Source organism: Sphingobacterium sp. UBA6320 (assembly GCF_002440335.1).
In the GTDB taxonomy this organism is placed as follows: domain Bacteria; phylum Bacteroidota; class Bacteroidia; order Sphingobacteriales; family Sphingobacteriaceae; genus Sphingobacterium.
Window position 1 is genome coordinate 295,461 of record NZ_DJTA01000022.1, and the last position, 57,671, is coordinate 353,131.

49 protein-coding genes (1 of these 49 only partly in view) are annotated in these 57,671 nt (G+C 36.8%); 20 read left to right on the forward strand and 29 right to left on the reverse strand.

The annotated features are described in order from the left end of the window. Positions 1-84: 84 nt before the first annotated feature. Both B3P23_RS14955 and B3P23_RS14960 read right to left on the reverse strand, forming a co-directional pair. Positions 85-768, reverse strand: coding sequence for a potassium channel family protein (locus B3P23_RS14955; protein WP_045752975.1), 684 nt, complete (start codon positions 766-768; stop codon positions 85-87). 3 nt (positions 769-771) lie between these two features. After that, positions 772-2,166 carry a TrkH family potassium uptake protein gene (locus B3P23_RS14960; RefSeq protein WP_293927561.1) on the reverse strand — a complete coding sequence of 465 codons (1,395 nt, stop codon included), beginning with the start codon at positions 2,164-2,166 and terminating at the stop codon, positions 772-774. 199 nt (positions 2,167-2,365) lie between these two features. Here B3P23_RS14960 and B3P23_RS14965 point away from each other — a divergent pair, with 199 nt between their 5' ends. Continuing rightward, a complete protein-coding gene (locus B3P23_RS14965; RefSeq protein WP_293927564.1) occupies positions 2,366-3,661 on the forward strand; it encodes a DUF389 domain-containing protein in 1,296 nt (431 codons plus the stop codon). A 168-nt stretch (positions 3,662-3,829) separates the two neighbouring features. Here B3P23_RS14965 and B3P23_RS14970 read toward each other — a convergent pair whose 3' ends face one another. Then, complete coding sequence (locus tag B3P23_RS14970) at positions 3,830-4,099, reverse strand: hypothetical protein (protein WP_045756159.1); 270 nt, start codon at positions 4,097-4,099, stop codon at positions 3,830-3,832. A gap of 86 nt (positions 4,100-4,185) precedes the next feature. Beyond that, positions 4,186-5,508, reverse strand: coding sequence for a mechanosensitive ion channel family protein (locus tag B3P23_RS14975; RefSeq protein WP_293927568.1), 1,323 nt, complete (start codon positions 5,506-5,508; stop codon positions 4,186-4,188). Between the two features lie 317 nt (positions 5,509-5,825). Between B3P23_RS14975 and B3P23_RS14980 the strand changes: the two genes are divergently transcribed. Continuing rightward, positions 5,826-6,665, forward strand: a complete 840-nt coding sequence (locus B3P23_RS14980; protein ID WP_293927571.1) for a universal stress protein — start codon at positions 5,826-5,828, stop codon at positions 6,663-6,665. Between the two features lie 53 nt (positions 6,666-6,718). On the opposite strand, the gene B3P23_RS14985 is transcribed toward B3P23_RS14980, so the two are convergent. The 3 genes from B3P23_RS14985 to B3P23_RS14995 all read right to left on the reverse strand — a co-directional run bounded on the left by B3P23_RS14985 (position 6,719) and on the right by B3P23_RS14995 (position 9,569). Continuing rightward, complete coding sequence (locus tag B3P23_RS14985; protein ID WP_293927573.1) at positions 6,719-7,399, reverse strand: potassium channel family protein; 681 nt, start codon at positions 7,397-7,399, stop codon at positions 6,719-6,721. Between the two features lie 40 nt (positions 7,400-7,439). After that, entirely contained in the window at positions 7,440-8,624 is a 1,185-nt protein-coding gene (gene nhaA, locus B3P23_RS14990; protein WP_094772514.1) for a Na+/H+ antiporter NhaA, read from the reverse strand. A 102-nt stretch (positions 8,625-8,726) separates the two neighbouring features. Then, on the reverse strand, positions 8,727-9,569 hold the full coding sequence (locus B3P23_RS14995; protein ID WP_248753266.1) for a helix-turn-helix domain-containing protein: 843 nt from the start codon (positions 9,567-9,569) through the stop codon (positions 8,727-8,729). 308 nt (positions 9,570-9,877) lie between these two features. On the opposite strand from B3P23_RS14995, the gene B3P23_RS15000 reads away from it, so the two are divergent. Then, positions 9,878-10,693: an undecaprenyl-diphosphate phosphatase gene (locus B3P23_RS15000; RefSeq protein WP_281046944.1), complete on the forward strand. Its 816-nt coding sequence runs from the start codon at positions 9,878-9,880 to the stop codon at positions 10,691-10,693. 88 nt (positions 10,694-10,781) lie between these two features. On the opposite strand, the gene gltS is transcribed toward B3P23_RS15000, so the two are convergent. Further along, positions 10,782-11,981: a sodium/glutamate symporter gene (gene gltS, locus B3P23_RS15005; RefSeq protein ID WP_045753451.1), complete on the reverse strand. Its 1,200-nt coding sequence runs from the start codon at positions 11,979-11,981 to the stop codon at positions 10,782-10,784. Positions 11,982-12,318: 337 nt separating this feature from the next. Here gltS and B3P23_RS15010 point away from each other — a divergent pair, with 337 nt between their 5' ends. Continuing rightward, complete coding sequence (locus tag B3P23_RS15010) at positions 12,319-13,131, forward strand: AraC family transcriptional regulator (RefSeq protein ID WP_293927583.1); 813 nt, start codon at positions 12,319-12,321, stop codon at positions 13,129-13,131. Here the strand turns inward: B3P23_RS15010 and B3P23_RS15015 are convergent. Next, positions 13,128-15,572 (reverse strand): TonB-dependent receptor, encoded by a 2,445-nt coding sequence (locus tag B3P23_RS15015; RefSeq protein WP_293927586.1) that lies wholly within the window; start codon positions 15,570-15,572, stop codon positions 13,128-13,130. The genes B3P23_RS15010 and B3P23_RS15015 overlap by 4 nt on opposite strands. Before the next feature lie 382 nt (positions 15,573-15,954). Between B3P23_RS15015 and B3P23_RS15020 the strand changes: the two genes are divergently transcribed. Further along, the gene (locus tag B3P23_RS15020) at positions 15,955-18,225 is read left to right on the forward strand and encodes an inorganic phosphate transporter (RefSeq protein ID WP_293927588.1); all 2,271 of its coding nucleotides are present in this window, start codon (positions 15,955-15,957) and stop codon (positions 18,223-18,225) included. Positions 18,226-18,412: 187 nt separating this feature from the next. Here the strand turns inward: B3P23_RS15020 and B3P23_RS15025 are convergent, their stop codons facing one another. The 9 genes from B3P23_RS15025 to B3P23_RS15065 form a co-directional block, all read right to left on the reverse strand. Beyond that, entirely contained in the window at positions 18,413-19,999 is a 1,587-nt protein-coding gene (locus tag B3P23_RS15025; RefSeq protein ID WP_293927591.1) for a M60 family metallopeptidase, read from the reverse strand. A 179-nt stretch (positions 20,000-20,178) separates the two neighbouring features. Continuing rightward, positions 20,179-23,349 carry an efflux RND transporter permease subunit gene (locus B3P23_RS15030; RefSeq protein ID WP_260948948.1) on the reverse strand — a complete coding sequence of 1,057 codons (3,171 nt, stop codon included), beginning with the start codon at positions 23,347-23,349 and terminating at the stop codon, positions 20,179-20,181. A gap of 33 nt (positions 23,350-23,382) precedes the next feature. Then, positions 23,383-24,528, reverse strand: coding sequence for an efflux RND transporter periplasmic adaptor subunit (locus B3P23_RS15035; RefSeq protein WP_293927596.1), 1,146 nt, complete (start codon positions 24,526-24,528; stop codon positions 23,383-23,385). A 25-nt stretch (positions 24,529-24,553) separates the two neighbouring features. Then, on the reverse strand, positions 24,554-25,882 hold the full coding sequence (locus B3P23_RS15040) for a TolC family protein (protein ID WP_293927599.1): 1,329 nt from the start codon (positions 25,880-25,882) through the stop codon (positions 24,554-24,556). A gap of 4 nt (positions 25,883-25,886) precedes the next feature. Beyond that, positions 25,887-26,474 carry a TetR/AcrR family transcriptional regulator gene (locus B3P23_RS15045; protein WP_045752154.1) on the reverse strand — a complete coding sequence of 196 codons (588 nt, stop codon included), beginning with the start codon at positions 26,472-26,474 and terminating at the stop codon, positions 25,887-25,889. Between the two features lie 298 nt (positions 26,475-26,772). Further along, positions 26,773-27,198, reverse strand: coding sequence for a c-type cytochrome (locus tag B3P23_RS15050; protein WP_293927603.1), 426 nt, complete (start codon positions 27,196-27,198; stop codon positions 26,773-26,775). A 1-nt stretch (position 27,199) separates the two neighbouring features. Beyond that, positions 27,200-27,847 (reverse strand): SCO family protein, encoded by a 648-nt coding sequence (locus B3P23_RS15055; RefSeq protein ID WP_248753279.1) that lies wholly within the window; start codon positions 27,845-27,847, stop codon positions 27,200-27,202. Position 27,848: 1 nt separating this feature from the next. Then, the gene (locus tag B3P23_RS15060; RefSeq protein ID WP_045755817.1) at positions 27,849-28,277 is read right to left on the reverse strand and encodes a hypothetical protein; all 429 of its coding nucleotides are present in this window, start codon (positions 28,275-28,277) and stop codon (positions 27,849-27,851) included. 61 nt (positions 28,278-28,338) lie between these two features. Further along, complete coding sequence (locus B3P23_RS15065; RefSeq protein WP_045755818.1) at positions 28,339-28,818, reverse strand: DUF4442 domain-containing protein; 480 nt, start codon at positions 28,816-28,818, stop codon at positions 28,339-28,341. A 90-nt stretch (positions 28,819-28,908) separates the two neighbouring features. On the opposite strand from B3P23_RS15065, the gene B3P23_RS15070 reads away from it, so the two are divergent. Then, positions 28,909-30,141 carry an MFS transporter gene (locus B3P23_RS15070; protein WP_293927610.1) on the forward strand — a complete coding sequence of 411 codons (1,233 nt, stop codon included), beginning with the start codon at positions 28,909-28,911 and terminating at the stop codon, positions 30,139-30,141. Positions 30,142-30,378: 237 nt separating this feature from the next. Here B3P23_RS15070 and purN read toward each other — a convergent pair whose 3' ends face one another. Continuing rightward, complete coding sequence (gene purN, locus B3P23_RS15075) at positions 30,379-30,951, reverse strand: phosphoribosylglycinamide formyltransferase (RefSeq protein WP_248753281.1); 573 nt, start codon at positions 30,949-30,951, stop codon at positions 30,379-30,381. Positions 30,952-31,098: 147 nt separating this feature from the next. On the opposite strand from purN, the gene B3P23_RS15080 reads away from it, so the two are divergent. Then, positions 31,099-31,596, forward strand: a complete 498-nt coding sequence (locus tag B3P23_RS15080; protein ID WP_293927642.1) for a TlpA family protein disulfide reductase — start codon at positions 31,099-31,101, stop codon at positions 31,594-31,596. Positions 31,597-31,694: 98 nt separating this feature from the next. Next, positions 31,695-33,605, forward strand: a complete 1,911-nt coding sequence (locus B3P23_RS15085) for a class II glutamine amidotransferase (RefSeq protein ID WP_094773477.1) — start codon at positions 31,695-31,697, stop codon at positions 33,603-33,605. Positions 33,606-33,680: 75 nt separating this feature from the next. On the opposite strand, the gene B3P23_RS15090 is transcribed toward B3P23_RS15085, so the two are convergent. From B3P23_RS15090 to B3P23_RS15115, 6 genes are all read right to left on the reverse strand, one after another. Then, complete coding sequence (locus B3P23_RS15090; protein ID WP_094773401.1) at positions 33,681-34,892, reverse strand: MFS transporter; 1,212 nt, start codon at positions 34,890-34,892, stop codon at positions 33,681-33,683. A gap of 64 nt (positions 34,893-34,956) precedes the next feature. Next, the gene (locus B3P23_RS15095) at positions 34,957-35,916 is read right to left on the reverse strand and encodes a metallophosphoesterase (RefSeq protein WP_293927645.1); all 960 of its coding nucleotides are present in this window, start codon (positions 35,914-35,916) and stop codon (positions 34,957-34,959) included. Then, positions 35,891-36,655 (reverse strand): 5'-nucleotidase C-terminal domain-containing protein, encoded by a 765-nt coding sequence (locus B3P23_RS15100; RefSeq protein WP_293927648.1) that lies wholly within the window; start codon positions 36,653-36,655, stop codon positions 35,891-35,893. The genes B3P23_RS15095 and B3P23_RS15100 overlap by 26 nt, the downstream gene beginning before the upstream one ends. 89 nt (positions 36,656-36,744) lie before the next feature. Continuing rightward, the gene (locus tag B3P23_RS15105) at positions 36,745-37,812 is read right to left on the reverse strand and encodes an EamA family transporter (RefSeq protein ID WP_293927650.1); all 1,068 of its coding nucleotides are present in this window, start codon (positions 37,810-37,812) and stop codon (positions 36,745-36,747) included. Between the two features lie 20 nt (positions 37,813-37,832). Then, positions 37,833-38,306 carry an Lrp/AsnC family transcriptional regulator gene (locus B3P23_RS15110; RefSeq protein ID WP_045755826.1) on the reverse strand — a complete coding sequence of 158 codons (474 nt, stop codon included), beginning with the start codon at positions 38,304-38,306 and terminating at the stop codon, positions 37,833-37,835. 207 nt (positions 38,307-38,513) lie between these two features. Next, positions 38,514-39,032: an FUSC family protein gene (locus B3P23_RS15115; RefSeq protein WP_045755827.1), complete on the reverse strand. Its 519-nt coding sequence runs from the start codon at positions 39,030-39,032 to the stop codon at positions 38,514-38,516. Positions 39,033-39,193: 161 nt separating this feature from the next. Between B3P23_RS15115 and B3P23_RS15120 the strand changes: the two genes are divergently transcribed. Together B3P23_RS15120 and B3P23_RS15125 are read left to right on the forward strand one after the other, a co-directional pair. Then, positions 39,194-42,112 (forward strand): FAD-binding and (Fe-S)-binding domain-containing protein, encoded by a 2,919-nt coding sequence (locus B3P23_RS15120; protein ID WP_293927654.1) that lies wholly within the window; start codon positions 39,194-39,196, stop codon positions 42,110-42,112. Positions 42,113-42,200: 88 nt separating this feature from the next. Continuing rightward, on the forward strand, positions 42,201-42,836 hold the full coding sequence (locus B3P23_RS15125) for a hypothetical protein (RefSeq protein WP_045755829.1): 636 nt from the start codon (positions 42,201-42,203) through the stop codon (positions 42,834-42,836). Between the two features lie 51 nt (positions 42,837-42,887). Here B3P23_RS15125 and B3P23_RS15130 read toward each other — a convergent pair whose 3' ends face one another. Both B3P23_RS15130 and B3P23_RS15135 read right to left on the reverse strand, forming a co-directional pair. Continuing rightward, complete coding sequence (locus B3P23_RS15130; protein ID WP_293927658.1) at positions 42,888-45,479, reverse strand: DUF5686 and carboxypeptidase-like regulatory domain-containing protein; 2,592 nt, start codon at positions 45,477-45,479, stop codon at positions 42,888-42,890. Positions 45,480-45,792: 313 nt separating this feature from the next. Then, positions 45,793-47,487, reverse strand: coding sequence for an RluA family pseudouridine synthase (locus B3P23_RS15135; RefSeq protein ID WP_293927661.1), 1,695 nt, complete (start codon positions 47,485-47,487; stop codon positions 45,793-45,795). Between the two features lie 159 nt (positions 47,488-47,646). Here B3P23_RS15135 and B3P23_RS15140 point away from each other — a divergent pair, with 159 nt between their 5' ends. From B3P23_RS15140 to B3P23_RS15150, 3 genes are all read left to right on the forward strand, one after another. Further along, positions 47,647-48,117 carry a Dps family protein gene (locus B3P23_RS15140; protein ID WP_293927664.1) on the forward strand — a complete coding sequence of 157 codons (471 nt, stop codon included), beginning with the start codon at positions 47,647-47,649 and terminating at the stop codon, positions 48,115-48,117. A 124-nt stretch (positions 48,118-48,241) separates the two neighbouring features. After that, positions 48,242-48,997 carry a hypothetical protein gene (locus tag B3P23_RS15145; protein WP_045755832.1) on the forward strand — a complete coding sequence of 252 codons (756 nt, stop codon included), beginning with the start codon at positions 48,242-48,244 and terminating at the stop codon, positions 48,995-48,997. Positions 48,998-49,002: 5 nt separating this feature from the next. Next, positions 49,003-49,803 (forward strand): zinc-dependent peptidase, encoded by an 801-nt coding sequence (locus B3P23_RS15150; RefSeq protein WP_094773404.1) that lies wholly within the window; start codon positions 49,003-49,005, stop codon positions 49,801-49,803. A gap of 190 nt (positions 49,804-49,993) precedes the next feature. Here B3P23_RS15150 and B3P23_RS15155 read toward each other — a convergent pair whose 3' ends face one another. After that, positions 49,994-51,769 carry an ABC transporter ATP-binding protein gene (locus B3P23_RS15155; protein ID WP_094773337.1) on the reverse strand — a complete coding sequence of 592 codons (1,776 nt, stop codon included), beginning with the start codon at positions 51,767-51,769 and terminating at the stop codon, positions 49,994-49,996. A 172-nt stretch (positions 51,770-51,941) separates the two neighbouring features. On the opposite strand from B3P23_RS15155, the gene B3P23_RS15160 reads away from it, so the two are divergent. The 7 genes from B3P23_RS15160 to B3P23_RS15190 all read left to right on the forward strand — a co-directional run bounded on the left by B3P23_RS15160 (position 51,942) and on the right by B3P23_RS15190 (position 57,437). Beyond that, complete coding sequence (locus B3P23_RS15160; protein WP_094773338.1) at positions 51,942-53,015, forward strand: Glu/Leu/Phe/Val family dehydrogenase; 1,074 nt, start codon at positions 51,942-51,944, stop codon at positions 53,013-53,015. A gap of 55 nt (positions 53,016-53,070) precedes the next feature. Further along, on the forward strand, positions 53,071-54,018 hold the full coding sequence (nusB, locus tag B3P23_RS15165; RefSeq protein WP_045755835.1) for a transcription antitermination factor NusB: 948 nt from the start codon (positions 53,071-53,073) through the stop codon (positions 54,016-54,018). Between the two features lie 10 nt (positions 54,019-54,028). Next, on the forward strand, positions 54,029-54,496 hold the full coding sequence (locus tag B3P23_RS15170) for a DUF1573 domain-containing protein (protein WP_248753288.1): 468 nt from the start codon (positions 54,029-54,031) through the stop codon (positions 54,494-54,496). Positions 54,497-54,518: 22 nt separating this feature from the next. Then, positions 54,519-54,830 (forward strand): preprotein translocase subunit YajC, encoded by a 312-nt coding sequence (gene yajC / locus B3P23_RS15175; protein ID WP_045755837.1) that lies wholly within the window; start codon positions 54,519-54,521, stop codon positions 54,828-54,830. Between the two features lie 119 nt (positions 54,831-54,949). Further along, on the forward strand, positions 54,950-55,900 hold the full coding sequence (locus B3P23_RS15180; protein ID WP_045755838.1) for a hypothetical protein: 951 nt from the start codon (positions 54,950-54,952) through the stop codon (positions 55,898-55,900). 1 nt (position 55,901) lies between these two features. Beyond that, positions 55,902-56,483, forward strand: a complete 582-nt coding sequence (gene coaE, locus B3P23_RS15185; RefSeq protein ID WP_293927672.1) for a dephospho-CoA kinase — start codon at positions 55,902-55,904, stop codon at positions 56,481-56,483. A gap of 6 nt (positions 56,484-56,489) precedes the next feature. Further along, on the forward strand, positions 56,490-57,437 hold the full coding sequence (locus B3P23_RS15190; protein ID WP_260948974.1) for an MBL fold metallo-hydrolase: 948 nt from the start codon (positions 56,490-56,492) through the stop codon (positions 57,435-57,437). Positions 57,438-57,503: 66 nt separating this feature from the next. Here B3P23_RS15190 and B3P23_RS15195 read toward each other — a convergent pair whose 3' ends face one another. Continuing rightward, positions 57,504-57,671, reverse strand: partial view of an MFS transporter gene (locus tag B3P23_RS15195; RefSeq protein ID WP_094773340.1) — the 3' portion only. 1,026 nt of this gene lie beyond the right edge of the window; the window shows 168 of its 1,194 coding nt (coding positions 1,027-1,194); its start codon lies off the right edge, out of view; its stop codon occupies positions 57,504-57,506.

Genomic DNA, 57,671 nt, shown 5'->3' on the forward strand with positions numbered 1-57,671 from the left:
AAGGCTCTCTGCTTTTAGTGTATGCCACTATTTCCACATTCGTTAAAACAGTAAGGGAAGGAGTTTATTTTATTTTTGGAGCGTTTATTTTAAGAATTTCTTGAGGTCTTCGTTGTTTCCATATAACGCCAATATATCACCGTCTTGAATGATTGTTTTAGGATCTGGTATACCGTGTAAGACAGTGGAAACCATTTTATTTTCTCCGAATATATTTTTTTGTTCGGTTTTCTTAATAATGGTCAGGACCAGTATACTGAACTTTTCTCTAAATCCAATTTCCAAAATATTTCTACCTACATATTTTTTAGGCGCCACCGCTTCAATGATACTATAATTTGCATTCAGCTCAAAGGATTCGATAAGTCCGTTCAAACATAATTTTTTTGCCCATCGTTCGGCGGTTTCTTCTTCTGGATGCACAATTTCGCTAACGCCAATAGCGGTAAGAACTTTTTCATGAAGTGGATTGATCGCTCTACTAATAAGGCGTTTTACAAAATGATTTTTACATAGTGCAGTTACCATTATATTAGCCCCTTCGTTTTCCCCAATTGCCACGATTACTATATCCGTATTTTTCAGCGGGAGACTTGTAAATGCAGTTTCGTCTGTTGCATCAATACAGATGGTATTGGTGATCTTATCTTTTAGCATATTGACCTTTTCCATACGGTTGTCAACACCCATGACCTCATTGCCTTGTATTGTTAATTTCTCTGCTAGAGATGCGCCAAAACTTCCTAATCCGATTACGATAAATTTCATATATTATATAATAGTCATTTCTTCCGTTGGATAACGGTAATTTGTAAATTTAATCTTTTTGAATACTGATACCAGTATCGACAGCATGGTTACTCTTCCGATAAACATAATCGTAATGATGACCAACTTACTTGCTGTACTTAGCCCCGCTGTGATCCCCAAAGTTAGACCGACGGTACTATAAGCTGAAAAACATTCAAAAGCAATATCTAAAAGATTCAGTTTAGGATCGAAAGTTGCAATTAGAAATACGCCAATACCAATGACCAATAAAGAAAGCGTCATGGCAGCAAAAGCTCTTCTAATAGTGCTTTCTGATATTTCGCGTTGAAATACCTCAATTCTATCTCTGCCTTTTGCTAATGATATAAAGTTAAAGATTGCCAATGCAAAGGTACTTGTTTTGATACCACCTCCCGTAGAATTTGGAGAAGCTCCGATCCACATTAACAAAATGATCAATAGGGTGGAAGAAAAGTACAGCTCATGAAAATTAATGGAATTGTAGCCAGCTGTCCGTGGAGTCGTTGCGGTAAAAAGGGCCGTTACGATTTTGCCCACTCCATGATGTGCAGCTAGTACATGATCATATTCTTTAATATATAGAATTAAAGTACCAATTACGATAAGTAAAAAAGTAGTAATCAGATTCACTTTACTATTAATCGTTAGTACCCGAGGAATGTAATGATCTTGTTTTTTTGTGATCCACATGATCATTCGGTTAAGAAGATGTTTTAAGTATTTGACTACATTAATAACGATCGGAAACCCAAGACCACCAAATACGAATAATAGGATTATAATTACTTGTAGTGGATAGTTATAGAGATAAGGAGTTTCCATCATCCCCAATGGTAATGTCGAAAAGCCTGCATTGCAGAAAGATGAAATGGAGTGAAATACCGCAAAGAAAATACGGTGCTCCCATTGTGGTATCAGCGTACTATCCAATGTTGTATAAATCAATAGAGCTCCAACTCCTTCCACGATAAAGGTGATCAATAATATTCGTTTTAGCATCGTAAATACTTCTCCGACTCGCTCGGCATTCATAAAGTCTTTGGTTGCTAATTGATTTTCATAAGAAGAACCCCCTTTGAAAAAAAAACTGAAATAACTGGAAAAAGTAAGTATACCCAATCCTCCAGCCTGTATGAGCATCAAGATAATGATCTGTCCAAATAGCGTAAAATGACTGCTGGTGTCCACAACAATTAGTCCTGTAACACACACTGCGCTAGTAGATGTAAATAGGGCATCTATGAAAGAAAGATCCTTATTGAGTGAAATGGGCAGCATTAACAATATTGTTCCACCAAGGATTAACATCATAAAACTTAATATAAAAAGCTGGGTAGGGGTTAAAGTGGATCGTTTCAAATAAGAGTGCTTCATTTCAAGAATTTGGAGGAAATCAGTCACAAATCTATAAAATTATGTCCAATTATACTTTTCTTTTTTAGAATATAAAGAGTTGCTGTAAAGTGAATACTTTTATTTCTATTTACATGGTTATAAAGTTTACAGAATATGTTATATTGTATTCAAAATAATCCTTTTTATAAGGTACGTAAGGTCATAAAAAACATATATTTTGAATAAATTACAAGAGTTTTTAAATCTGCATCAAGGAGAGGATCAGAAGGATAAGGTCTTAGAGAATGTAACGGCTAATATTTCTTTTCGTGGAGCTAATTTATGGATATTGGCATGTGCTATTGTGATTGCATCAGTAGGGTTAAATGTCAATTCTACAGCGGTTATTATTGGAGCAATGTTGATATCACCGCTCATGGGACCTATAGTTGGTGCCGGTTTTGCTTTGGGAACATATGATTTTGGATTATTAAAAAAATCCTTAAAAAACTTAATCATAGCGACGCTAGTTAGTTTAATAGTGTCGTTTATATATTTTTCTCTTAGTCCTTTTAAAGAAGCTCAATCCGAGTTACTTGCGCGGACATCTCCTAATATATACGATGTATTGATTGCATTTTTTGGAGGTATGGTGGGGGTTATCGCAATCACTAGGGTAGAGAAAGGAAATCCGATACCTGGCGTAGCTATTGCGACTGCATTGATGCCACCGCTGTGTACAGCAGGTTATGGGCTGGCCATCGGCAGTCTATCTTATTTCGGAGGTGCTATGTATCTCTATATGATCAATTGCTTTTTTATCTGTATATCGACTTTTCTTATTGTCAAATTTCTAAAATACCCTAGCGTCAGTTTTTTAAATGAAGGGAAGAAAAAGCGTATTACAAGAACGATTACCTTGTTAATTTTGGTGATGATCATTCCTAGTTTTTATTTGGCATATGCTTTATTGCAACAGAAGAAGTTTACACAACAAGTCAATAGTTTTATCCAAAATGAACTTGTAGAAAAGGGATATACCTTGATTTATGAAAAAACACAGTTTAACAGTCGTCCCAAAAAAATCGAACTCGCTTTTTTGGATAAGAAATTTTCAAAATCTGAGCTAGTTGAACTCAAAAGTAAACTCGATCTATATCACATTAATAATACAGAATTGCTGATCCGTCAAGATAGTACTGATTTGAAGCGTGATATATTAGCTGAAATCAGTAGGCGTTCGGAAAATGTATCGGAAAAAGATATCGCTATTCAAAATCTTCGAAAAGAACTTGCAACTTATAAGTTTGATGATCAGGAATTAATTCAGGAAATAACAACGTTATTTCCAACGTTAACTCCTTTTTCGATCGGAAAGCAGCTAGCGGTGAATACCGTTGATAGTACCAAAATGGAAACGATATTATTTTATAATAGCAAAGAAAAACTAGATAGTAAAGAGCTCGCAAAACTTAAAAATTGGTTGAACATCAAAATTAAAGGTTCCGATATTAAGATATTGAAGGGAGTGTAGCATTGAAAGTACTCGTCCAGTATCAACTACTGGACGAGTACTGTAGAGACAATTTTTAAATCGAATGTTTAGTCACCTTTTCTAAATTTGTTATTTACATATTGGTTAAATCTATATGGCACATTTTACTTCTGTTCTAAAAAAAGACGATGCGAACTGATGCTATTGTTAATCCTGATCTTTTAGATTGCTACCTATGAAAATCTCGTTTTTTTCATGTGATGATAAGGATAGAAAACGTTGATATTGTTTGAGAAAATCACTAATAATCTCATTTTTGGTAAAATATTGAATATCATATCCCTGACGTTCATCTCCAAAATAAGTCATAGGAACATGGGTTTTCATTGTACCGATTTCTGGTGCATTTTTTTCCTCAAGTAAGAAGTCTGATATTTCTTCAAGTTGGCTACCGACCCCACATTGAAAATCAGTCATAGCATCGTGTTTTATTTCAATTTCTACAGATGAAGGACTACTTAATATAATTTTCTCACGATAAAAAAATCAATAGTTGCATTATGCTATGGTTTTAACATTGATGGAGAATGCTTCTGATTTAAATGCTTCCGAAGATCATCTGATGCAGGCAGTTCAAAAACCTCTAGATCAAAATACTTAATAGCGGCAAATAGATGATCGAAAATATCGGACATGGTATCCTCAAAAAATGACCATTGTGTTCCTTTTGTAAACATATAAAGTTCCAAGGGAAGTCCATGTTCATTGGGAGCTAATTGACGAACCAATAATGTCAACTGCTGATGAATATCTGGATTTTGCACGGCATAAGCTTTAATGTAGGCTCTGAATAATCCAATATTGGTCATCCTTCTACCATTTACAAGAACCGTGGGGTCTACTTTGTTTTGTTCGTTGTACTCTTTTATTTCTTTTTCCCTTTTTTCTATATAAGGAGCTAAAAGTCCAATTTTTTTAAGCTCTTGGATTTCTTCATTGCTGAGATAACGAATCGTCGATATTTTGATGTTGATAGATCTCTTGATCCTCCGACCGCCACTTTCTTGCATACCCCTGTAGTTTTTGAAGGAATCACTGAGTAATGTATAGGTCGGTATCGTGACGATCGTTTTATCCCAGTTTTGTACGCGGACATTGTTCAGATTTATTTGTAGGATATCGCCATCGACCCCATATTTTGGCATTTCTATCCAGTCTCCCACGCGAACCGAATCGTTTGCTGACACCTGTATGCTCGCTACGAATCCGAGTATGGTGTCTTTAAAAACCAACATCAATATAGCAGATGCAGCTCCGAGAGAGACCAGAAATGACCAAGGAGAGTTGCCTGTAACTGCAGAAACAATAAGAGTTCCAACGACAAAGATTAGGAAGATCTGCAATACTTGGAGATAACTATCAACAGGCTTATCCAAAAATGCTTTTGAAGAACGCAATATATCTCTCAAAGTTTTTAATAGCGCATTTGCTACACCGTAGATAGCAAAAATCATCAGTATTCCGAGCAGTTTGGTAATGATATCGATGAATGAAGGGAACCCAATAAAAATATAGGGTAGCAACTGTTGAGCTATTGCTATTAGTATCAAACGGCTTAAATGGATCTGTACCTTATTTTCAAGTAACTTGTCATCCCAGTTGTTTTTACTTTTTTTAATAAATCCGGTAACGATTGAATTGAAAAAAAAACGCAAAATATAATCTAAAAATAGTAAGAGTATAAAAGTTGCGATTATGAGAAAGGTAGCACTTAAGATGTGTGCATTTTTGTCGTGAACTCCTATTGATTCCACGAGATTGAATGTCCATTGATAAATTGAACTTGTTGTTTTTTCGGTAATGTTAATGATGTTTGCTTTTTCCATATTAACAAACAAATGTACGAAAAATAAATAGTAGCGTTTTAAAACTCCTATTGATCATTCTAAATTTTTTAAATAAGTGTTTAATATTCAGTATTTTGCATCTGTTTTTCTCTTTTCAAAATTACTTTTGAATCTTTAATTATGGAAAAGCAAACTATAGACTACAATGGAAAAATGCGATGTAAAAAAGGTTTTCTAATTCCATTTGCTGGGACAAATGTGTGAGCTAAGTTTTCATTTTTTTAAACAATACGAGGGTACGATTGTTTAAAAAATGATAACACATCTTTAATGAACCGATTATAGATTTCAAGAACATGGAAACAATTGTTTTTTTAACTGACTTTTCTGTTACTGCTCGACATGCCTTCAATCAGTTATTGACTATCGCTAAACGGACAGAAATTAAAAATGTCATTATATACCACTCGCTTGCGTATTATAATAGCAGTTTTTATGGTAGTGGAGACTTCATGCTGCCGCCTCCTTTAATAGATGATGTTGAAATAGATGAAGTAAGGGGACAATTGCGTCATTTAAAGCGGGAGCTATTAAATGTCTCTCCACTAACAGATGTGAGCGCACATTACGACTTACTGACCGTGATGGATGGAGTCTTTCGAATTTCTGAAAATGACAAAATTGATCTGATAGTGGTTGGTTTGCGTGGAAGTGGCGATGGGGGGAAAAATAGTGTAGGATCGACAACCATTGATCTCATCGAATCACATGCCTTTAATCTATTGCTGGTTCCAGAAATGAATCCGGCACATCTTTATAAAAAAGCACTTTTAGCTGTAGATTTATCACATTTGCATGAAAGGCTACCTGTAAAAACGATATTTCAGATGCAGGAGCTCTTGAGTTTAGAATGGCATGTCGTCAATGTTAGTGTCCTAGGTCAGCAGTCTGCTGCTCAACTTATAGAAGAGCAGTCATTTTTACATTCAAGTTTAGACAGTCTTGAGCCTATTTATTCCTATCTGGAAGGAGAGGATATCGTTTCGAAAATTAACACCTATGTAGAAGATCATCACATAGACCTCTTAGTTACAGCACCTCGGAAATTAGGCTTTTTAGCCACTTTATTTCGTAAAAGTGCTTCTAAAAAGTTGGCTGTTCACACCCGAGTGCCCATATTGATGTTGGTTCCTTAGAGACAGTATTAAATGCTGCCGCTTTGGATACGAGAGCGACCCTATAAGGTATATTATACCTGATTTGATTTGCCATTATTAGAGACTAATCTCGCTATGACTACTGCTGGGTATAATATTCCAATTACGGACAACATCACTGATAGCATTCGGGCCGACATTCCGTCCGGATAGATATCGCCATATCCTACTGTTGTAAGGGAAACTAAACTGTAGTAAATATATACGGAATAATCCATGTCATTGTTTGCTAACAGCACATTTCCGGTAATCGATTTTCCTGTGTGTATGTTTAAAATTTCAAAAGCAAAAGCTCCCATCAAAGCAAATAACAAATACACATTTATAGCACCGATGATTCGGTACTTATTCGTATTGGTGTCCCTGAAAAGTAATCGAATATTAATAAGTATAAATTGACTCATATTGATAAGCCCTGCCAGTCGTTCGATCAGGTAGTATTCTTTTGGTGTATCGTCAAATCTGATCAGCTGTAGGATTAAATGAGCAAAAAACAAGAGTGATGATAGATAAATACTCCACCTTTCTTTACTGGAAAAAATTCCAATAAAATACAATACCAAAAATAAAACATTTAGTATGATGATATTTGCAAAACCTTGTTCCAGTAGAATAGGCATGACAAATACCATAAACATCAACATAACCACCAAGGTTACGAAACTAGCATCAGAAAGCCAGTAGTTCTTTATTTTATGAAGTGTATGTTTCAAAATTATTTTTTAAAAAGTATCGTCTCAGTCAGATCTTTTATTAAAGCTGTTCAGTTGATCTTTTATTACCGAAACTTTTCAATAAAAAATATCCAATTAATCCAGCTAAAACTGAAGAAATCAGAATAGATAACTTCGCTTCATTAACATACAAAGGATTTTCATAAGATAATATGGAAATAAAGATAGACATTGTAAAACCAATACCGGCTAATAATCCAATTCCTATTATATGTTTTAAATTACTACCTTCCGGTAGGCTGCTAATTTTTAATTTAGAGCAGATGAAGGCCATCAAAAATATCCCTAAAGGTTTTCCTAGTAAAAGTCCAAGGCTGATACCGAGACCCAACGGAGCTATTAAGCCATGAATCATTTCGCTTTCAATGGTAATATTGGTGTTTGCAAAGGCAAATATGGGAATAATTAAAAAATTGACAGGTTTTACCAGAGCATGCTCTAATCGCTCTAATGGTGATTCGATTGCCGTATCGTTAGTTGGTATCGTCATGGCAACCAATACGCCCGCAACAGTAGCGTGAATACCTGAATGGTGTATGAAATACCAAATAAATACACCGGGAATAAGGTACAAGTAGGGATTTAAGATATTTAATCTATTCATAATGACTAGAATAGTAAGACCAATTCCGGCATATATCAGATAAGTAATTTCAATACCAGATGAGTAAAATAATGCAATTACTAAAATTGCGATCAAATCGTCCACAATCGCCAGAGCGGCTAAGAAGATTTTTAAGCTTGCTGGTATTTTGTTTCCAAGAAGCGTTATAACAGCCAAAGCAAATGCAATATCTGTAGCCATCGGAATGCCCCAACCAGAAGCAGTGTCTTTTCCTGCGTTTATACTCAAATAAATCAGCGCAGGAATAACTGCTCCACCTATTGCGCAGAGGATAGGTAATGAAGCCTTCTTAGGAGAGGACAATTCGCCTTCTACAATCTCTCTTTTAATTTCTAAGCCTACCAGCAAGAAGAAGATTGCCATTAAACCATCATTAATCCAAAGGAGCACGCTATATTTTAAATGGACAGCAGTTGATTCATATCCCAATTCCCAATCTAAAAGCGCCTGAAGAGATGATCCGAGTGATGTGTTTGCAATGATTAATGAAATAATGACACAGATAAATAATAGTATTCCGCCAGCATTACTAGATTTGAAAAAATCTTTAAAAACATTTAGATTAATTCCTTTTTCCATAATTTCAATTGTAAAAGTTCAGTACAAAAATACAAATCATTGGAACCTCCAACTAGTAAAAAAGAGACATAAATACACCCTAGCGATTCTTAATTTAGTGAATCAGTTCCAGGAATAGTGTTTCGGAGAAACACCTAAATATTGTTTGAAATCTTTAAAAAAATGATTGTAATCGTAATAGCCTCCCTCAAAAGGTGCCATATTTAATGGAGTAGGCATTTCTCTTTCATACATTTCATAGGTGTATATGAAGCGTTGAAGTGAAATATACTTCTTTGGTGTAATGCCGAGATATCGAAGGAAATTTCTTTGTAACCATTTTTGATTTACATTTTCACCTAATAACATCACCAGTTGAGAAACCGTTAGATTGCCTTTATATGTGTCTATAACCGTTATTGAAGATTTCAGAATAGGAGGTAAAAAATCATTTATTTTTAATTGTTCAAGCGCGCTATTCCAGACGTGAAGTTTATCTTCTATATTATTCTTGGTATACATCTCTTTAATGATAGAAGACCATTTCGTATCGACGACATCTTCAAAACTGCATACGGTATTATTTGTTAGCGCAGTGCTATTGATATTAAAGATGGAATAAAATGAGGCCGGATTAAAACGAATGACTATAATATATGCTAAACCATCTGGTATTTCCCACTGCATATCTTTAATTATTCCGCAACATAACCAAACGGATTTTAATTTGATCAGGTCACCCTTTTTTCTTAATATAGTTTCATTCGACAAGCTAGGCATAAAAATAAGCGAAGGAATACCATCATTGAACAGGGGCTGGTTTTTTTCTAGATCTTTACATGGAAATACATAAGTTCCTAATATGTATTTATTAGAGCAATTTTTAGAAAGTAAGCTGTCGTTTAAAGAATGTTGTCTTTGACTAAGCTCATTTTTTTTGATTCGATTTAATAATTTTATTGGCATATTTATACGTTTCAATCTATTGTTAGATTACTTTGACAAGGTGGGGTATTTAATACTTATTTTATAGCAATAATCATACCCATAAGGGAATATCTAATGTATATTTTAACAAGGTTTGTTCTACTAAAATGATCAGTAATAAGAGTATTATACATTAATTTTTGTTCGCTTAATACAATCTGTTATTCAGTGTATTAATCTTTAGCATGTTTCTTGAAATTGGACCAGACCAACTTAGATAAATCGATATTTATGATACTTGAAAAAATATGGTTACATTGGAACCTTAATTTAAAAAGAATTACATAATGAGTGAATCGATCAAAGCTATTATTGTTGGAATTGTACAAGGATTAACTGAATTTTTACCCGTTTCATCTTCTGGGCATATCGTTATTGCTCAACAGTTACTAGGTCTTCAATTCGATCCTGAGGAAAATTTATTGTTTGCTATTGTTTTACATTTAGCTACAGCTTTGAGTACTATTGTAATTTTTAGGAAGGACATTTTGAAAATAATCAAAGGAATATTTCAGTTTAAATGGAATGAGGAAACAAAATATTCTTGGTATATCGTACTTTCAATGATTCCTGCCACGTTTGTAGGTTTTTTTCTAAAAGATACGCTAGAAGAACTCTTCTCCAATTTATTAATTGTGGGCATGATGCTTTTAGTTACGAGTTGTCTCCTATATTTTGCAAATAGAGCTAAAAATACGAGTAAGTCGATAGGTACTAAAGAGGCTATCATCATAGGACTTGCTCAATCGTGTGCTGCATTACTTCCTGGTTTATCTAGGTCTGGCTCTACTATTTCAACATCCATCTTATTGGGAGTTGATAAATCTGCAGCCGCACGTTTTTCTTTCCTCATGGTTTTGCCCTTGATACTTGGAGCTTCAGCCAAGATGGTATTAGATTTAAATATTGAATATCAATCTTTAGCATCTTTAACGATTAAACCATTTTCCTTGTTATTTGGATTTATTGCTGCATTTGTTTCCGGGTTGATTGCATGTACATGGATGATTAATATTGTGAAAAAAGCTAAACTGACCTATTTTGCTATTTATTGCTTTACAGTAGGAATTACAGTCATTACCTATGCGTTTTTTTATTCTTAATATTTAGCTACTTAAGTCAATAATTGGGCGTTAGAGCCAAATTATTGACTTCATGTATTGCGTATAGAAGTAAACTATGTATACTACCCTATGATATATAACTTACAAATAGTTTTATAAATAAGTTGTTTAATATATCAACAAAGAAAGCGCCTACCATAGGAACAATTAGAAATGCTTTATGTGATGGACCATATTTATCTGTTATTGATTGCATATTCGCTACAGCGGTTGGCGTAGCCCCTAATCCAAATCCACAATGTCCCGCACTTAATACTATTGCATCATAATCACTTCCCATCACTTTAAAAGTAATAAACATCGCAAAGAAGACCAACAAAACAGTTTGTAGTACTAAAATGATCAGTACTTGCGAAGCTAATCCCTGTAACTGCCATAATTGTAGAGACATCAGCGCAATGGTTAAGAAAAGGTATAAGCCTGTATTTCCAAGTACATCCACAGCATGATCATTGACTACATATGTTGATGTTCTATTAATGGTATTCCGAATGACAACCCCAACAAACAAGCACCAAACAAAATTAGGTAGTTCAATCCAAGAGCCTTTTCCATATTCATAGAGAATTTGACCCAATGTCAAGCAAATGGCAAACATGGTTAATGTTTCAATCATATTCCGCACATTGATTCTTCTTTTTGAAGCTGGACTTTCAAACATTTCTATAGGAAGTTCCTTTTCTTGAACTTCATTTGTAGGATTTATATTTTTCTTCTTTAATAGCACTTTTGCAACAGGTCCACCTATGAGTCCTCCCATCACCAATCCATAGGTTGCACAGGCCATAGCAAGCTCCATTGCTCCACTTATATGGAAAGTATCCGTTAGATTTTGTGCCCATGCTGCGCCTGTTCCATGACCTCCAGTTAGCGTTATTGAACCAGCGATCAGTCCATAGCTCGGGTTTATACCTAGCATTGAAGCTATAGATATCCCAAAAATATTTTGAACAACTATAAAAGCCCCTGTCAGAACCACAAATATTAATAACGGTTTTCCACCTTTTTTTAGTTTCTCAAATTCGGCACTTAAACCAATCGAAGTAAAGAAAAACAGCATCATGGTTGTTTGAAGTGAGGATTCAAATGAAAAGCTAAGATCCATAGTTACATGTAAGATGTAGAGAATAATAGCAACAAAAAATCCTCCAACAACTGGTTCAGGAATATTATAGTTTCTGAAAAAACTTACCTTCTTAACGATAAAAAATCCTAAAAGCAATACTAAGCATGCACAAGCTAATGTTTCAAACAATCCAAAGACCATAAATGTATTTTAAGTGAGTATTTTATATATAATAGAGCTTAAAGGTAGAGATATAAAATAGGAACTCCTATTTTGCACTTGTTGTTTTTAATGGTTCTGATTCCCATTAAATTTTCATAGTAGTATTTAGGAAGTTATGATCATCACAAATATGGATTATATTGAGCCTTTCTAAATACTTTAAAATTTGGTTGATTTGAAATAGATTTACTAGAAGATTTCTATACTGTTTCTGATAGCGGTTCATTGATTTTGGATTACGGTGTCATTACGTGACATGATTAAGTGGATTGTAATTGTGCTATTTTACAATATTGTTTACTATAATTGCAGAACGATGAAGGATAGAAAAAAGATCGAGATAAAAGATAAATTGGAAGTTCAACGGTTAATAAAAGTTGTCGATTTTGACTTTTCCAAAAATATAACCAGACCGCACAAGCATAATGGATACCTGGAACTGGTCTTTCTATCGTCGACATCAGGTAAACATGTCGTAGATGGTCGAGAATCCATTATAGAGACACCATGCTTACTCATCATTCAGAAGGATAACGTACATCATTGGGAGTTGGTCAATCCAGTAAAGGGTTTTGTACTCTTGGTAAAAGATACTTTTGTGAGCCAAAGTTTGGATCTTGAAATCAATAGATTGGTCAATACTATTGGTCGATATGATACGATATACTTTGATAAACCTGATATTTTTGAAAATCTCTTAAGAATTTTAGCTGTGGAGGATAATAAAATTTGCCAAGAAGGCTTGTTTAAAGCTTTCTTGGCAAAAGTATTAGAATATAAAGCCAGTTCAAAACAGGCCAAATCTACGCAGCAAAATCTTTATGACCGATTCTGTGACTTACTCAACAAGGAGATCAGAGTGGTAAACCACGTCGCTTACTACGCTTCTCAGTTGAATACGAGCCCACAAAACCTCAGTGCTAACTGTAAGACCAATGCTGATCTAACGGCTTCGCAGGTATTAGCAGGATATATCATCAAGGAAGCCAAAAGACTGTTGTTCTACACGGCAAATTCGATATCAGAGGTAGCATTTGACTTAGGTTTTTCTGATAAATCAAATTTTTCTAAGTACTTTAAGCGTTATGCAGGTATGACTCCTTCTGAATTCAAAAAACAAGAAAACTAGAATTCTTTTTCTCCAAATTCGCTTTTCGGAAGTTTAAATAACTTATTCAGTTTATGCATATTGAAGCTTAGATTAAGCAAAACTATATTTTTTTCATAAATGTAGTTTGTCGTGGTATAGAAGTCATGGGAGTAGGTGGTAATCCGTTGTTCGTTTACACCCCAGTCACCGAGTTCAATAAATTGCCATTGCAATTGAGCCGTGAGTGCTCCCTTCCAAAAAGCTTTACTTAAATTAAAGTTCGGTACGATAAATCGGGAATCCATACCCTGTACCGTGGGTTTTTCTGATAAATAATTGATCTGCAGTCCTGTACTCCAGTTTTTTAAGAAATCAGCTTGAATGCCGGCATTAATGGAATATACCCAGTCCTGATTTGTTCTGGTATCTTGATCATTTAATACCTGTCCAGAAATTTTGTAGTGATATACATTAAGTCCGCCATTTAGTTTCAGCCAAGAGATCAATCGAATTTCGCCACCGATCTCTGCACCATATCGAGAGGCATAATCGGCATTGGTAAAAACACGGTGGAGAATGGTATCTGCATATACGGAATTTACTCTTTGGATCGGATTTTTAGTGTTTTGGTAATAACCGTTCAAAAAAACACTTCCTGTTTTTAGTTTTTTGATCAGTCCAGTTTCAGTATTTACAGTGAACTCCGGTAATAATTCCGGATCGCCTTGTTCTAGAGTTTCGGAATGTTCCCGTTCTGGAATAGGATTCAGTTCAAAGTTATTGTTACGTTGCACCCGTCTGGATGCTGCTACTTTCCATGACCAACCGGATCCCAAATCGTGCATTAAATTAAAGGTTGGGTATAATTGATGGATAGCATATGGATATTTCTGATTGTTATGCAGTAAATATAAATCGCGTTGGTAATATTCGTACCGCAGACCTAGGGATAACTGGGTTGCTGAAAATTGCTGATTATACTGTGTGAAAATAGCATGTACACGGTTGGTCGCGGTTAGTTTACCGGTAAATTCTGGAACTAATTGTTGGTTGCTGCTACCATTTTGAGAAGCGTAATAGTCGAAACTCCCTTTTTGGTTATCGTTTCTTAGCTGGTAACCGGTCGATAATTCCTGATGATCAGATTTCCAGGTGTGCTGTAGGGAAAGTCTTAATCCATGAAGTGGATTTTTATACTTATTGTGGATCCACTGTACTGTATCTACATCACGTTCGATATTTCCATTTTTGGTTGAGCCATAAATATGAGCATATTCGTAGATAACACCCATTTGAAGGGAATTAGCGGTGTTGATTTTATATTCATAATTAAAATCAAACATGTAAAATTCTCCTTGTTTATTCTGGAGATTAGAATTGAAATAGTCTGTTCGTGCTATTTCCTCTCCGGTAGATGGACGGATGGTCCTGTTATTATAGTAAATATCGGCAAGTCGATCTTGAAATTTTCGGGAAGCTAGTATACCTAAGCTCACAGCATGTTTGTCGGATAGATCATAAGTACCATTCAACCTAATGCCAAAGTTGTATTTATCAAAACTTCTTTCACCTTTTGAAGGGAAAAAGGTCTGACGGTCTCCAATGACTGTATTGACATCACCTTCCCGAAATCCAGCATTGTCATTTCTGAGATAATTTGCAGCAGCATTTAATGCTAATTTTTTCTTATTGTATTGGAAACCAATGTCGCCTCCAAAACGCTTTTGCGGTTCACGATTATTATAGTCATCTATACTCGGTAAACCGGCTTGAAGATTGACTAACCAGGAAAATCCAGCGACAGTAGATTTTTTTGTTTTTAGATTGATGATGCCACCTTTGCCATCCGGATCAAACTGGGCGGTGGGACTGGTGATATATTCTACTTCGGTGACATCGTTGGCCGCTATTTGATTTAAGATAGTTGCAGGATCCAGGAAAGAGGGTTTCCCATTTATTAATACAATGACACCCGTATTACCACGCATACTGATATGGCCACTCGCATCAACCGATGCAGAAGGTAAATTTTTTACAATATCCAATGCAGTGCCACCAGTGGCATTTTTGTATTGACTTGCCATATACGCCTGTCTATCACTACTGTGTTTTTGTGTTGCTGTATTAGCAATAATGGTTACTTCTTGAAGATTTTGTCCAGCTGCAGCCAGTAATAGAGTTCCAATATGGATTTTCTTTTGGTCCTTGATTTCAATAGACCGGTGTATTTGTTTGTAACCGATGAATTTGACATTGATTTTGTATTTTCCCTTCTTGATATTGGAAAATCGAAAAGCTCCAAGTGAATCTGTCATCATTCCATCGATTACTTTGTTGTCGACATCGAGTAGACCGATACTGGCATAAGGTATTGGACTGTTTGACAAGGAGTCTTTAACCTGACCGGAAAGCTTTATGCTCTGGGCAATTCCAAATTGAACTGTTAATAGAAAGTAAAGTGCAATTAAATATCTAATCATCTGGCTTAAGTTTGCCCAAAAGTAGAAAAGATAAAAAGTTTTCCATTCTGGATTGAATATTATACCCTAATTTTTTCAAATACACTTTTTTATGGAGCCATACCTCATTTATCATAAACTGATGTCTATTATCTTAATATTGATTTTTTACAAACATTCCGTGATAGGTATTGTTATCTATATACTTTTGACAACTTTAATCAAAAATTTTTCATAAAATTTAATTATATATAAATCTTCTCTAGGACAATATAAGTACGTCTGAAATATATAATTTGTTTGTTAATGTCGTTAACTATATGTGTTGTTAATAAAAACGATACTTAACATTAAATTAATATACGGGTCATCTTTTGTTCATACCTTTGCAAAAATAATAACTATGGACAATTATTTATATCTCGTAATTATTACGCTGATCACTTTAGGGATTATCGACCTCATGGTCGGCGTAACCAATGATGCTGTCAATTTCTTAAATTCGGCCATTGGCTCCAAAGCTATTTCTTTCCGCCTGATTATGATTCTCGCTAGTGCGGGTATATTGTCTGGGGCGGTTTTTTCAAGTGGAATGATGGAGATTGCACGAAGTGGAATTTATGTTCCAGGTATGTTCAGTTTTAATGATGTCATAGTTATCTTCCTAGCGGTCATGATTACAGACATCATACTCTTGGATGTATTCAACTATTTTGGTCTCCCTACCTCTACAACCGTGTCGATTGTTTTTGAACTCTTAGGAGCTGCTGTCTGTCTTGGACTCTATAAAATTGCAACCACTTCGGGCGATTGGTCAACTCTGTCACAGTATATTAATACAGAGAAAGCATCAGAAATTGTCGTCAGTATCCTCTTATCCGTATTATTGTCTTTTACTGTAGGTATGGCGGTTCAGTATCTTTCTCGACTCATATTCACTTTTCAATACGAACATAAAATCAAATCCTTTGGTGGTATATTTGGTGGTATCGCCTTGGCTTCAATTAGTTACTTTATCCTTATAAAAGGAATGAAGACAGTTTCTTTCATTGACAAAGCAACAAAGGAGTGGATTAACACACACGAGCTCCATTTAATATTGGGAAGCTTTGTGCTGTTCACTATTTTTAGTTTTATCCTGATCAGGTTAAAGATTAACATTCTTAAAGTTATCATCGGTATTGGTACATTCGCCTTAGCGCTATCTTTTGCGGGGAATGATCTGGTCAACTTTATCGGCGTACCGGTAGCAGCTATTCAGGCCATCGGTTTCTTTCAGGCATCTGGCGGCAATCCGGACACCTATATGATGTCAGAATTAGCTTCTGCAGATATCGTTGCCCCAGCTTGGATTTTATTTATCGCAGGAGCTATCATGATGATTACGCTATGGACTTCCAAAAAAGCAAAGACCGTTATCGAAACGGAGATGAGTTTAAGCAGTCAAGACGGCGGTTCCGAAAAATTTGAGCCTAATACCTTATCACGTTGGATAGTACGCGGCTTTGTAAATATTGGAGGAGCGATCAGCTATCTGATGCCACGTACACTACGATCACGTTTAGATAGCCGTTTCGAAAATACTTCCTTAGGCAAAAAGAATAAGGAAGAAGAGCCGATGTTTGATATGGTGCGCGCCTCTGTCAACCTGATGGTGGCCAGTAGTCTTATCGCTTTAGGTACATCCATGAAACTCCCATTATCTACGACCTATGTTACATTTATGGTCGCTATGGGTACGGCTTTTGCCGATAGAGCCTGGGATAGAGAAAGTGCGGTATATCGTGTATCTGGTGTATTCCACGTTATAGGAGGATGGTTCCTTACTGCTGCTACAGCTTTTGCTGGTGCATTTATGATCGCTTACCTACTTAAAATTGGTGGTATCATTACCTTTGTAGGTGCATTAATCTTCTTAGCGGTGCTCTTGGTATATAACGCTAAAAGCCACAAAAAGAAAGTTGCGGTACAAGCAGAGCGCAAACTGAAACTCGGCAGAGAAGATATCTATACCCTGCAGCAGGTTTCCGATGCTAGTGCCGATCAGATAAGCGAAGTTTTTGCCAAGTCAAATATCTTCTATAAAGAAATTGTGGACGGCCTGATCAAAAACGATTTGACAAGTCTTTCCATGAACAAAAAAATGATTAAGAGATTCTTGCGCGATTTGGACTCGACTAACGACAATCTCTACAACTTCATTCGCAACCTAGATGATACATCGGTAAAAGGGAGTCGGTTCTACATTATTTCCTTAGGCTACCTACAAGATATCGTGGAGAACCTTTACGTTATTGCGGGCAATGCACACAATCATGTCGATAATAACCATAAACTGCTTAAGGAATATCAAGGCAATGATCTGAGGCAGGTTGCCAATGAGCTTGGTAACTGGTATGCCGAAGTATATAATCTATATAAGCGCCGTGACTTCTTAAAGCTTGATTCAACGATGAAGCAACGCGATCAGCTACAGAAAGTCATTAACAATCTTTTAGACAAGCAGATTGACCACATCCGGACGACTGAAAATAGTCCGAAGAACAGTAAATTGTACTTCTCTATTTTGTTAGAGACAAACGAGCTGATAAGCTCAACGTTTAAACTTTTAAGATTGTTCAAAGAGTTTGAAGAGTTCAAAATCAATAATAAAAACAAAACTAGCGTCAACTAATCATCTAAAGCCCGATATATTATCGGGCTTTTTATTTGAAATGATTGCTACTTCTCCTATGTGTTTGTGAGGTACGTGTCTAAATAATTCCGCATTAGATGATAAATGTGAATTATTTACATTCAGATTTAGTATGTAAAGAAATATAGAATTTACAGTTAGCAATATATTTTTGAATAAGATAAGATTAATCCGTTAACTTAGATATATCCATACTTGGTTTGGGAAGGTTCAACTGTTTAATTTCCTGTTTACACTTATCGACCATTTCCTGAGTCATTTCATAAGTATAGTTGCCATAATCATCATAAGTAAATTTTCCGACATAGAAGAAGCCATACAGGTCAAAGAAATCGGATAGATCAAGTTTTGCAACCTTTGATGCTGTTTTTACAAAATTCAATTGATGTATTGCAGGGTTGTTTCCGCGATCGCCCATGACTTGACCGCCACCCCGTCTGCTTCTACGTTCTGGATTCTGTTGGCGAAAAGCTTCAAATAGATCGGGATAAAAATTAGGATTATGACCTTGATTTGCGAAGTACAATTGAAGTTGCCAGAAAGGAACTAAACGATTGAATACATCCGGATCTTGTAGGTAACTGATCTTGCGATTGATAATACTTTCTCTTGATTTTTTGTAATTATTTTGTGCCGAAAGACGGCTTTTATTGCCATAAGAAGTGGTGACATACAGAGAGAAAATATTGTTGCTCACTTCGCCCAATCCTCCCCAATTTAAGTAAGGTCTTAATTGATGCACGTGTCCTACTTCGTGTGAAAAACCCCAACATGGATCTCCTTTGATCACTCGGGCCGGATCTACAACTAGTGGCATCGCATTGCCCGGGTCTGTACCCATATAAGCGACCCCATCACCATCACGAAACATATAATAATTATAGTTTACGCGCGATAGAATTTTGTTTTCAGGGACTTTGTTATATTTAATAAGTCCCATAATCCGGTGCTGCCTGTAAATCAAGGAATCATAATTACTGATCAATTCGACACCTTTTCCATAAGCATATTTTTTGATATCGGCAGTAGGGTAGGCGATCTGAATGTGGCGACCTTTGGCATCTATAATCGGATACACAGCTTGATCTACTAATCTGTTCCAATCTTCATCGTTGTTTTTCGTAATATCAAAGTAACCATTGACTGCGCTACCCATAAAATGTACTTGGATTGCTTTCTCATTTTTAGGATCTTCAGAGAAATAGTCGATATAGGCCAAACCATCAAAATCTTTGACATCAATGATGTTGACACCATTCTTGAGTTTGAATTCTTGCTTAACAATGCCCCATCCTTTGGGATCTTTGGTCGGATCCATTCCTTCAGGAGCTCTGCGGTTCCAATTCGGAATGATCAATTTAACATCATGATCAGCAGAAATATGGTCTGCCGATATAATATGACGTCCTACAGGAAGATAGATGCCGGTCATGTTTTCATATTTGCTATAACCATCACCAATCATTAAGCTATGTCCCAATGTTGAGGGGCTGAGAATAGCTTTGTATTCAGCAAACCTATAAGTTTGATCGTATTGATTTTTAAGTATGGCAATCGCGACCTCTTTGACTTGCGGATTTTTGATTTTGTTGAGATCATTTTTTTTAATTCCTTTTCTGAGCTTAAGCGCTAAGGGGCTTTCAAATACTTGTAAATCTTGATACGCATCTGCATAATCTTTAGCAGATTGGGCATGTAGTGTTGTTGTCATTGCTCCAGTAAGCAATAGCAACGTGAGAAATTTTAATTTCATGATTTTGATTAGGTTTAATGAGCTAAATTACAGATTTGTTAGTATCAATATCAAGGTTACCATGTAAGAATGTTGTGATGATAGAGTAAGGTAAAGTTTGGATACGCGAAATAAAAAAAAGAAAGCCTTTCAAATTGAATTGAAAGGCTTTCTTTGTCCTGTTGAGTTTGTTTTAATGTCTAGTGAGCAGACAAGTTTTTCGCTTTTTCTTCATCAAAATTAGCCTCTAATTCTGCTAATTTTTTCTTACCATAAGCTAATCGTGTGATCACAACGAACAATACAGGAACGATAAATATCGCTAATACAGTCGCTGCAGTCATACCACCAAATACGGTCCAGCCAATCGTCTGACGTGAAATCGCTCCAGCACCTTTTGAGAGCATTAAGGGTATGATACCTAATATAAACGCAAATGATGTCATGATAATCGGACGAAGACGAAGTTTAACCGCATCAAGCGTTGCGTCGTACAAGTTCATACCGATATCGACACGTTCCTTGGCAAACTCCACGATCAAAATGGCATTTTTAGCGGCCAAACCAATGATGGCAACTAAACCAATTTGAGCATAGATATTATTATCCAACGCAGGAATCAAAGTTAACGTTAAAATCGCTCCAAACACCCCTAGAGGTACCGATAGTAAAATCGAGAATGGCACTGACCAACTTTCGTAGAGTGCAGCCAATAATAAGAATACAAACAAAATACAAAGACCGAAAATCATAATCGTCATATTTCCAGATTTGGTCTCTTGTAAAGCCAATCCTGAGAAATCATACGAATATCCGTTTGGTAATGTTTCTGCAGCAACCTCCTGAAGAGCTCTAATAGCATCACCAGAAGAATAACCTGGAGCTGCACTACCACTCACCTCGATACTTCTAAAGATATTATAGTGATTGATAATAGCAGGGTTTTGTACCAAATTCCAAGTAACCAATGAACCTAAAGGAACGGATTCTCCACGACTATTGTTGACATATAGTTTGTTGATATCTTCAATATTCATGCGGTAATTTTGATCCGCCTGTGATACTACCCTAAAGTTACGTCCATATCTGGTAAAATCATTGATATACGATGATCCCAAGTAGGCCGATATAGTGGAGTAGATGGTCGAAACCGGAACGCCCATTTTTTTAGCTTGCTCTCTATTAACAGATAACTTGTAATTTGGAGTTTTTGTGTTAAATAGGGTATAAGCCATTCCAATCTCTGGTCTTTGATTAGCTGCAGCTAAAAATTTACCAACAACGCCTTCAAAAACTTTGATATCTACGGTTTGTTGATCCTGAATCATTAAACTGAAACCACCGGATGTACCTAATCCTGGAATAGCAGGAGGAGTTACAGCAAGTACGCGAGCTTTGGTATAACCTGCATATTTACCCATGATACCACCTGTAATTTGATTTGCTGTACGTGCTCTTTCACCCCAAGGTTTTAACGAAACGAAGACCGTTGCTACGTTTGGTTGGAAAGCACGGTTCAAAATATTAATACCTGCAATGGCGGTAATATCTTTTATCTCCGGATAATCTTTACGTAACTCTTGTTCTACTTCATGTAGAATTTCTTTTGTACGAGTTGAAGAGGATCCCTCTGGAAGCGTGATACCAGCGAAGAACATACCATTGTCTTCACCAGGGATAAATCCAGTTGGCTTTTTGTTGAACATATATCCTGTACCGATGAAGATACAGAGTAAAATGATAAGCGCCATAGGTGCTTTTTTGATACAATATTTTACACCGCGTGAATATTTGTTCGTTACCCTTTCAAACCAGATGTTAAACTTGTAAAAGAACTTGTTGAGCCCCTTAGCTTCAGCATGAACTGCTGTTGGTCTTAACATGATCGAACATAAAGCTGGAGTCAATGATAAGGCAATAAATGCCGATAACATGACCGATACAGCAATGGTAATGGAGAATTGTTGGTACAATTGTCCCACCATACCCGGGATAAACCCTACGGGTACGAATACAGCCGAAAGAATCAATGCAATCGCAATAACAGGAGCTGTAATGTCTTTCATGGCGCGACGTGTTGCATCTGCTGCTGACATTTTATAATGGTCAATATAATGCTGTACCGCCTCGACGACGACAATCGCGTCATCCACCACAATACCAATTGCAAGTACGAATGCCAGTAAAGTCAAGTTATTGATCGAGAAACCAAACAATAAGAAGAAAATAAAAGTACCTACAATAGATACAGGGATCGCTAATACCGGAATTAGAGTTGCTCTCCATGATTGTAGGAAGAAAAATACCACTAATGTTACCAATAGTAAGGCTTCGATCAAGGTATGGATAACGGATTCGATAGAAGCATTTACAACGGAAATGGTTTCATAACCTACGACATAATCAACATCATCAGGAAATGATTTTTTCAAACGTTCCAATGCGGAATAGATACCTTCTGCCGATTGAACAGCATTACCTCCTGGCGTTTGAGATACCATCATACCCGAAGATGTCATCCCATTTACACGTGTACTGGTCGCATAACTAAATTGACCTAATTCAACTCGGGCTACATCTTTTAATAAAACAATCGATCCATCCGTATTTGATTTCACAATAATATCTTCAAAATCTTCTACTGAAGATAAATCTGAATCTGTGATCACTGGATATTCAAATACCTGATCCGATTTTTGAGGAGAAGAACCTACTGATCCTCCCGGGATTCTTAAGTTTTGTTCACCAATAGCTGCAGATACATCAGCAGGAGTTAGTCTTAAACTTGTTAATTTATTTGCATCTAACCACACACGCATGGAGAATGGTTGCCCAAATGCGGTCACCTCACCAACACCATTGACACGTAATAATGCATCTTTAATGTATAAATTGGCATAGTTATCTAAAAATTTTGCATCACGTGTACCCTTTGGAGATACCAGAGAAACCAACATCAAGATATCGGTATTTGCTTTACGCGTTGTAACTCCTAGACGTTTAACGGCTTCAGGTAGTGCAGGTTCGGCAATACCGACACGGTTTTGTACATCCAGTGTCGCAATATCAATATCAGTACCTACTTCAAAGGTTACTGTAATCTGTGATTGACCATTTGATGTACTATTAGAAGACATGTAAAGCATGCCTGGAGTACCATTAATTTGACTCTCGATTGGTGTCGTTACTGTCTGTTCGACAGTTTGGGCATCCGCTCCCGTATAGTTCGCTGTGACCGATACGGTTGGCGGCGCTACGGATGGATACTGACTGATCGGCAAAGACACAATTGAAATTCCTCCTACGATCAAAATCAATAGGGAAATAACAATGGCTGTGACGGGTCTTTTTATAAAAACTTCTGAAATCATATGTTTTTGTATATCTTATAAAATCTGTGAAAATTATTTTTTTGCAGCACTTGCATCTGGCGCTCCAGCAGGAGCTTCAGCAACTTTTACTCCTGTTTGCACATTCATAATACCGTCAACAACAATTTTTTCACCGACTTTAAGTCCTGATTTTACGACTACTTTATCGCCTAGTTTTATACCTAACTCCACTTTACGTTGTTCCGCTTTACTGCTATCGCCAACTACGTATACATTAAATACACCTAATTGATCTTGAATAGCTTTATATGGAATAACCACTTCTTCTGTAGCAGAATTCGTTTTAACGTTTAACGAAAGATTCATGCCTGCTCTCAAAATATTGCTTGCATTGTCAAAATTAGCACGTACTTTAATTGTTCCTGTCTGTGGGTCTACAGCGCGGTCAATCGTTGTGATTCGACCAGAAGAAGCGTATTCAGTACCATCTGGCAATACAGCATTGATCTGAGCTGCAGACCCTGATTTTTGTAAATTGACAAATTGCGGAATATCACGCTCGCTTACTTGAATTTCTACTGCAACTGGGTTGACAGATGATAGCGTATTTAGACGCGTAGTACCAGGATTGACCAAAGCTCCAAGACGTACTTCCGATATACCGACAATACCCGCAAAAGGAGCACGGATGGTCGAACGATTTAAATTTGTTTGAGCTGTTGTTACCGCGGCTTGAACGCCCAAAATTTGGGCTTTTTGATTGGCCACATCTGTTTTCGCGTAGTCCAATGTTTGTTTCGCGATCGCATCTTTGTCTGCTAATGCTTGGTAGCGGTTTAAATCTGTTTGTACACGATCCAAATTGGATTGCGCAATTCTCAGATTGGCTCTCGCCTGATCTAAAGCTGCGGTATAGCGTGTGCCATCTATTTCATATAGTTTTTGACCTTTGGAGACAGACGCTCCATCAGTGACAAATATTTTTGTTACATAACCAGAAACTTCAGCAAATAATTCGGCTTCATTCAAAGGTTTTACAGTAGCTGGATAAGTTTGGTTGCCCGTAACGATCTCTTCAGTGGCTGTAGCAAGTGATACAGGTACAACACGCTCTGCTTGCTGCGCAGCCTGTTGTTTCTGCGCATCTTTATTGCCACATGACTGCCAAATTAGCGTAGTTCCAATAAAAAAAGCGGCTAATAAATGTTTTTTATTCATGATATTCTTGGTTTCTAAATGTTGTTTATTTTGTATCTACAGTTCCTAAAGCTTTTTGAACATCTAACTTGCTGGAAAGAAGTGCATAAAGCGCATTTAAATAATTCAATTGACTCGTCTTGAGATCAGTCTCCGCTGTCATTAAGTCCAAATAAGTTTTGATCCCTTCGTCATATTGCAACTTAATGGTGTCGTATACTTCTTTAGATAGATCGACATTATCTTTTGACGTTTTCCAGTCAATTAAATTAGCATTGTAGGATGCTGTAGCAAGCGCATATTCCGTATTGATTTGGTTTTTCAAATCCTCCATGCTTAAATCAATTCTACTCTCGCGAAGTTTTGATTGATAGATCTGATGTTTTCTCTTAAATCCTTGAAAGATTGGGATTGAGACCGATAACCCCGCCACAGAACTTGGGAAATTGTCTTTATATAGATCTTTAAATTTGTTGTCTCTATAATTGAAAGCATAATTGTAAAATGCACTTACATTTGGTAAGTAAGTCCATTTATAATATTGAGTTTCCAATGCCTGCATTTTTTTAGACGTTTGCAATTGTTGGAATTCGATTCTGTTGGTCACGCTTGCTGATGAAGTCGTGTCAATCAAAATCTGGTTTTCCATATCGGCATTCTCAAAAGATAAAGTAATGTCAGCTTGGTGATCCACGGCTAACAAATTCTTTAAATAATCGTATTTGTAGCGGCGCAGTTCAATGGTACGTTTCTCGTCAGCATTGGCATTGCTTAATGCAATCTGTGCTCTCTTGAAATCGGTTTTATCAACCATCCCCACTTCGTACCGTACTTTGGCATCGTTATATTGCTTTTGAAGTCGAGTAATATTTTCACGTACGATTTTGATCTGCTCTTCACTCGTCAAGATATCATAATACGCTTTACTCACTTCAACGACCGTATTGATCTTTTGATTTTCTGTATTTTGTTTATTGGATTGACGGATGAGTGTCGCTGCTTTTGAAGCTTGCATCAATGCAGGATTCAAAATCTGTTGATCAGCCTGCAGGGTCAGGGCACTCGCATTTTTTTGTCCTAGCGCAATGTTTTGACCACCTATAAAAGAAGTTGGTACCTTTACATTGTAGTTATAAGAACCATTCGCATTGACCTGAGGCAACCAGCCAGATAAGGCAATGTCAATATCTTTTTCGCCAATTTCTTCATCAATTGCAGCCTGCTTAAGACTAATCTTATTATTAAGGGCATAGTCAATAAGTTGCTGCAAATTTGCTCTAGCAGGTAATGCCTCATTGCCTGTTTGTTGGGCATAACTAACATTCCATACGGTCGTTAGGGCTGCCAAAGAGAAGGCTATTTGTCTAAACTTCATATAATTATTTATTTTTAACTCCATCCCAAATGATTTCTACAACATCCGAGATACTTTCATTTGATTTTAATTTATTGTGCTTTACTCCTTTAATTGCTGATACAGCAGTTCCAAAGAATATACAAGCGAGTACTTCAACATTGGTGTTTTTAAGTTCACCTATTTTAATACCTTCTGTTAAAAATTTGAGGATACTGCTCTGACCACTAATCGATTCGTTCGTTTCGTAACTGTTCACTTTATAATATGGAGAAGAGTAAAATTGTTCAAAAAAACTAAACATTTCTACGTTTTCTCGATAAAATTTGACAAACCCCTTCCATATGTGAAAAAAAGTTTCCTTATACGTTAATTCCTCCTGGATGGACTCAAAAATTGATTCATGGAGTGCGTCTCCGCAATATTGAAACAAGCTGACGATCAAATCATCTTTTGAAGGAAAGTAATGGTATATGGTGCCGATTGCGACATCAGCATCTTGAGCGATTTTACTCATTGCTGTGCCATGAAAACCATGATCTTTGATCAACCTTAAGGTGGTCTCAAATATGGAAATCACTTTTGAATTATTTTTTGTGTATTGAACGTTCATTCGGTTCCAAATGTAGAAATTTTAATTAGATCTATCTGTCAAAATAATGTAATGAAAAGATGAATTTTATTCATTATAGCCATCTCCATCGCGATGCAGGAAATGTTAACGTAAATTTAACATCAGTTAGTTTGCTAATCATTTTGTATGATCTATATTTGCACATCATAATTTAGGTTTATAATTGGTTAGTAAAGGTTTTCATTCTCCCCGTTTGAAAACCTTTCTTTTTTTATTTTTAGCCATAAAAAAAGCCTAGTTTATAAAAACTAAGCTTCTTTATAGATATTTAACGTACTTACTTACAATTTTTCAAATCTTCTTGTACTTCTTCAAGACTGAATATTTTATCTTGTTTTGCAAAATTAGTGGTTATGTAAGTCAAAACATAAGCAATATCAATATCTGTTAACGTTTCGTTTGCAGGCATAATCGTATTAAAGGTTTTTCCTGCAACAGTTATTTCTTCCTGTAAACCATTTCTGACGATACAGGATAGACGTTCCCTATTTTTCGTTAAAAAATCAACATCCGTTAAGGGGGGATATAAAAGCCCTAGACCTTCACCCTTATCCCCATGACAATTTTTACAGTGATTGATATATATTTTTTGTCCATTCACAGCATATTGTGCAGTTTTAATGTCCTCACCAGATTGACAGCCGCTCATGGCACTAAAAATATAGATGGAAATTAGTACACCTAAACTATATATTTTGGTCATTTTACTTTTCTTGTAATAGGATCGCAAGCTCTTTTTGTAATTTGGCCACTTGCTCGTCATTTGTTCCATCATATGCACCACGGATACGTTTTTGTTTATCGATTAAGACCAGATAGCCTTGATGATCGTAACCTCCTGGAGCATTTTTGTCTTCAGCAGTATAAACGAGATACTGATTAGCGATTCCATAGATGTCCGCCTTTGAGCCTGTCACAAAATTCCAGTGATCGTTGCTAACGCCCAATTTATGAGCATATTCTTTTAATACATGAGGTTGGTCATATTTAAAATCAATGCTATGGGAGAGGAAATAAACTTGATCACTATCTTTATATTGCTCATAGACCTTCAACAGATTTCTATTCATGGTAGGGCAGATACTTGGACAGTGTGTGAAAAAGAAATTCGCGATATATACTTTATTATCGTAATTCTTGTCCGTGATATAAGTACTATCTTGATTTAAAAATTTAAACGCGGGTATGGTATGATAAAGCGTATCCGTAATGGTTTTACCATCAACAATTTTTTCAACAGGTTCACGTTGACCATAGATCGGAAGAGTAGCTGTATTGGATTGGCAGCTAGAAATTCCCAATGCCGCAAGTGCTAAGAAGAATGAAGCACGAATATGAAATGATTTGATCATACTAATACTTGTTTAAGATTTCTTGTTTTTCTTTTGATACACGATCAAATACAGCTTTCATATCTTTAACTTTAGTTAATTCGCGATTGGCGTAATCTACTGTGGTAGAATCTGCACTGTACCCTTTCATCCAGTCCATCATGTGATCTGTAGCTTCTTCAAGATTCTTTTTTAACTGGGTTAACTCTTGACGAGTTTGAGTTGTATCAAGCGCCGGCTTAGCTGTTTTGATTGCTTTAAGATGCGTTAAGATAGAGTCGATCGTAACAGCATCTTTGTCAAATACGCTTACTTGTGGCATGATCTCATCATGAATTTTCATGGTTTCTTCTTGCGTTTTAGCTAAATCATTTTGGTTATTGGTGTTTGAGCTATTGTTACATGAAGTAATCGCAAAAGCTGATGCAATTAAGAAAGCTAATTTTTTCATATCGAAATATTTTGTCTGTTATAGACAAAGATACCAAATAGATCAGGAAGATAATAGCTAATTATACCCTTGTGTATGTAAAATTCAAGTCACGAATGTAGATTTCATTCTTGGCTATGGCACATATTTCATTTTGATCGTTGACAATTTCGACAGAAAACGTTTTGATCATCCTTCCTCTACTTTTTAAGGTATCCATACAAGCATTGAAATCAGAGTCATCGATTTTGATCGAAAATTTAAGATTGGTCAAGCCAGGCTTTTTATATTCAATAGATGCTGATTTGAGCCAAGCTACAGTTTTTTTAAAGCCATGAGCCTGCAGTCGCTGGTCGATTAGTATGGCATAAAAGGGATCGACTGCTGAAAATATCGTTCCACCAAATATGGTATTGTTAGTGTTTTTGTTAAAAATACTTTTGATGATTTTAACGTCGACACCTTGAAAATCAGGATAAATTCGTTGAACCCATATCCGCTGGAATAAAAAAGGAGGGTAGATTCTCAATAACCATTTTAGAGATTTCGGACTATACAACATCGCGCAAAGGTAATACAATAAATTAAAAATCGTTTGCTATTTAACTTGTAAAAATGCTTGTACAATGATACTTTTATAAAAAATTGAATTATGACTAACCAATCAAATTCGCACACAAACAGGAATGTTTGGATCATTGTTCTTGTGGCATCGTTGGGGTATTTTGTGGATATCTACGATCTGATTATTTTTTCGATTGTACGGGTCAAATCATTTGAAGAAATAGGTGTATCACCCCAAGATATGCGTGCCGAAGGTGAGTTTGTATTGAATATGCAGATGGGGGGCTTATTGATTGGTGGTGTGATATGGGGAATTATAGGGGATAAGTTTGGTCGACTGAAAGTTTTATTTGGTTCTATTTTATTATACTCCTTGGCCAATATCTATAATGGTTTTGTTCAGGATGTGATGACATACGGTATTATTCGTTTTGTTGCGGGTATCGGATTGGCAGGTGAATTAGGTGCCGGAATTACATTGGTCAGTGAAAGTATGCACAAGTCAAAACGTGGTTACGGAACTATGTTGGTGGCAACAGTAGGTGTACTGGGTGCGGTACTTGGATATTTCATATCTGAACAGTATGATTGGCGTACGGCCTATTTTGTCGGTGGTGGGATGGGGCTGTTGCTCTTACTAATGCGCGTAGGAGCGCTGGAATCTGGTTTGTTTAAAACAGCAGAAAGTAAGACGGTCGTTAAAGGCAAGTTCAGTATGCTTTTTACGGATAAACACAGATTTAAGAGATATCTATACTGCTTATGTATCGGATTGCCCATTTGGTTTGTCGTAGGTGTATTAGTCACCCAAGCTCCGGAGATCGGAAAAGCGCTGCACGCTCCCGCAACATTGAGCGCTGGAAAAGGGGTATTGTTTACTTATCTTGGTATTTCGTTGGGTGATCTGCTGGCCGGTTTATTGGCGCAAGTATTAAAATCTCGAAAAAAAGTGGTATTAATATGTCAAATGGTGATTTTGATCAGTGCATCCTGGTATCTGCTAAGTGATGGTTTATCGGAAACCAGATTTGTCTGGTTATGCTTTTTTATGGGGCTGGGGATTGGATATTGGGCTACTTTTGTAACGATCTCCGCAGAACAGTTCGGTACCAATTTGAGAGCCACAGTTGCGACCACTGCACCTAATTTTGTCCGTGGCGCGCTGATCCCTTCGACCATGTTGTATGGGATTCTTGTCAATCAATGGGGGATTATCATTGCGGCTTTTGTCATGGTCTTTTTCCTTTCAGGAATCGCCATCTATGCGCTAACACAACTGGAAGAAAGTTTTGATAAAGATCTAAACTATCTGGAAGAGTAGTATAGATTAACGTTTTGGACATTTACTGCATCGATTACCTTTTTTATATTTCTTACAACATTTTTTAAAACATGCACATGAAAAAGGAGAGAATGGACTTGATGCTTTTGTATCTGCACAAAAATCCATTTTCTCCTTTGAAAGCGTATCTTGAAATCCTAATCCTTGCAATTCTAAAGTATCCATAGCGCAAAGATACATATTATTTATAAGCAGTCTAAATAAAAAAGTGTTAAATTACATTTTTTTAAGTAAGTTGTCGATGACTTTAGGGTACTGCTGATGCTCCAGTTGCTGTCCTTTGAACTTAATAACCTCTAAGGTATCTTGCGGTTCTACTTTAAATCGCCCTTGATAAATGACTTCCCCTTCATCAAAATGCTCATTAGCAAAATGAATGGTTATACCATGCTCTGTTTCCTTGTTTGCCAATACAGCTTTATGGACATGATCGCCATACATACCTTTGCCACCGTATTTAGGTAATAGCGCTGGATGTATATTGATGATCTTATTGGGAAAAGCTTGTAATAAATGGGGTGGAACTAACCAAAGGAATCCTGCAAGTACAATTAAGTCGATGTTTAAATTTTTTAGCATTTTAACAATTTCGTCCGATTTGAAAAACTCTTCACGGTCAAATACATGTACAGGTATTTCAAAATTGTCAGCTCTCTGGATGACATAAGCATCGGCATTATTACTCAATACAATAGCGATCTCGGCATCTTCAGAATATTTAAAATACTCCATTATTTTTTGGGCGTTGGAACCAGAACCTGAAGCAAATATGGCAATACGTTTTTTCACAGTTTAATTGTGTTAAGTGACGTTCTAAAAAAATTTAATCAATCAAACTTACGTTATTTTTTGTAAATAAACTAACATAATGGTGTCATGTGTACAATTTGTCTCGTATATTTAACCTGATTCAATAGCATTTTATTTTTTGATCTCATGAGGACATTTACATTTCTATTCATTACATTTTTAGTATTATCAGCACAGCATGCCAGCGCTCAGGCACCGCATCAGATACCTAATTTTTCCCTGCAGGAGTTATATACAGGAAAGGATTTTAAACCTGCAGATCTACCCAAAGATGGTCTTATTGTGTTTAATTATTATGATACTGGATGCAGTCATTGTCAAAAAATGGGAGCCGGGATCGCAGAGCAGATGAGCACTTTTAAGCGTATTAAATTTTACTTCGTCGCCATGAATGACCGTGAATATGTCGATGGATTTATCAATATGTTTGCTAAGAAGTTGAAACCAGAGTCCAAAGTATCTTTTATTAGGGATCCCGACGGGCAATTTATCTCTTTGTTCAAGCCCACACAGACCCCTTCACTTTATATCTATGACGCCAAAACAAAAAAATTATTGAAACATTTAGATGGTGTAGATGATGTTAAAGTGTTGCAAGTCGCTTTGCAACAGCTAGCCAGATAGTTTTGCTTGTCTTCTAGTTGTAATTTTTAAAAACAGGAGTCTTTTTTTGATACAACTAATTATAATTATTTGCTATTTTTGCGACATCAAATCAAGATATGAGCGACTCAATTAAACACGAGTGCGGTATAGCACTTATTCGACTGTTAAAGCCCCTTTCTTATTACCAGGAAAAATACGGTACGCCTTACTACGGCATAAACAAATTGTACTTATTGATGGAAAAACAGCACAACCGTGGTCAAGATGGCGCGGGTATTGCAACCATTAAATTCGATGTCAAGCCAGGAAATCGATACATTTCTCGTTACAGAGCGATGGGATCCAGTGCTGTAGCTGATATCTTCGAATATGTACAAAAGAAGTTTGCTTCGGTGCAAAAGGCTTATCCAGAGCAATCTAAGGATACGCAATGGTTAAAAGATAATGTTAGTTTTACCGGAGAGGTATTGCTAGGCCACTTGCGTTATGGTACTCATGGAAAAAATAGCATTGAAAGCTGTCATCCTTTTTTAAGACAAAATAACTGGATGTCTCGCAATTTGGTTGTTGCTGGAAACTTTAATATGACAAATGTTGACGAGTTATTGCAACAATTGTATGAATTGGGTCAGCATCCCAAAGAAAAAGCAGATACAGTCACTGTGCTAGAAAAAATCGGACATTTCTTAGATGATGAAAACCAAGACTTATTCGATAAGTTTAAGCAAGAAGGGTATTCAAATATTGAAATCAGTTCGCTAATTGCTCAAAATTTAGATGTTCCGAAAATTTTAACTCGTTCGGCAAAAACTTGGGATGGTGGCTACACGATTGCCGGTATATTTGGACATGGAGATGCATTTGTCATGCGTGATCCAGCGGGTATCCGTCCAGCTTTTTATTATAAAGATGATGAGGTACTTGTCGTTGCTTCGGAAAGACCGGTTATTCAGACAGCATTTAATATCTCAATCGATAAAGTTCAGGAAATTAAACCTGGTCATGCCTTAATCGCCAAGAAAGATGGTACCGTGACCGAGGAAATGTTTAGAGAGCCTGTTGAACAAAAATCATGTTCTTTCGAACGTATTTATTTCTCTAGAGGTTCTGATGCAGATATTTACAAAGAACGTAAGCAACTGGGACGTCTTTTGTGTCCACAGGTGCTAAGCGCAATTGACAATAATATTAAGAATACCGTATTTTCTTTCATCCCTAATACAGCTGAAGTTTCCTACTATGGTTTGATGGATGGTATCAATACTTACGTAAGAGATTTTCAAAAAGATGCACTACTCAATAGAGCGGATAAAATTGAAGATGGCGAATTGGAAGATATTTTAAGCATTCACCCTCGTTTTGAGAAACTGAATGTCAAGGATGCCAAACTGCGCACTTTCATTACACAAGATGCCGATCGTACAGATATGGTACAGCATGTGTATGATACGACCTATGGTATTGTGAAAGATCATGAAGATACTATCGTAGCGATTGATGATTCCATTGTAAGAGGAACAACCTTAAAACAAAGTATCTTAACGATTTTAGATCGTCTGAATCCTAAAAAGATTGTTATCGTATCTTCGGCGCCGCAAATCCGTTATCCAGATTGTTATGGTATCGATATGTCTAGAATGGGCGAGTTTGTCGCATTTGAGGCTGCAGTTTCTTTATTAAGAAAACGTGGATTGGCACATATAATTGATGAAGTCTATCAGAAATGTTTGGTTTCCATAACAGCTGATATTGATGATATAGACAATTACGTTAAAGAAATTTACGAACCTTTTACTGATGAAGAGATTTCAAATGAGATTGCAAGAATCATTACACCTCATCACTTAAAAGCAGAAGTAAAAGTCATTTTCCAGACATTGGACAACTTGCATATTGCATGTCCTGATCATAAAGGAGATTGGTATTTCTCAGGTAATTACCCAACACCAGGAGGTAATAAAGTTGTTAATAAGGCTTTCATGAACTGGGTAGAAGGTAAAAATGTAAGAGCTTACTTCAGTAGTTAATAAGCTTTGTATATAAAAACAAGAAAGGCTGATATCCTAGGATATCAGCCTTTCTTGTTTTTATATAGATCTTTTTTACATACGTTTTAAAATAAAGAAGAATCCAGCTGCAGTACAGGCTAGTACTGCTGAGGTAGCCCACCAAAGGGTTGTGAAGCCAAAAGAGCCTACAATATTGGTTCCTAAGAGCGGCGAAAAAATATTTGCAGCAGAGAAAGCCAATGAATTGAATCCCATGTAAGCACCCTGCGTTTTGGGTGTTGATCGATTGATAGTGGCTGTCGCCATAAAAGGCAAGGTCAGCATTTCACCGATGCCAAATACAAAGAATGTAACATAAAGCATGAATAACCCAGCATGTATATTGAACATGGCATAAGAAATGGAACAAAAAAGTGTCCCGATAACTAATGTTTTGGTAATCGTTAATTTGTGTTCTGCAATATGTACGATAAACATCTCCAATAATACGATAATCAAACCGCTCCATCCCATCAAAAATCCGATCTCATGTTCATTGAGGTGATGGACTTCACGATAGAAGATAGGAAGAGTGGATATCAGTTGGAAAAAGCATAACGAAAATATACAGCACAAGATATTGAAGATAATAAAGGGCCCATCTTGATAAGGGTTTCGTTCTTTTTTATTGTGTGATGTAGTCGTGATCGGTGCAGCTCTCAAAGCCTTTAGGTTGTTTTTTTCTTTCTTATAAAAGAAGAGGAAAAATACAATAGCCGCCGCCGCTGCTGCCATGGCATTTCCATAGAATATCCAATCAAAAGATATACCTGCCAAAAAACCTCCTACAGCAGGACCGATCGAAAAGCCAAGGTTAACGGCCAATCGATTTAAAGAGAACGCTCGCGTTATATTTTCGGGTTTAGCATAACTGGCTACAGAAACTGAGTTGGCAGGCCTAAACGCATCAAAGACGGCACTCAATACAAAAATCATGATGCCTAAGGACTCTACAGTTTTAAAATAGGGTGTGATCAGAAACAAAGGAGCTGCTAAGGTTAAACTGAACAGTTGGACTTTGAAGCTACCAAATCGATCTGTGAGCCAGCCGCCCACATAAGAGCCACACACAGATCCAAAACCGAAACACATCAGCACAAGACCCACTTGTTTGATATTAAAATGAAGAGCTTGGGTCATATAGATCCCTAAAAATGGGATCACCATACTTCCCATTCTATTGATCAACATCACGATGGCGAGCAGCCATGCGGAGCGGGATAGTCCTTTAAAGGATCCGATGTATATAGATAAAAGTTTTTTCAATTGAATATGTAAAAAGCCAAAAGAATACAACGTATCCCTTTGGCTAGTTTAAAAAATAGTTATGTTATACCAATTGTGATGCTGCTATCGTATCATTGACTTCATACGTGGAAGCGATGAGGTTCTTTTTGCCCGTCGAAGGTTCAAAAATAATATCGATTCGTCCCAAGTTGATACCTGCAAAGCCAACCTGATTGACCGCTGTTTTTGTTCCCTTTAAGTTGGTTACAAAAGTAGGTTCTTTCAAGAAGGTATGCGTATGCCCACCAATGATCACATCAATATCGCTTGTTTGAGCTGCTAGCACCAGATCCGATACCTTATCACTCTCATACTGGTAGCCCAAGTGCGATAAACAGATAACCAGATCACATTTATGCTTTTCCTTAAGCTCTTTGACCACCCGATTGGCAACGGCTATCGGATCGAGATATTTCATCCCTTTGAAATTGTTGGGATCGACCAGTCCTTCAATATCCACACCAAGACCAAATACACCTATTTTGACACCTGCTTTCTTAAATAGCGTATAATCTTTAGTTTTCCCTTCCAAAACAGTACCCGTAAAGTCATAGTTTGCCGTTAAGAAAGGAAATTTAGCATGGTCCAGATATTTGACCAGTCCGTTTAAACCATTATCAAATTCATGATTACCAAAAGTACCCGCATCATACCCTAATTTAGTCATGAGGTCAAGTTCTAATTTTCCACCAAATAAGTTGAAATAGGGGGTACCTTGAAACATATCGCCAGCATCCAGCAATAAGACATGAGCTTCCTCAGCTCTGACTTTTTTGATAAGTGTGCTTCTGCGTGCAACTCCTGCTAGACCCTGATATCTTCCGCCATCCATTGGAAACGGTTCTATTCTACTATGCACATCATTGGTATGTAGAATGGTCAATTTTATTTTTTTAGAACCTGCAAGCGAGGTCAGTGGCAAACCACCCAAGGTGGCAACAGCGGAAAGACCAGCTGCTGTTTTCAGAAAGCTTCTTCTATTTAATGACTTTAACTCTTCCATCTAATTGCATATTAATTTTTTGACCTTTTTTAGTAAAGCTAGCGATATACTCCATTAGACTTTCTCTCACTTTTTGTGGGTAGTCTGTTCTTTTAAGTGCATGGGTAAATAAATCTAAATTGTCACCTCCATTGGCTAAATAATCATAAGTAACGACTTTATAGATTTTATGAAGATCCAGATCTTTTCCTTGCACCTGAATATTTACTGGCTTTTTGTCCTGTATGGATAACGTTATACCGGTGACCGGCTGTCCACCAGTTGCAGCAATGAAATTGGCCAGTTGCTGAATCTGTTCTCCATTGAGTTCCATTACGGTCAATTGATTTTCAAAAGGCATGACCTCAAATACACTTTCAATGGTAATATCTCCAGCCTTTATTTCGTTACGAATGCCTCCTTTAGTAGCAAATGCGATGTCTGCTTGATTGTTAACTTTTGCACTAGCCACTAGTAATGCTTGAGTAAAGAAATTTCCCATTAAAGTTTCAGGAGCTTTTTCTTTTGTCAATGCAACTTCGGAAAATCCAATGATCCGATTCATCTCTGCCTGCATCTGCTTTTTGTAGGGCGTATAAATCGCTACGATCGTGCTGTCATCAACGGTGTTTTTATTGATTTCGTATTGTTTGAAGTCCTTTTGGATAGGACTTAATTTTTTGCTGCAAGATGTGCTCAGTAGGATAGCTAAAAACCCGAGGGCTACATATTGAAGTTGATGTAAAGTTCGTTTCATCATGTAATAAGTGTTTTCGGTACAAATGTAGATAATAAAAGCCTAACATTTTGTTAAGCTTTTATTATGAGTATGCAAAAGAAGGCGTTTTTTTAATTGGCAACTTCTGTTTTTTTAATATCTTTTCTGATCACTGCATCTCTTTGATTTCTCAATCGTATCGATTTTCTACGATCTGCAATTGTCGTTTTCGTGATTTTTGCGACCATTTTATTGTTCTTATATAATTTCCAGTTCATCAACAGAACGGAAACCAATATGATCACCAAACCTATGACCTGTGTCGAAGTAACCGCATGGCTACTGAAAAAGTAACTTAGTACTAATGCAACAATAGGATTGACATATGCATAGGTACTCACTTCGGTCGCAGGTCTTACCGATAGCAACCAGATGTAAGAACTAAATGCCAAGATCGATCCAAACACAATTAAGTACGATATATTGAACCAATCGATAGGAGTGACCTGTTGAAAGCTGAAACGGGCAAATTCACCGTTTAAGCTAGCTACAACTGTAAATAGCACCCCTGCTGTAATCATCTGCCATGCCGTCTTTACGGAAACATGTAGATCCTCTTGTTCTTCTTTTTGGCTTTTCTTTTGGTATTTAGAGTATAAAGAACCTGCCGTCCAAGCGATCGAACCGAGCACCATAATCACTAAGGCAATAACGGTTATTTCTTTATTGGCTGATGATTTGCTGGCAATGATCTGCTCTACAAAGAGTAAAATAACACCGCAAAAACCTAAGATCAAACCCGCAATGGTCGATTGGCTGCTAAAATTTTCTTTCCATTTTGGTTTATCCAAAATAACAAACCAAATTGCAGCCGCTGCCGCAATAATTGCCGCTACACCACCCGAGACGTATTGCTCAGCCCAGATAAGGCCACCCATATCAATAAACAAGAGTAAAAATCCAACAACAATAGAATCGCGGATCGCTCTTTTGTTGAATATTTTATAACCTTTCAATACACAATACCCCATCAACAATATGCTTGCTGTAATAAACCTAAATGAGCCTAAAATGAATGGTGGGAAACTGTGAAGCGCCTTTTCAATAAAGAAAAAAGTTGACCCCCATACAATATACACCACAGCATATGCGAGTATGACCATGAAAGGGCTTGCTTGCTGTACTTTATTATTTAACATCTCTAAATTCCTTTCCTAAATTATTCCGGTATAACTAACTGTTGTTCTTCTTTTACTGTTTGTAAGACAATGGTGGTACGCGTTGAAATGATTCCTTCAATTTTACCCAATGTATTACGCATCAGATCGACTAAAGCAGTAGAATCAGCTGTTCTAACTTTGATCAGGTAACCATCGTCTCCAGCGATATCGTGGACTTCCTGCACTTCAGGTATCTCGGCTAGAAGAATCCCAACTTTCTGCTCTCCAATGATATCGTTCGCTTTGATAAATATAAACGATAATAGTTTTTGATCGATTGCCGCTGGATTTATTTTAGCATTATATTGTAAGATTACATTTTTCTGCTCTAATTTTTTAACACGCTCTAAAATTGCAGAAGGAGCCATACTGAGCTCTCTTGCAATATCGGCGTTGTTGATACGGGCATTGTCCTGCATTAAACGCAAGATTTTGTAATCTACATGATCTAAATTATATTCTACTTTTGTCATATCGAGTGCAAAGGTAAGTATATTTCGAATTATATTCAAATAATTTGATAAAAATCAGAATATAATTCTATTTAAGATCTTTTCTATTGGTTTGTAAATAGCCTATTTTGGTAGCTGGAGGACTAACTTATTATTGTAACACGTTGTTTTGTAGATGATTATGTTTAATTTGAATTATCTTTGGCAATTATGCTATCTCATCGAACATTATTCGCCAAAGGTTTCCATGGAATATTTTTCCCGTAATATCTTAATCATATAACTCGTACTCAGGGTGACGAGCAAGCCTACCACACAACCGATAGTGACACAGGCAAAGCGATCGAGGGCCGCAATGTACGATTTTAACTGATGCTCATGAACCACAACAATAATCATAGCCACCATCGCTGTACGTGCTACACTTAAGATATTAAAGAGTCTGCAGATCGCGACAGATGTAATCACCCCCAAAAGCATGGACCACATCTGAGGAAGATTGGTAAAGTAAAAAAGTATACCCGTGGCTGAACCTATAAAATTGGACTTTGTTCTATCAAAAGCAATCTTAGTGGCTTCGGTATCATCTGGAGATATAACTAATACAATGGAAATTAAGGTCCATATGGCCGAATATTCAGGAAAGCTGATATACAAGAAGTAGCCAATAGAAAAACCAATCAAAATACGGATCAAATAGATGATGAAGTCGGAGTGTAGGCTATATCGCATCAGTGTTTTACGCATCTTAATATGTTTTTTTGCAAAAGTACATCTTATTTGTAGAATCAAAAAACATTATGATTGCGTTTTTATGCGTGTTTCATATTGTTTTTTCATTTTCTTGCAAGATCAATTCTTTTGATTACTTAAAATAGTTAGCTTTGTTTATATAAATTATACCAACTGTGAAGGAAAATATTTCTTTAGATCAATTATCGCAATCTTTGACAGGAGACTTGTACTATGATGATTCTGCATATCACCATACGATCCGCATTGCCTATTCTACGGATGCGTCCGTCTATCAGGAATTGCCACTAGCTGTCGCGATACCGAAAAATACCGAAGACATTAAAATTTTACTCCAGTTTGCTTCTGCAAACGGCATCACGATTATTCCAAGGACAGCAGGCACCTCTTTGGCTGGTCAGGTTGTTGGAAATGGTATTGTTATGGATATCTCCAAACACTTTAACAAGATCCTTGAACTTAATGTCGCAGAACGGTGGGTGAGGGTTCAGCCTGGCGTGATTCGTGATGATCTTAATCATTATCTCAAACCGTTTGGTTTTATGTTTGGTCCAGAGACTTCAACAGCAAGTAGAGCGATGATTGGTGGTATGATTGGCAATAATTCTTCAGGGTTACATTCTATCGTATGGGGCGATACGAGACAAAATTTAGTGTCGGCAGACGTGATATTGGACGATCAGTCGGAGGTCGTATTTGAAGCTTTGGATGAAGCTTCTTATTTCAAGAAATTAATTCAGAAGGATAGGGAAGGATCAATCTATCGTAGACTGAATGCCTTATTGACGGAAGAAGAAAATATACAGGCGATAGCACAAGGATATCCGAAACGCTCGATCACAAGACGTAATACCGGATATGCATTGGATATGCTATCTAATAAAACGGTACCGTTTAATATGTGCCGATTGCTCGCCGGTTCGGAAGGTACACTCGCTATAGTCACGGAAGCTAAACTGCAATTATTGCCATTACCGCCTAAAGAATTAGGTCTTCTTTGTATTCACTTTGAAGATATGATCGCGTGTATGAAAGGAAATGTGATCGCTTTGTCACATTATCCCGAAGCTTCGGAACTTGTCGATAAGTACATCATGGATTTTACAGTTGGGCACCCAACTTATCAATACAATCGCTTTTTTATTGAAGGTGATCCCAAAGCTTTACTTATTGTCGAGTTTAGAGGAGATACTCCAGAAGAAGTGGAAGCTAAGGCGATGGCATTAAAAGCGGAGTTGATGGAAAAGCAATTGGGTTATGCATATCCCTACATCACCGGAGATCAAACTAATTTGGTTTGGGATGTCCGTAAAGCTGGATTGGGCTTGATCCGTAACCTTCCTGGAGATAGTCAGCCCGTCAATTTAATTGAAGATTGTGCCGTTTCTCCCGAAGACTTACCTGCATATGTGGCCGATATTCAAGATTTATTGATTGCAGAAGGAGTCCATGCCTCTTATTATGCCCATGCCGGAGCGGGGGAGCTCCATATTGAACCTTTTGTCAATCTAAAAACAGAGGAAGGTATCAAAACTTTTCGTTCCATTTTAGAGAAAACAACAGATCTAGTTCTCAAATACAATGGTTCTTTAAGTGGTGAGCATGGTGACGGTCGATTGAGGGGCGAATTTATTGAGAAAGTTTTAGGAAAAAAAGTGTACAGCCTGATCGAGGAAGTGAAGGAGATTTTTGATCCTAAAGGGGTTTTCAATGCTCATAAAATCGTGAATACGCCACCAATGGATACCTATCTTCGCTACGATAATAATAAGAATACAACACAGATTAAGACTTATTTTGATTTTTCAAAAGAGGAGAGTATCCTGCGTCTGGCAGAAAAATGTTCTGGCTCTGGGGACTGCCGAAAGACAGAGATCACGGGAGGAACGATGTGTCCTTCTTTTATGGCCACACGTGATGAAAAAGATACGACACGTGCACGTGCCAATATGCTGCGTCAGTTTTTGACAAACTCAACCAAAGACAATCGTTTTGACCATGAAGAATTAAAAGAAGTCATGGACTTGTGCCTATCTTGTAAAGGCTGTAAAACCGAATGCCCTTCTAGTGTTGATGTCGCTAAGATGAAAGCTGAATTTTTGCAGCACTATTACGATGAACATGGTGTTCCTTTTCGAGCGAGAGTGATTGCAAATTTTACAGAGTCACAGAAATTAGGATCACTGGTAGCGCCATTATACAACTTTGTTGTCAAAAATGACTTTTTAGCGGGCCTTGTAAAAAAAACCATTGGTTTTGCCCCGAAGAGATCACTACCGTTGGTCGCTGGTACTACATTGTCACAATGGGTGAAAAAGCAACCTGAGCATACCCATTTAAAACGAAAGGTGTATTTATTTGCTGATGAATTTACCGAATACAACGATGCAGAAATTGGTATGACCGCTTACAAATTGCTTACCGCATTGGGGTATGAAGTGATCATCCCGAAGCATATTCAAAGCGGCAGGACATATCTTTCAAAAGGATTGGTCAAAGAAGCAAAAAAGATAGCGAATAAAAATATTAATTTTTTGAAAGATCTGATTACTGAAGAGACCCCTTTATTAGGAATAGAACCTTCGGGTATTATTACCTTTAGAGATGAATATCTTGCTTTGGTTGAACCTGAATTATACGAAGATGCGGCAAGACTTGCAAAAAATGCACTGATGTTTGATGAGTTCTTATTAAAAGAGATTCAGGCTGGACGTATTCATAAAGAGCAGTTCAGTGCTGAGAATAAGATCATCAAGCTTCATGGTCATTGCTATCAAAAGGCATTTCATTTGGTTGAAACAACCGAAAAGGTCTTGTCATTTCCCATGAATTATAAAGTTGAGGTCATCCCTTCTGGCTGTTGCGGTATGGCGGGTTCATTTGGGTACGAAAAAGAACATTATGAAATCTCGATGAAAGTTGCAGAATTGGTCCTACTGCCTACCATACGCAATACCGATACGACTACCTGGATTGCGGCAGCTGGTACATCTTGTCGGCACCAGATAAAAGATGGAGTAGGGCGCCATTCTTATCATCCTGTGGAAATTTTGTATGATGCTTTAATTAAGTAAAAACAAACCTGCTATTTTATATGTTTATCAGTAAAAATCGCTAATTTTAGTAAACGATTTTTACTGATAAACATAATTACTGAAAACGATGAGAAAAATAAATCAAATTGCTGTTCTGTCTGCGTTAGCATTTGCAACAGCATGTGGTAACACGAATCAAAATCAACAGGGAGGTGATCAATCAAAAAAGAATAATACTCCGATAGTAGATCTTACTATAGATGGTCCTGTGACCAATAATAAGCATCTTTTCTTACGTATTGTGGATGATGTAAAAACGGACTCCAGCCGTATTTACACTGCTCGAAGTGTTTTTAAGGGTGATACTGTTGGATTCAAGGTCGAAGTCGTTAATTTGATCCCTGCGGGAATTATAAATGATCAGCCCAGTGATGATGTAGGATTCACAAAAGGAAAAATTAAAATTTCTTCAATAGGTGCAGAAAGTGACAATTTTATTAAAGCTTTGGGTACGATTTATGAAATACCTGCCTCAGGCTCGTTTTCAAACACCACATTAGTACCCACTGTATTCTCTTCCAATAAAGTAAATGTTGATCTTGATAAAACAGCGACGTATAGTTTTAAACTCTTTTTAGATCAAAAATCAGGAGAGCCGGCGGAGATGTTTTTTAATGTTGATACGTACAAGAAATCAGTAGAGTTTCAGGAAAAAGATCCTAAATTCCGCGCTCCATTTATTGCAGCTTTGCAGGGTAAATAGCGTAAGTTTAAAAAAAGAGGCTTTCTAATTTAGAAAGCCTCTTTTTGTTTTTTAGAAATCAAATTTAATACGCGCCCTAATACCTGACTTAGGAGCACCTGGATGATTTAGATAATTTAATCTTCGAACATAATCAACACGCAATATTTTAAAAATATTGGATAATCCTGCACTTGCTTCCATGTAAGGTTCAGTTCCAAAAGTATACGATGACTGCTCATTGTTTGCATTCTTTTGGAAGTCAAATACCTGATCCGAATGATCTGGATTGTTCTCCTCCCGCAACCCCCCGTAAACTGCTTTGAAACTAAACACTTCACGAAGTTTCAATTTTTTAATCACTGGAATTTTATTCAATAAGAATCCATTCATATAATATTGAACATTTGCAGACACATGATGATCACTCACAAATTCCAAAAAGTTCATTAAGTTGTAAGAGTTCAACTGATAAGCATACGTCTGGTTGGCGCGATGTATGGTTAAGAATGGAAAAGGAATTCCCTTTCCAACAATATAAGTACCTGCTACGTCTACATCTGCATAACCAAATTGACTTAAATAAAATCTTTTGAAAGCACCAACGTTAAAGTTGTGGTAACTGTATTCCCCTTTAAACACATCTTTAAGTCCCGCTGTATAATTGAAATTGAATATCGGGTACTTATTGAAAATAGGCGTACGGTATAACTTGCCTTGATAAAACTGTTCATGAGGAGCATAGCGCACGTTTAACGATAACTCTGTTGAGTTGATCTCGTTGAATACTTTTGTCTGTCCATCTTGATCAATGATCTGATATCTTAATGTTCCTGCTGGTGATTGTTTTGTTGCGTTGAAGCCTAATCCAACACTTAAACGATTTTCAAATTCTTTTCTATAATCGATACGATATACATCATTATAGATATAGTTTTCATTATCGCCTCTTTTAAAGGATAGCAAAAAGTTGTCCTCTTGAATAAATTCTAAGGCTTGCCCCGGAATCTTTGTATCCCGCTGGAAAGAAGCTCTGATATAATGTTGAGGAAAAGAATAGACAGATTTATTGTTGAATGCATAAGTGCCACTTAGAAAGTATTTCCATTTCTCATCTTTAAAACCATAGGCTGCATACGATTCGGCATAAAATCTTTTACTGAAAGATTCTGTTGTTCGGCCACCGACACGCAGTCTAAATCCCTCAACCGGATTGAAACTATAAAATGTATTCACAGGTCCTATCTCCACAGGTCCAGCTTGTTTGTATCCTGAAAAAACTAAAGCTGCAATATCCATAAAGGTTTTGAAAGAAGGAATCTGTTGCAGGGTGTCGATATTGTGATAAATATTGAGCTCATTTTTAGTCAAAGGTATCTGGCGTTGCGCATCAAATAATTTGCGTGTACCCTTTCCGTCGGATATATTATAGGCAATTACCGTTTCTGGACCGCTATAAATACTATCGGGCTGTGCGATTCCTGTTTTGTAATTTTTATAATTCACCGTCCGATTACCGCGTATACCTGTTCCTTTATCTGTTAAGGAAAAGTCAATGCCCAATGTACTTTGGCTCAAATAAAATCTTTTGCTTTCATCTTGATCAAACTTAAGCTCAATATTCATATCTCGAACAAAGTTTAGGTTTATATCATCTGGGACAGTCATATTAGCTCCTTGCACAGCATAATTGCCATCTAAGGTGATATACAGTTGTCCTTTGAAGAGCATATCAGCTTTATTCCTAGGGAAAAAACTAAGCTCGACTAACCAAGGCTGTTGCGTTTTGATCGTATCCGTGATAAAAAACTTATAGAAGGTCGGCGAGGAATTGGCAATAGGACTTAAAAATTGATTAGTCACCAGCGTGATATTGTTATCGTAAATATCAACTGATTCGTATAATTTATTGAAATAAGCACTAAGACCATCATTGTCTATAAATTTGGGGTCAAACTGCGCGCGCTGTTCACCAACTATATATTGTTTTGTCTTTTTGGGATCTTTACGAAAGTAAACTTTTGATAGTTTCTCTTCCATGAAGGCTGGCAATAAGTATTTATTCGCTGTTTTTGCAGAATCATCCAGTTCAAAAAGGAACTGATAATTTTTAAATATTTTTTTATTTACAAATTTTTCAGATAAGTTGCTGAGACCTAAAGAAATTTTTTCATATTGATCATACTGTGCAAACTCTTGTCCTGTCAATCTATTTTTGTTTTTATTTTCGATTACCTTGCGGATAAGGGCGACAGCAGGATTTTCCTTATTTGTATATTTTCTCTTTTTTGCTCTGACAACGACCTCATCAAGCGTATTGTCTTGCGCTTCCATCAATATTTCAATCTGCTGCGTCTCGTCGTTTGTCACAAATACATCTTTATAGTCGTAACCAATGCTCGATACACGGATTTTTGTGTAACTCATTGGGAATTTTAAAGTAAAGCGACCAGATTCTTGAGTAGACATCGCACTACCTGGCGAAGAGGGAGCTCCAACAACCGCTACTGTTGCATAAGCTATAGGTTCTTTCGTTTTACTATCCTTGACAATACCCTGTACAGTTTTAAGCTGCCCTAATGCAACAGTTATACTCAGAAACATAACTGTAACAAGTAAAAATAGTATTTTTGTAATTGCGCTGGTACTCCGTTGGTATTCCATAATTTTACATTAATGATATCACAAATTATGAATACGTGTTATGACACAATCTTAATTTCTGACTTTTTAACTTAAATGTTCTAATAAGTTGTATGCAAAAGAAATAAAAAATTAAGAATTAATAAAACATTTGCAATTTTTTAACAAGACTATTTTTTATAGATAACTTTCTAACAAATTGAAATTCAGCCAATTTGTTTTATTGTCAGAATAAATTGACTGTAATTTTACTTCTTTATGATGAATTTAAAGATGAATATATCTGTTTTATTTGACTATTGTAACAAAAAGGTCAGTTGAATTGTTTGATATTTTAAAAATTTGGTTCTACGTAGAAATGAATGCGTTCATTCGTGACGGGATGATTGAATGCGATGTATGCAGCATGTAGGTGCAAGCGATTCGCCTTTTGACCATAAAGATCATCCCCTACGATGGGGCAATTCATACCGCTGGGGTGTGCAGAGTGGAGGCGGAGCTGATGCGTACGTCCTGTGAGCGGAAAATACCGCACCTTTGTTTTGCCGGCTACAACAGCAATTTTCTCCCATCTTGTAACTGCTTTTTTTCCATGTTCATAGCAGACTAGCTGCCGGGGCCTATCGTCTAAATCTACGCGTATAGGCAATGATATCATACCAGCATCTTCGGTGATAATGCCGTCTAGTAAGGCAATATATTGTTTGACGATGGTGTGGTTGATAAACTGGCTTTGTATGATCTTATGCGCCTCTTTATTTTTTGCTAAAACAAGAATTCCCGATGTCGACATATCCAATCGATGCACGATTAACGGTCCAGCATCTGGATATTTTTTGAGCATGCGGGTGTAGACCGAATCTTGGACATGGATACCCGGGACGGATAAGAACTCCTCAGGCTTGTTGATGATCACCAAACTTTCATCTTCATAAATAATAGGAAGCGCTATATTTTCATCTGGGTTTTCAAGCATTGGATTTTTATCCACAACTAATCCCTGTAGCATATATCCAAGTATGGGTTCACATTTATTTCGACAAGCAGGGTAATAGTGTAAATGCCTACGTACCTCAGCCGAAGGAGATTGGCCCCACCAGAATTCCGCAAGTGCGATCGGTTTATACTGATTTAAATAAGCATATTGTAGTAATTTTGGGGCAGCACATTCTCCCGATCCTGCAGGTGGCTGTAACTTATTAAAAGCCTTAAAAATGTCCATGACATTTTTACTTTCGCCATTTGCATTTAGAAAATTATACTGGGCGAATAATTGATTTTGGAGTCGAGAAGAACGTTTTCTACGTTCTTCTTTTAGATCTGCGATGGTATCAATGTAATCTTGTAAAGGCTGTTCAGCAGCAGCCATATCCAGTTGATACTGCTTCTGGAAAACATGGAGTTCATACTTGTCTCGTAAGCTCTGTTTAATCAGATCTTGCTCAAGTAATGCGTATGAGGCTGCAGATAGAACCGATTTTGAATGATCTCGAAGAAGTTTTCTTTCTTTCTTTTGAGTTTTTAGCTTTTCCTTAAATTGTATTAATTGCTGGTCGAGGTTGATTTTAGTTTCCTCAAGTGCACGTTTGAGTTCAATGCCCTTTTCACTCCCTTCCAATACAGCTATTTGTTTATTGAGGTCATTTAAATGATCTTCTTCTAACAGAAAAAATGAATTTTCAGTCAGCATATCAAATACCGGAGGAACAAAATAGCGATGGTCGTTTTTTCCGGCCAATTTTCCCGAAAATCCAGCTAAAAAACCAATTTTTTTATTCTGATCCTGAACAACTAAAACACCAAACATCTTTCCAATAGCTTGTCCTTCCATTTTAGGTTCCAAACCAAAGTTGTGGATCCATTCCTGCTGCGTGAGAATATATTGCTGAACATATTCACTTGCCTTTTTTGCCAATAAATGTGGTTCGTAGCAGAAAGGAAAAGTGAAATGGGTAGGCAAGGGTATCGCATTGATCTCTTCATCAAATTCATGAAAGTATATATCCTTGCTCAAACAATTATCCATCATTATTGTTGTTCTCATTATAAAGGCAAAAGTACAAAAATGATGTTATTTTTATGACAATATAAATGCTTAATTCATGGACTTTAACCCAGTATTTTATTAATATTGTATATGAAATAACGATAATTTTAATTATTAAAGTAAATAGTAAAATAATTCATTATGAAAGCAAAAATTGGTATTAAAGAAGCAGACTTAGCTAAAGTATCCGCTATTTTGAATAATCTATTGGCTGATGAGAGTGTAGTATATCAAAAAACAAGAAACGCACATTGGAATGTCGAAGGACCAGATTTTCATGCAGCACATTTATTTTTAGAGTCTCAATACGATCAGTTAGCTGGGATTATTGACGAAGTCGCTGAGCGTATCCGTCAACTCGGACACTATGCTGTAGGATCATATGCTAAATATTTAGAATTAACGCACTTGACTGAAACAAAGTATGAGCATACAGATAGTAAAGGTTTTTTTAAGGAATTGTTGTCAGACCATGAGTCTATTATCATGAGTATAAGAGGAAACTTGGATGCGGTGGAGAAAGCAGGTGATCAAGCAACTGAAGATTTTTTAGTAGGCGTACTGGCGCAGCATGAAAAACTAGCGTGGATGTTACGTGCACATGTGTCGTAGGATACAAACTGTTATATAAAAAAACAGTAATCAATTTGGTTACTGTTTTTTTTATGCCTACTAATAAAGACTGCATGATAATTGTTCAAGTAGTTTCATTATTTAAATTTGTTTTTTTGTGTGTATGCGTAACTATTTTATTCTGATCGCTTTTTTATTTCTTTTCACTTCCTGTGCCGAATCTTTAGTGGTACAATCCACGGGAGTTTTGCAGAATGCAGCTCGGGTACACCATTTGAAAAATGGTGATCGGGAGATTATTTATATACCCATGCGTCATCTCGGTAAGCGTAATTATTACGATTATATCCAACGTCAAGTTGATTCGCTCCAACAGCAAGGTTTTGTGGTGTTTTATGAAAGTATCGCTTATCAAGTGGATAGTGCACAGCAACGGGATCTGTATGATCGCAAGTTTAGAAAATTAGTTGGCCATACAGTCGGTAGTACCAAAACCTATGAAAAGACATCTGATACAACCAAAGTATTGATGGCCCCTATGTATAAAAATCTTGGAAGTAGAATCATTCAGCAACCGGAGTATTCGTTTTTTAAAGTAGACTATAATACCGCTGTGGTAGCCGATATACCCAAAAATGTCCTACTTGATGAATTTGAATATACGTACGGAGATATTGTTTTGGAGCCATGCGATTGGAAGACGCCTCTCCATGAACCCTACAGCTGTAAAGCTGCAAAAGGAAAATTAAAAAGGATTTTTGATCGTCAATTCATTATGAAAAGAAGAGAAGAAAATTTAGCAGCTTTAGTTGCAGATGCTGCACAAAAGAAAATTCTGATTATGTTTGGGGCCGCGCACTATAAAGGATTCTTAAAGCATCTGCAAGAGCGTGATCCAAATTGGAAAATTGTAAAATAAAATATATGGAGAAATTGTTTATCATCATATTGGTACCAGCTGTTATTTATCTAGTTTATTATTTGTTAAATAAAACGCACAAAAATAGTAAAGCCATCAGACGAGTTTTAAGTAAAGAGGGAAAAGCTATTTTATTGAAAGAAGTACAATACTATCAACATCTCGATGATGCGGATAAAATCGAATTTGAAGAACGCTGTTTACGTTTTTTAGATCAGGTCAGTGTTGAAGGTGTGGGTGTCGAAGTTTCATTAAAAGATTATATGTTAGTTGCCGCGAGTGCGATCATACCTGTTTTTGCATTTAAGAAATGGGAGTATGCCAATCTAACGACTGTGCTGCTCTATCCCAATACCTTTAATCAAGAATATCAGTTTGAAGGCAATGAGGAAAGAAGAATTTTAGGTATGGTGGGAGAGGGTTCTATGAATGGTCAAATGATTTTATCCAAGGCTGCACTGGAAGCAGGTTTTCTTAATACAAAAGATGGGCAAAATACCGCTATCCATGAATTCGTTCATTTATTGGATAAGACAGATGGTGAGGTGGATGGTCTACCCGAATTTTTAGTTGATCATACTTATACCTTAGCGTGGTTGGAAATGATACGAAAAGAAATTTTGAAAATTCAAGATGGCAAATCGGATATCAATCCATATGGTATTACCAATCGAGCTGAATTTTTTGCTGTGGTTTCGGAGTATTTTTTTGAGAACCCAGATCGTTTAAAAAGCCATCATCCTGAACTTTATAAGGCATTGAGCACTATTTTTAAGCAGGACTTAAGTTTTGATTCATCCATGTAAATGACGAGCTTACCTACGCTTTGTGTGCACATGTAATTGTAAAGTTGCTGAGCATCTGTAGCCTGTGGGTAATTGACTGTCTTTTCCTTCGGTGAACATCAGGTATTAAAAAATAAAACGCCCTTCAACATGATATGGAAGGGCGTTTTTTATGGTCCAATTGCCTGAGCAAAAACCACTTTAGAAGCGCTTAAATTGCTTCCAGAAGTTGCTTTTCATGCAATTCAAAATATTGACCTTTTAAGTTCATCAGTTCTTCATGTGATCCTTCTTCCGCAATTTTTCCCTGATCTAAGACGATGATTTTATCCGCATTCTTGATTGTGGATACACGATGCGCGATAAAAACACAGGTCTTGCCCTTCATGATACGGCTTAGCGATGTGAGTATCTGTTCTTCAGTCTTGGTATCGACGGCTGATAAACAATCGTCGAATATTAAGATTTTAGGTTCTTTAATTAAAGCACGCGCGATAGACACCCGCTGTTTCTGACCACCAGATAAGGTAATACCACGTTCGCCAACAGAAGTTTCAAAACCTTGATCAAAGCCTATTATATTCTCGTACACAGCAGCATCCTTCGCCGCTTGCTCAACTTGTTGCTGTGTAAAATGATCCAGTCCAAATGCGATATTATTACTAATCGTGTCGGAAAATAAAAAGACCTCCTGAGGTACAAACCCCGTTTGCTGTCTCAGATCTTGATAATCTAAGTCCTTAATGGATACATCATCATACTTGATACTGCCTTTTTCAATATCAAACATCCTCAACAATAAGTTTGCTAAGGTCGATTTGCCGGAGCCCGTTTTACCAATGATTGCTAAGGTTTGACCTGCAGGGATATGAAACGATAGATCTTTGATCGCCTGAATACCTGTTTCAGGATAGGTGAATGATATATGTTCGACTTTAAGGTCTCCGCTGAGTGTTTTTTTCGTCGTGCCATTGATAATAGGTGAGTTGGTATTCAAAAATTCATTGATTCGCTTTTGCGAAGCCGAAGCCCGCTGTACCAAAGAAGTAACCCAAGCCAGAGACATGGCAGGGAAAGTCAATTGATTGACATAAATAATAAACTCGGCGATATTTCCAGCTGTGATGGTACCTTTCGCGACTTCCAAGCCACCCACATAAATGGTGATAATGGTACTTAGACCTATAAGCAATAAGATCAAAGGAAAAAAAACAGCTTGCACCTTTACCAGCGACAGTGCTGTATTGCGATAGATGGTGCTCTCGTCTTCAAAAGCATCCATTTTATATTTTTCTCGATTGTAGGTCTTGATCACCCTGATACCGGCAAAGTTTTCCTGCACAAACGAAGCAAGACGAGCCAATTGTTTTTGAATTTTTTCACTCCTTTTGTTAATAATTTTATTGACAAACAAGATTACAACAGAGAGAATCGGGATCGGGATGAGCGCATATGTTGCTAGGCGAGCATTGACATCGTACATGGCATAGATGACCATGATAGAAAGAACAACCGTATTGATCGCATACATGATCGCGGGGCCTAAATAATTGCGTACCTGATTGACATCCTCTGTCGCTCTGCTCATGAGGTCGCCGGTATTATTTCTTCTAAAAAAAGCAAAATCGAGCTTCTGGTAATGGCGGTAGATTTCATTTTTTAGATCATACTCGATATGTCTGGAAGTCAAGATAATGGTTTGACGCATCATAAAGAGGAAAATGCCGCGTAATAAGGATAGGAGTAAGACCACTCCACCGAAGAAAAGTAAACTCGATCCAAAAACCTTGTATATCAGCTCCTGTCTTTCAAATCCACTGTAGAGTTTATATAAATAAATGTTCTCCTGTACTAAATCAAAGGCTTCGCGTATTACCTTAGCAGGAAGAATACCAAAATAATTGGAGATGATAACGAAAATAACACCTGGAACCAACTTCCAGCGGTATTTGTAAAAATATTTATTTAAATAAGCTAACTCTTTCATATAATAATACAAATGTAAAACTTATTCAGCATTAAATTTTGTATTTTACAAACTTATACTGTCACAAACAATTCATAAGTTTTGTATTTATTTTGAAAGAAAAATTTAGTGTGAAATATATTTTCTACTTTTGTTTCCAAATTACCATAAATAAAACTTGAAGCAGAATTTTATGTCAGCATCTCAAACTCCAATTTTCGAATTACTGGGTCAATTTGGTCACCAGAATTTGTTTTTTTGTAATGATGAAGTAGTTGGTTTGAAAGCAATTATTGCCATTCATGATACCACATTAGGTCCAGCAATAGGCGGAGTCCGAATGTTGCCCTATTCCAGTACAGAAGAAGCAATCGAAGATGCTCTTCGTCTTTCCAAAGCGATCACTTACAAATCAGCAATCACAGGTCTCAACCTAGGTGGTGGAAGTGCAGTTATCCTGGGAAATCACCGTATCGATAAATCTGAAGTATTATTAAGACGTCTCGGACAATTTATTGAAGGTCTCAGTGGCAATTTCATTGCTTCGATCGATGTGGGTATTGGACAACGTGATTTGGAGCATATCTTTGCTGAGACTTCGCACGTCGCAGGTCTTCCCAAAGCTATTAATGGAGGTGGTGATACTTCAGTTTTTGCAGCTCAAGGTGTACTTTATGGTATCAAAGCTTCTTTAAAAGAATTATATGGCTCCGATAGTTTAGCAGGACGCAAAGTAATCGTACATGGCATTGGAAGTGTAGGTGAGCGTCTGATTGAGATGTTGCGGGACGAAAATTCACGTGTCTATGTGAGTGATATTACCGAAGACCGAATGTTAAAAACTGCGGCTAAATATAAAGTGGAAACCATCGCATTTGACAAAGTTTTTGATTTTGATTGTGATGTCTATGCTCCATGTGCACTTGGAGGTACTGTTAATCCCGAGACCGCTGCTAAAATGCAATGCAAAATTATTGCAGGCGCTGCCAATAATCAATTGAAAGAAGAATTGATCACAAGTAATATTCTCCATGAAAGAGGCATTTTATATGCACCAGATTATTTAATCAACGCTGGAGCATTGGTCAGCTGTTATTCCGAAATACAGGGATATGGTGCTGATCATACCGAATTTGTTATCAAAAATATTTACAACGCAACACGCGAAGTATTCCAAAAATCAAAGCAAGAAAATATTTCTTCATTCCAAGCTGCTAATCAAATCGCAGAAAAGCGTATCTTTGACATTCGAAAACTCAAAAGATAGAGAAAACAACAAAAAAAACAATCGTTCTTATATACAAATCGTTCTTTAAAATACTATGTTAAATAGAAGACACCTAAGGGTCAAAGTAGTGCAAACGCTTTATGCGTACAGTTTATCTGAAGATAAAGATATCAAAGCCTTTGAAAAGGCATTATTGCAAAATGTGGATGAAGTGTACGAAATGTACATTTGGACATTAAATCTGCTAGATGAAGTGGCTGATTACGCATTAATAGATGCAGAAGGTCGTGCAAATAAATTTTTGCCAACGGAAAAAGATTTATCGCATAACACAAAACTAAGTAGCAATACGTTTATCGAATCTTTAAGACAAAACCCACAGTACGCAGAAGGAGTAAAGAAATACGGTGTTTCTTGGAACTTTGATCCTGAAATTGTTCGTACAGTATTTGCTCAGTTGAAACATTCTGAAGACTATGCTTATTATATGCAGTCGTCAGATCGTTCAATCGCTGTTGAAAAAGATATCATTAAATTTATTTTCAAAAAAATAATTTTGAAATCTCCGGTTATCGAGCAGGTTTTTGAAGAAAAATTTATCAACTGGACAGTCGATAAAGAAGTTTTGCAAGCGTTGATTGCCAAAACATTCAAAAATTTTAGCTCCGAAGAGCCTAGACAAAATAAGCTAGCAGAGCTGACACAAAATTGGTATGATGATAAAGATTTCATCTTGAATCTGATTGCAAAAACAATCCGAAACACAAATGAATATCAAAAAATGATTACCGAAAAGACAAAAAACTGGGAATCAGACCGTATCGCTTTAATTGATACGCTATTGATGCGCATGGCTATTTGCGAATTGGTGAATTTCCCTTCTATTCCAGTAAAGGTTACGATTAATGAATATATTGAAATTTCAAAGGTTTTCAGTACACTTAAGAGTAATACCTTTATTAATGGTATTTTAGATAAAATTTTAAGTGATTTAAATCAAGATGGCCGTATTCAAAAACAAGGTCGTGGATTGAATAATTAGAAAGATATTTATGAAAAAATTGAACTATTCACTTCTTTTAGCATTAGGCATTTGTACGTTGAGTTCATGTGGCTCCAACACTAAAAGTGAAAAGACAACAGCAGAACCAACAGTTACGACAGAAGATACTGCTGCCAATCGTGAAGCTGCTGCAGCTGCGATTGGAACAATTGAATTTGCTGAACCTGTACATGAGTTTGGACAGATCAAAGAAGGGGAAGAGGTAACGCACGTTTTCACCCTGACTAATACGGGCAATGCACCTTTGATCATTTCAGAAGTAAGAGCTTCATGTGGATGTACGCAGCCCGAGTTTTCAAAAAACCCTGTTCTTCCGGGTAAAACATCAGACATTAAAGTCACTTTCAAAAGTGAAGGTCAGGTAGGGAAGCAACAGAAAATCATAACCATTCACTCTAATGCTTCAAATGGACTGACAACAGTTCAATTAAAAGGCGAAGTATTGGCGGCTAAATAATTAAATATAAAACAGATAACATATGAATACAGTTTTTTTACAGGCAGCGGGCTCAGGAAGTAGTTTAATGAGTTTCTTACCGATGGTACTTATCGTGGTTGTTTTTTATTTCTTTATGATTAGACCTCAAATGAAGAAACAAAAAGATCATAAGAAATATATTGAAGAATTAGGTGTTAATTCTCAAATCGTCACAAATGCGGGTATTCACGGTCGTATTGTTGAGGTTTCGGAAACAACATTTTTAGTAGATGTAGGTTCTGGTGTTAAAATTCGTTTTGACAAGTCAGCAGTTGCATTAGATGCTTCAAAAGCATTGAACGCTAAAGCATAATACAATAGAAATTGAAGGAAGCCGATCTTATTAAAATAGGATCGGCTTCTTTATTTAAGGAGCTTCAATTTGCAATTTATTTCGTCAGGATATGAAAGGCAAAATGATTAAGTTTGTATATGGCAAGTATTATTCGCATCAGTAAATCACAGAAAAGAAAATTGATCACATTTACACGGTGTGTTCTTATTTCCTTATTTGCTTGGCTATTATTTTCAATTTCAAATGAATATACCATTACTGTAAAAGCAGGAATAGAATACGTCAACTTGCCTGAAAAACGTGCCTTTCATCCACAACAATCTGATACGGTCAACATCAAGTTGAAAATGACGGGATGGCAGGTGCTGTTCTCTAAAGTCAAATCTGAAGTTCCAACAGTACATGTGGATATCAGTGGCCTGAAGAATAAAAATTGGATTGTGCTGTCCAACCAGATCGGCTTTATCAATCGTCAATTCCCCCATGAACAATTAGTGGTTTCCGTCAGTCCAGATACCTTATACTTTGACTTTTCAAAGCAGACGCAGCGTAAGGTTCCCGTAAAAGCGATGGCAGATATTCAATTTAGAAAGCAATATGGATTTATCGGTGAAACTCTTGTCAGTCCCAAATATGTCACGATATCAGGACCCTATGAAGATGTTGCCAATATAGAATATTGGGAGACGGATACGATTAGAGGAAAGGACGTATTCACTGATCTCCGCACGGTAGCTTATCTCAATAAGAACCAAAAGGCAAATATCAATGTCTACCCGACCTCTGTGGAGGTGTTGATGCCAGTGGGTGAACTGACCGAAAAAATTATTGAATTGCCTCTGAAGGTTGAAAATAATACACATTTTAAGTCCGTAAGAACAATGCCAAGTAAAGTTGCCATTACGGTACTCATGTCTGTCAAAGACTATAATAATTATACAGCAAGAGATTTTGAGGCTGTGGTCGATATCAATGATTGGGAAGGAGCTAAGGTGAAATATTTACCTGTTATCTTGACCAAGGTGCCAGATTTTTGTTCTATTCTAAGAGTAGAGCCTCAAAATGTTGATTTTTTTGTGCGTAAATAATATGGGAATTAAAGTAGGAATAGCAGGTGGTATTGGGTCTGGAAAAACAATCGTATGTGATATTTTTAAAGTTTTAGGCGTGCCAATTTACAATGCCGATCTAGAGGCAAAGTTGATCATGAATAAGAGCGATCAGGTTCGACAAGCAATTATAGCCACATTTGGTGATCAGACGTATCAAAATGGGATATTGAATAGGGAATTTCTAGCTGCTCAAGTCTTTAATGATGCTGACCAATTGGCCAAACTAAACGCGATTGTCCATCCCGCAGTGATACAAGCTGCAGAAGATTGGGCTGATGCCCAAACAGCGCCTTATTCATTAAAAGAGGCTTCCATCCTATTTGAAAGTGGATCGTACAAAAAATTGGATTATACGATTTTGGTGACAGCTCCGGTCGAAATACGTATAGCGCGAGTTATGGCAAGAGACCAAGTCACAAGAGAACAGGTGCTGGCACGAATGAACAATCAGCTACCTGATGAAGAAAAGGCCAAATTAGCCGATTTTGTGATTATTAACGATGGAATACAAGCATTAATTCCACAAGTGATGGCATTACACCATCGATTTCAGAAATAGTTTTTTATGTTAAATATATTATCAGACTTTTTGGTTCGAAAACCAGAAGGTTATTATTGTCAATATGGAGATTTTTATATTGATGCCCTACTGCCCGTTTCTATAGATGTTGTGTCTCATGGACATGGTGATCATGCAAGACCTGGACATACAACGATTTACAGTACAGCAGTTACTGCCGCTATAATGCGATACCGTTATTCCCAACAACCGCAGTCCAGCTATAGAACAATAGATTTTCAGCATGCATTTCAGATTGGTCCAGTGCAACTGACTTTTATTCCCGCAGGACATATACTCGGATCTGCCCAGATCTTGATGGAATATAAAGGAGTTCGGTATCTATATACAGGTGATTATAAATTGCAGGAGGACGAGACCTGCGAGCGCATTGAAATTGTTCAGGCAGATGTTTTGATTACAGAATGTACATTTGCAGATCCGGAAGTCATTCATCCAGATCCGATTGATGAAATCAAAAAATTGAATGATCAACCTTTTAATATCTTACTGGGAACTTACTCACTAGGGAAAGCCCAGCGTTTAACTGATTTGATCAATAAGCATTGCCCAGACCGAAGAGTATTGGTGCACCATGGTATACTGCCGCTTCACCGTATCTATGATGATATGGGCCTTAAAAAGCTTACCTATGAGCAGTACAATAGAAGAGAGATGAAGGTGGGAGAACCCAATAAGGTCTATATGGTTCCGCCCATGACATTCAATAGTTACATTCGTGCTACTAAAGTCGTTCGAGCTTTTGCTTCAGGATGGAAGAGACTTCAGCAGCATAATGATCTTTCCCTCTACATTTCTGATCACGTGGACTGGAATGATATCCTATTTTTCATCAAAGAGGTCAAACCTCAGGAAGTATGGACACTGCATGGAGACGGTCGGATATTAAAACAGTATTTTGAGGGGCAGCTAGCTGTTCGTGATATCTTTTGATCTTTGTAAATCAATTTATTATCGCCATCTATTTAATTATTAAATTTAAATAGATGGCTGTTTTTTTTATTGAGATTTTACCTTTGATCTGATCAATAAAAGACAGACAATAACCCCTAATACTACTAAAAATAGACTGAATGGAAATATAAAGTCCATGCCAAATTGCTTGGCCACTAAGCCGATAAGCGGACCTGATACACCCAGCGAAATATCAATAAATAGTCCATAGGC

Bases quoted from the DNA above. Each gene is read 5' to 3' on its own strand.
- B3P23_RS15095 (WP_293927645.1), bottom strand. From the start codon at position 35,916: ATGGAAGAGTTAAAGTCATTAAATAGAAGAAGCTTTCTGAAAACAGCA.
- B3P23_RS15145 (WP_045755832.1), top strand. From the start codon at position 48,242: ATGCGTAACTATTTTATTCTGATCGCTTTTTTATTTCTTTTCACTTCC.
- B3P23_RS15130 (WP_293927658.1), bottom strand. From the start codon at position 45,479: ATGGAATACCAACGGAGTACCAGCGCAATTACAAAAATACTATTTTTA.
- B3P23_RS15180 (WP_045755838.1), top strand. From the start codon at position 54,950: ATGGCAAGTATTATTCGCATCAGTAAATCACAGAAAAGAAAATTGATC.
- B3P23_RS15055 (WP_248753279.1), bottom strand. From the start codon at position 27,847: ATGATCAAATCATTTCATATTCGTGCTTCATTCTTCTTAGCACTTGCG.
- B3P23_RS15105 (WP_293927650.1), bottom strand. From the start codon at position 37,812: ATGTTAAATAATAAAGTACAGCAAGCAAGCCCTTTCATGGTCATACTC.
- B3P23_RS15060 (WP_045755817.1), bottom strand. From the start codon at position 28,277: ATGAAAAAATTAGCTTTCTTAATTGCATCAGCTTTTGCGATTACTTCA.
- B3P23_RS15065 (WP_045755818.1), bottom strand. From the start codon at position 28,818: ATGTTGTATAGTCCGAAATCTCTAAAATGGTTATTGAGAATCTACCCT.
- B3P23_RS15115 (WP_045755827.1), bottom strand. From the start codon at position 39,032: ATGCGTAAAACACTGATGCGATATAGCCTACACTCCGACTTCATCATC.
- gltS (WP_045753451.1), bottom strand. From the start codon at position 11,981: ATGGTCTTTGGATTGTTTGAAACATTAGCTTGTGCATGCTTAGTATTG.
- coaE (WP_293927672.1), top strand. From the start codon at position 55,902: ATGGGAATTAAAGTAGGAATAGCAGGTGGTATTGGGTCTGGAAAAACA.
- B3P23_RS15125 (WP_045755829.1), top strand. From the start codon at position 42,201: ATGAGAAAAATAAATCAAATTGCTGTTCTGTCTGCGTTAGCATTTGCA.
- B3P23_RS15045 (WP_045752154.1), bottom strand. From the start codon at position 26,474: ATGAACGTTCAATACACAAAAAATAATTCAAAAGTGATTTCCATATTT.
- B3P23_RS15025 (WP_293927591.1), bottom strand. From the start codon at position 19,999: ATGAAATTAAAATTTCTCACGTTGCTATTGCTTACTGGAGCAATGACA.
- B3P23_RS14960 (WP_293927561.1), bottom strand. From the start codon at position 2,166: ATGAAGCACTCTTATTTGAAACGATCCACTTTAACCCCTACCCAGCTT.
- B3P23_RS15100 (WP_293927648.1), bottom strand. From the start codon at position 36,655: ATGATGAAACGAACTTTACATCAACTTCAATATGTAGCCCTCGGGTTT.
- B3P23_RS14970 (WP_045756159.1), bottom strand. From the start codon at position 4,099: ATGACTGATTTTCAATGTGGGGTCGGTAGCCAACTTGAAGAAATATCA.
- yajC (WP_045755837.1), top strand. From the start codon at position 54,519: ATGAATACAGTTTTTTTACAGGCAGCGGGCTCAGGAAGTAGTTTAATG.
- B3P23_RS14975 (WP_293927568.1), bottom strand. From the start codon at position 5,508: ATGGAAAAAGCAAACATCATTAACATTACCGAAAAAACAACAAGTTCA.
- B3P23_RS15015 (WP_293927586.1), bottom strand. From the start codon at position 15,572: ATGATTAGATATTTAATTGCACTTTACTTTCTATTAACAGTTCAATTT.
- B3P23_RS15110 (WP_045755826.1), bottom strand. From the start codon at position 38,306: ATGACAAAAGTAGAATATAATTTAGATCATGTAGATTACAAAATCTTG.
- B3P23_RS15085 (WP_094773477.1), top strand. From the start codon at position 31,695: ATGAGCGACTCAATTAAACACGAGTGCGGTATAGCACTTATTCGACTG.
- B3P23_RS15170 (WP_248753288.1), top strand. From the start codon at position 54,029: ATGAAAAAATTGAACTATTCACTTCTTTTAGCATTAGGCATTTGTACG.
- B3P23_RS14995 (WP_248753266.1), bottom strand. From the start codon at position 9,569: ATGCCAATAAAATTATTAAATCGAATCAAAAAAAATGAGCTTAGTCAA.
- B3P23_RS15010 (WP_293927583.1), top strand. From the start codon at position 12,319: ATGAAGGATAGAAAAAAGATCGAGATAAAAGATAAATTGGAAGTTCAA.
- nusB (WP_045755835.1), top strand. From the start codon at position 53,071: ATGTTAAATAGAAGACACCTAAGGGTCAAAGTAGTGCAAACGCTTTAT.
- B3P23_RS15030 (WP_260948948.1), bottom strand. From the start codon at position 23,349: ATGATTTCAGAAGTTTTTATAAAAAGACCCGTCACAGCCATTGTTATT.
- B3P23_RS15190 (WP_260948974.1), top strand. From the start codon at position 56,490: ATGTTAAATATATTATCAGACTTTTTGGTTCGAAAACCAGAAGGTTAT.
- B3P23_RS15155 (WP_094773337.1), bottom strand. From the start codon at position 51,769: ATGAAAGAGTTAGCTTATTTAAATAAATATTTTTACAAATACCGCTGG.
- B3P23_RS15080 (WP_293927642.1), top strand. From the start codon at position 31,099: ATGAGGACATTTACATTTCTATTCATTACATTTTTAGTATTATCAGCA.
- B3P23_RS15020 (WP_293927588.1), top strand. From the start codon at position 15,955: ATGGACAATTATTTATATCTCGTAATTATTACGCTGATCACTTTAGGG.
- B3P23_RS15150 (WP_094773404.1), top strand. From the start codon at position 49,003: ATGGAGAAATTGTTTATCATCATATTGGTACCAGCTGTTATTTATCTA.
- B3P23_RS15140 (WP_293927664.1), top strand. From the start codon at position 47,647: ATGAAAGCAAAAATTGGTATTAAAGAAGCAGACTTAGCTAAAGTATCC.
- B3P23_RS14955 (WP_045752975.1), bottom strand. From the start codon at position 768: ATGAAATTTATCGTAATCGGATTAGGAAGTTTTGGCGCATCTCTAGCA.
- B3P23_RS15000 (WP_281046944.1), top strand. From the start codon at position 9,878: ATGAGTGAATCGATCAAAGCTATTATTGTTGGAATTGTACAAGGATTA.
- B3P23_RS15050 (WP_293927603.1), bottom strand. From the start codon at position 27,198: ATGACCAAAATATATAGTTTAGGTGTACTAATTTCCATCTATATTTTT.
- B3P23_RS14980 (WP_293927571.1), top strand. From the start codon at position 5,826: ATGGAAACAATTGTTTTTTTAACTGACTTTTCTGTTACTGCTCGACAT.
- B3P23_RS15070 (WP_293927610.1), top strand. From the start codon at position 28,909: ATGACTAACCAATCAAATTCGCACACAAACAGGAATGTTTGGATCATT.
- nhaA (WP_094772514.1), bottom strand. From the start codon at position 8,624: ATGGAAAAAGGAATTAATCTAAATGTTTTTAAAGATTTTTTCAAATCT.
- B3P23_RS15135 (WP_293927661.1), bottom strand. From the start codon at position 47,487: ATGATGGATAATTGTTTGAGCAAGGATATATACTTTCATGAATTTGAT.
- B3P23_RS15040 (WP_293927599.1), bottom strand. From the start codon at position 25,882: ATGAAGTTTAGACAAATAGCCTTCTCTTTGGCAGCCCTAACGACCGTA.
- B3P23_RS15160 (WP_094773338.1), top strand. From the start codon at position 51,942: ATGTCAGCATCTCAAACTCCAATTTTCGAATTACTGGGTCAATTTGGT.
- B3P23_RS15035 (WP_293927596.1), bottom strand. From the start codon at position 24,528: ATGAATAAAAAACATTTATTAGCCGCTTTTTTTATTGGAACTACGCTA.